The sequence below is a fragment of the Streptomyces sp. NPDC040410 genome (assembly GCF_055595715.1).
In genome coordinates this window covers 22,658-79,188 of the sequence record NZ_JBVIVK010000003.1, presented here as the reverse complement: position 1 = coordinate 79,188, position 56,531 = coordinate 22,658, and the positions used below count along the sequence as shown (strand labels likewise).

The 56,531-nt window shown below is 70.8% G+C and carries 50 protein-coding genes and 3 pseudogenes; 31 read left to right on the top strand and 22 right to left on the bottom strand.

Annotated features, from left to right (window positions below; genetic code table 11):
- Positions 1-56: 56 nt before the first annotated feature.
- Positions 57-339: pseudogene (locus ACZ562_RS07660) on the bottom strand (sigma factor); the annotation flags it as partial.
- 139 nt (positions 340-478) lie between these two features.
- Between ACZ562_RS07660 and trpS the strand changes: the two are divergent.
- Positions 479-1,492 (top strand): tryptophan--tRNA ligase, encoded by a 1,014-nt coding sequence (trpS, locus tag ACZ562_RS07655; protein ID WP_471174970.1) that lies wholly within the window; start codon positions 479-481, stop codon positions 1,490-1,492.
- 137 nt (positions 1,493-1,629) lie between these two features.
- Positions 1,630-2,208 carry a 2'-5' RNA ligase family protein gene (locus ACZ562_RS07650; RefSeq protein ID WP_471174968.1) on the top strand — a complete coding sequence of 193 codons (579 nt, stop codon included), beginning with the start codon at positions 1,630-1,632 and terminating at the stop codon, positions 2,206-2,208.
- Between the two features lie 148 nt (positions 2,209-2,356).
- Here ACZ562_RS07650 and ACZ562_RS07645 read toward each other — a convergent pair whose 3' ends face one another.
- Positions 2,357-3,112: a decaprenylphospho-beta-D-erythro-pentofuranosid-2-ulose 2-reductase gene (locus ACZ562_RS07645; protein ID WP_471174966.1), complete on the bottom strand. Its 756-nt coding sequence runs from the start codon at positions 3,110-3,112 to the stop codon at positions 2,357-2,359.
- Positions 3,113-3,163: 51 nt separating this feature from the next.
- Positions 3,164-4,067, bottom strand: a pseudogene (locus ACZ562_RS07640) (FAD-binding oxidoreductase).
- Between the two features lie 242 nt (positions 4,068-4,309).
- On the opposite strand from ACZ562_RS07640, the gene ACZ562_RS07635 reads away from it, so the two are divergent.
- Entirely contained in the window at positions 4,310-5,224 is a 915-nt protein-coding gene (locus ACZ562_RS07635) for a YihY/virulence factor BrkB family protein (protein WP_471174964.1), read from the top strand.
- Here ACZ562_RS07635 and ACZ562_RS07630 read toward each other — a convergent pair.
- A complete protein-coding gene (locus ACZ562_RS07630; RefSeq protein ID WP_471174962.1) occupies positions 5,178-6,479 on the bottom strand; it encodes a D-alanyl-D-alanine carboxypeptidase family protein in 1,302 nt (433 codons plus the stop codon). The two genes, ACZ562_RS07635 and ACZ562_RS07630, sit on opposite strands and share 47 nt — an antisense overlap.
- Positions 6,480-6,570: 91 nt before the next feature.
- Between ACZ562_RS07630 and ACZ562_RS07625 the strand changes: the two genes are divergently transcribed.
- Both ACZ562_RS07625 and ACZ562_RS07620 read left to right on the top strand, forming a co-directional pair.
- On the top strand, positions 6,571-6,813 hold the full coding sequence (locus tag ACZ562_RS07625; RefSeq protein ID WP_471174960.1) for an SCO4848 family membrane protein: 243 nt from the start codon (positions 6,571-6,573) through the stop codon (positions 6,811-6,813).
- A gap of 58 nt (positions 6,814-6,871) precedes the next feature.
- Positions 6,872-8,111, top strand: a pseudogene (locus ACZ562_RS07620) (metallophosphoesterase).
- A 93-nt stretch (positions 8,112-8,204) separates the two neighbouring features.
- Here the strand turns inward: ACZ562_RS07620 and ACZ562_RS07615 are convergent.
- The 8 genes from ACZ562_RS07615 to ACZ562_RS07580 form a co-directional block, all read right to left on the bottom strand.
- Positions 8,205-8,948: a TetR/AcrR family transcriptional regulator gene (locus tag ACZ562_RS07615; protein WP_471174958.1), complete on the bottom strand. Its 744-nt coding sequence runs from the start codon at positions 8,946-8,948 to the stop codon at positions 8,205-8,207.
- Positions 8,949-8,957: 9 nt separating this feature from the next.
- Entirely contained in the window at positions 8,958-9,467 is a 510-nt protein-coding gene (locus ACZ562_RS07610; protein WP_471174956.1) for a thiol-disulfide oxidoreductase DCC family protein, read from the bottom strand.
- Positions 9,464-9,859 (bottom strand): hypothetical protein, encoded by a 396-nt coding sequence (locus ACZ562_RS07605; protein ID WP_471174954.1) that lies wholly within the window; start codon positions 9,857-9,859, stop codon positions 9,464-9,466. The genes ACZ562_RS07610 and ACZ562_RS07605 overlap by 4 nt, the downstream gene beginning before the upstream one ends.
- A 354-nt stretch (positions 9,860-10,213) precedes the next feature.
- Entirely contained in the window at positions 10,214-10,975 is a 762-nt protein-coding gene (locus tag ACZ562_RS07600) for a succinate dehydrogenase iron-sulfur subunit (protein ID WP_471174952.1), read from the bottom strand.
- Entirely contained in the window at positions 10,975-12,729 is a 1,755-nt protein-coding gene (gene sdhA, locus ACZ562_RS07595) for a succinate dehydrogenase flavoprotein subunit (RefSeq protein WP_471174950.1), read from the bottom strand. The genes ACZ562_RS07600 and sdhA overlap by 1 nt, the downstream gene beginning before the upstream one ends.
- A 24-nt stretch (positions 12,730-12,753) precedes the next feature.
- Positions 12,754-13,239, bottom strand: coding sequence for a succinate dehydrogenase hydrophobic membrane anchor subunit (locus ACZ562_RS07590; RefSeq protein WP_471174948.1), 486 nt, complete (start codon positions 13,237-13,239; stop codon positions 12,754-12,756).
- 5 nt (positions 13,240-13,244) lie between these two features.
- Positions 13,245-13,625, bottom strand: coding sequence for a succinate dehydrogenase, cytochrome b556 subunit (sdhC, locus tag ACZ562_RS07585; protein ID WP_471174946.1), 381 nt, complete (start codon positions 13,623-13,625; stop codon positions 13,245-13,247).
- Between the two features lie 248 nt (positions 13,626-13,873).
- Complete coding sequence (locus tag ACZ562_RS07580; RefSeq protein ID WP_471174944.1) at positions 13,874-14,428, bottom strand: 2-oxo-4-hydroxy-4-carboxy-5-ureidoimidazoline decarboxylase; 555 nt, start codon at positions 14,426-14,428, stop codon at positions 13,874-13,876.
- A 203-nt stretch (positions 14,429-14,631) separates the two neighbouring features.
- Here ACZ562_RS07580 and ACZ562_RS07575 point away from each other — a divergent pair, with 203 nt between their 5' ends.
- Both ACZ562_RS07575 and ACZ562_RS07570 read left to right on the top strand, forming a co-directional pair.
- Positions 14,632-16,254, top strand: coding sequence for a beta-N-acetylhexosaminidase (locus ACZ562_RS07575; protein WP_471175662.1), 1,623 nt, complete (start codon positions 14,632-14,634; stop codon positions 16,252-16,254).
- 351 nt (positions 16,255-16,605) lie between these two features.
- Positions 16,606-17,160 carry a hypothetical protein gene (locus ACZ562_RS07570; protein WP_471174942.1) on the top strand — a complete coding sequence of 185 codons (555 nt, stop codon included), beginning with the start codon at positions 16,606-16,608 and terminating at the stop codon, positions 17,158-17,160.
- Positions 17,161-17,202: 42 nt separating this feature from the next.
- Here ACZ562_RS07570 and ACZ562_RS07565 read toward each other — a convergent pair whose 3' ends face one another.
- Complete coding sequence (locus tag ACZ562_RS07565; RefSeq protein WP_471174940.1) at positions 17,203-17,484, bottom strand: hypothetical protein; 282 nt, start codon at positions 17,482-17,484, stop codon at positions 17,203-17,205.
- A gap of 382 nt (positions 17,485-17,866) precedes the next feature.
- Here ACZ562_RS07565 and ACZ562_RS07560 point away from each other — a divergent pair, with 382 nt between their 5' ends.
- The 6 genes from ACZ562_RS07560 (at position 17,867) to ACZ562_RS07535 (ending at position 22,477) form a co-directional block, all read left to right on the top strand.
- Positions 17,867-18,265 carry a hypothetical protein gene (locus ACZ562_RS07560; protein WP_471174938.1) on the top strand — a complete coding sequence of 133 codons (399 nt, stop codon included), beginning with the start codon at positions 17,867-17,869 and terminating at the stop codon, positions 18,263-18,265.
- Between the two features lie 74 nt (positions 18,266-18,339).
- Positions 18,340-18,768 carry a hypothetical protein gene (locus ACZ562_RS07555; protein WP_471174936.1) on the top strand — a complete coding sequence of 143 codons (429 nt, stop codon included), beginning with the start codon at positions 18,340-18,342 and terminating at the stop codon, positions 18,766-18,768.
- 131 nt (positions 18,769-18,899) lie between these two features.
- Positions 18,900-19,517 carry an RNA polymerase sigma factor gene (locus tag ACZ562_RS07550; protein ID WP_471174934.1) on the top strand — a complete coding sequence of 206 codons (618 nt, stop codon included), beginning with the start codon at positions 18,900-18,902 and terminating at the stop codon, positions 19,515-19,517.
- 87 nt (positions 19,518-19,604) lie between these two features.
- Positions 19,605-20,345, top strand: a complete 741-nt coding sequence (locus ACZ562_RS07545; protein WP_471174932.1) for a hypothetical protein — start codon at positions 19,605-19,607, stop codon at positions 20,343-20,345.
- 414 nt (positions 20,346-20,759) lie between these two features.
- Complete coding sequence (locus tag ACZ562_RS07540) at positions 20,760-21,422, top strand: RNA polymerase sigma factor (protein ID WP_471174930.1); 663 nt, start codon at positions 20,760-20,762, stop codon at positions 21,420-21,422.
- Positions 21,422-22,477: a hypothetical protein gene (locus tag ACZ562_RS07535; protein WP_471174928.1), complete on the top strand. Its 1,056-nt coding sequence runs from the start codon at positions 21,422-21,424 to the stop codon at positions 22,475-22,477. The genes ACZ562_RS07540 and ACZ562_RS07535 overlap by 1 nt, the downstream gene beginning before the upstream one ends.
- Positions 22,478-22,687: 210 nt before the next feature.
- Here the strand turns inward: ACZ562_RS07535 and ACZ562_RS07530 are convergent, their stop codons facing one another.
- Positions 22,688-23,491: a L,D-transpeptidase family protein gene (locus tag ACZ562_RS07530; RefSeq protein ID WP_471174926.1), complete on the bottom strand. Its 804-nt coding sequence runs from the start codon at positions 23,489-23,491 to the stop codon at positions 22,688-22,690.
- A gap of 257 nt (positions 23,492-23,748) precedes the next feature.
- On the opposite strand from ACZ562_RS07530, the gene ACZ562_RS07525 reads away from it, so the two are divergent.
- A complete protein-coding gene (locus ACZ562_RS07525; RefSeq protein ID WP_471174924.1) occupies positions 23,749-25,329 on the top strand; it encodes an acyl-CoA mutase large subunit family protein in 1,581 nt (526 codons plus the stop codon).
- On the opposite strand, the gene ACZ562_RS07520 is transcribed toward ACZ562_RS07525, so the two are convergent.
- Entirely contained in the window at positions 25,305-26,750 is a 1,446-nt protein-coding gene (locus ACZ562_RS07520) for an FAD-dependent oxidoreductase (RefSeq protein ID WP_471174922.1), read from the bottom strand. The genes ACZ562_RS07525 and ACZ562_RS07520 overlap by 25 nt on opposite strands.
- A 107-nt stretch (positions 26,751-26,857) precedes the next feature.
- Here ACZ562_RS07520 and ACZ562_RS07515 point away from each other — a divergent pair, with 107 nt between their 5' ends.
- On the top strand, positions 26,858-27,508 hold the full coding sequence (locus ACZ562_RS07515; protein WP_471174920.1) for a TetR/AcrR family transcriptional regulator: 651 nt from the start codon (positions 26,858-26,860) through the stop codon (positions 27,506-27,508).
- On the opposite strand, the gene ACZ562_RS07510 is transcribed toward ACZ562_RS07515, so the two are convergent.
- Both ACZ562_RS07510 and ACZ562_RS07505 read right to left on the bottom strand, forming a co-directional pair.
- Positions 27,493-28,686, bottom strand: coding sequence for a DUF1906 domain-containing protein (locus ACZ562_RS07510; RefSeq protein ID WP_471174918.1), 1,194 nt, complete (start codon positions 28,684-28,686; stop codon positions 27,493-27,495). The two genes, ACZ562_RS07515 and ACZ562_RS07510, sit on opposite strands and share 16 nt — an antisense overlap.
- Before the next feature lie 79 nt (positions 28,687-28,765).
- Positions 28,766-29,875: an acyltransferase family protein gene (locus tag ACZ562_RS07505; protein ID WP_471175660.1), complete on the bottom strand. Its 1,110-nt coding sequence runs from the start codon at positions 29,873-29,875 to the stop codon at positions 28,766-28,768.
- Between the two features lie 223 nt (positions 29,876-30,098).
- On the opposite strand from ACZ562_RS07505, the gene ACZ562_RS07500 reads away from it, so the two are divergent.
- A complete protein-coding gene (locus ACZ562_RS07500) occupies positions 30,099-31,577 on the top strand; it encodes a glycosyltransferase family 29 protein (protein ID WP_471174916.1) in 1,479 nt (492 codons plus the stop codon).
- Positions 31,574-33,907, top strand: a complete 2,334-nt coding sequence (locus tag ACZ562_RS07495) for a glycosyltransferase (protein WP_471174914.1) — start codon at positions 31,574-31,576, stop codon at positions 33,905-33,907. Before ACZ562_RS07500 ends, ACZ562_RS07495 begins: the two co-directional genes overlap by 4 nt.
- 156 nt (positions 33,908-34,063) lie before the next feature.
- On the opposite strand, the gene ACZ562_RS07490 is transcribed toward ACZ562_RS07495, so the two are convergent.
- Positions 34,064-35,395, bottom strand: a complete 1,332-nt coding sequence (locus ACZ562_RS07490; protein ID WP_471174912.1) for an alpha-2,8-polysialyltransferase family protein — start codon at positions 35,393-35,395, stop codon at positions 34,064-34,066.
- Complete coding sequence (locus ACZ562_RS07485; RefSeq protein WP_471174910.1) at positions 35,395-36,381, bottom strand: glycosyltransferase family 2 protein; 987 nt, start codon at positions 36,379-36,381, stop codon at positions 35,395-35,397. Before ACZ562_RS07485 ends, ACZ562_RS07490 begins: the two co-directional genes overlap by 1 nt.
- 198 nt (positions 36,382-36,579) lie before the next feature.
- Here ACZ562_RS07485 and ACZ562_RS07480 point away from each other — a divergent pair, with 198 nt between their 5' ends.
- From ACZ562_RS07480 to ACZ562_RS07465, 4 genes are read left to right on the top strand one after another with little or no spacing between them, the layout of a single operon-like run.
- Positions 36,580-37,926 (top strand): DUF6716 putative glycosyltransferase, encoded by a 1,347-nt coding sequence (locus ACZ562_RS07480; protein WP_471174908.1) that lies wholly within the window; start codon positions 36,580-36,582, stop codon positions 37,924-37,926.
- A gap of 32 nt (positions 37,927-37,958) precedes the next feature.
- A complete protein-coding gene (locus ACZ562_RS07475; RefSeq protein ID WP_471174906.1) occupies positions 37,959-39,239 on the top strand; it encodes a cytidylyltransferase domain-containing protein in 1,281 nt (426 codons plus the stop codon).
- 13 nt (positions 39,240-39,252) lie between these two features.
- On the top strand, positions 39,253-40,191 hold the full coding sequence (locus ACZ562_RS07470; protein WP_471174904.1) for an N-acetylneuraminate synthase family protein: 939 nt from the start codon (positions 39,253-39,255) through the stop codon (positions 40,189-40,191).
- 55 nt (positions 40,192-40,246) lie between these two features.
- The gene (locus ACZ562_RS07465) at positions 40,247-41,317 is read left to right on the top strand and encodes a hypothetical protein (protein ID WP_471174902.1); all 1,071 of its coding nucleotides are present in this window, start codon (positions 40,247-40,249) and stop codon (positions 41,315-41,317) included.
- Positions 41,318-41,324: 7 nt separating this feature from the next.
- On the opposite strand, the gene ACZ562_RS07460 is transcribed toward ACZ562_RS07465, so the two are convergent.
- Positions 41,325-41,951 (bottom strand): class I SAM-dependent DNA methyltransferase, encoded by a 627-nt coding sequence (locus tag ACZ562_RS07460; RefSeq protein ID WP_471175658.1) that lies wholly within the window; start codon positions 41,949-41,951, stop codon positions 41,325-41,327.
- 425 nt (positions 41,952-42,376) lie between these two features.
- Here ACZ562_RS07460 and ACZ562_RS07455 point away from each other — a divergent pair, with 425 nt between their 5' ends.
- The 9 genes from ACZ562_RS07455 to ACZ562_RS07415 all read left to right on the top strand — a co-directional run bounded on the left by ACZ562_RS07455 (position 42,377) and on the right by ACZ562_RS07415 (position 52,853).
- The gene (locus ACZ562_RS07455; protein ID WP_471175656.1) at positions 42,377-43,597 is read left to right on the top strand and encodes a M20 family metallopeptidase; all 1,221 of its coding nucleotides are present in this window, start codon (positions 42,377-42,379) and stop codon (positions 43,595-43,597) included.
- Positions 43,598-44,019: 422 nt separating this feature from the next.
- Positions 44,020-45,066 carry a BMP family lipoprotein gene (locus tag ACZ562_RS07450; RefSeq protein ID WP_471174900.1) on the top strand — a complete coding sequence of 349 codons (1,047 nt, stop codon included), beginning with the start codon at positions 44,020-44,022 and terminating at the stop codon, positions 45,064-45,066.
- Between the two features lie 294 nt (positions 45,067-45,360).
- A complete protein-coding gene (locus tag ACZ562_RS07445; protein ID WP_471174898.1) occupies positions 45,361-46,407 on the top strand; it encodes a BMP family lipoprotein in 1,047 nt (348 codons plus the stop codon).
- A 248-nt stretch (positions 46,408-46,655) separates the two neighbouring features.
- Complete coding sequence (locus ACZ562_RS07440; RefSeq protein WP_471174896.1) at positions 46,656-48,236, top strand: ABC transporter ATP-binding protein; 1,581 nt, start codon at positions 46,656-46,658, stop codon at positions 48,234-48,236.
- Positions 48,236-49,363, top strand: a complete 1,128-nt coding sequence (locus ACZ562_RS07435) for an ABC transporter permease (protein WP_471174894.1) — start codon at positions 48,236-48,238, stop codon at positions 49,361-49,363. Before ACZ562_RS07440 ends, ACZ562_RS07435 begins: the two co-directional genes overlap by 1 nt.
- Entirely contained in the window at positions 49,360-50,625 is a 1,266-nt protein-coding gene (locus ACZ562_RS07430; protein ID WP_471174892.1) for an ABC transporter permease, read from the top strand. The genes ACZ562_RS07435 and ACZ562_RS07430 overlap by 4 nt, the downstream gene beginning before the upstream one ends.
- Entirely contained in the window at positions 50,622-51,023 is a 402-nt protein-coding gene (locus ACZ562_RS07425; RefSeq protein WP_471174891.1) for a cytidine deaminase, read from the top strand. The genes ACZ562_RS07430 and ACZ562_RS07425 overlap by 4 nt, the downstream gene beginning before the upstream one ends.
- Before the next feature lie 71 nt (positions 51,024-51,094).
- Positions 51,095-52,378 (top strand): thymidine phosphorylase, encoded by a 1,284-nt coding sequence (locus ACZ562_RS07420; protein ID WP_471174890.1) that lies wholly within the window; start codon positions 51,095-51,097, stop codon positions 52,376-52,378.
- An 88-nt stretch (positions 52,379-52,466) separates the two neighbouring features.
- The gene (locus tag ACZ562_RS07415) at positions 52,467-52,853 is read left to right on the top strand and encodes an STAS domain-containing protein (protein ID WP_471174888.1); all 387 of its coding nucleotides are present in this window, start codon (positions 52,467-52,469) and stop codon (positions 52,851-52,853) included.
- On the opposite strand, the gene ACZ562_RS07410 is transcribed toward ACZ562_RS07415, so the two are convergent.
- Positions 52,737-53,750, bottom strand: coding sequence for a sigma-70 family RNA polymerase sigma factor (locus tag ACZ562_RS07410; RefSeq protein WP_471174886.1), 1,014 nt, complete (start codon positions 53,748-53,750; stop codon positions 52,737-52,739). The genes ACZ562_RS07415 and ACZ562_RS07410 overlap by 117 nt on opposite strands.
- 135 nt (positions 53,751-53,885) lie before the next feature.
- Positions 53,886-55,154 carry an MFS transporter gene (locus ACZ562_RS07405; protein WP_471174884.1) on the bottom strand — a complete coding sequence of 423 codons (1,269 nt, stop codon included), beginning with the start codon at positions 55,152-55,154 and terminating at the stop codon, positions 53,886-53,888.
- Between the two features lie 63 nt (positions 55,155-55,217).
- On the opposite strand from ACZ562_RS07405, the gene ACZ562_RS07400 reads away from it, so the two are divergent.
- Positions 55,218-56,171 carry a LysR family transcriptional regulator gene (locus ACZ562_RS07400; RefSeq protein ID WP_471174882.1) on the top strand — a complete coding sequence of 318 codons (954 nt, stop codon included), beginning with the start codon at positions 55,218-55,220 and terminating at the stop codon, positions 56,169-56,171.
- Positions 56,172-56,531 lie beyond the last annotated feature (360 nt).

Sequence of the window (56,531 nt, the reverse complement as noted above, 5' to 3'; positions counted from 1 at the left end):
GCCGGCCCGCGCCGTGTCCGTCGCCGCGCCGGAAGCGGCGGCTTCCCCCGCGTGCCCCTGCCGAACGCCGCCTCGCGGCCGGCGAGCGTGCGCCGGCGCGCCGCCGTGCGCACTGTGTTCCTCGTCTCATCGGCGACGATCGCCGGCAGCCAGGCTCGAACGCCACGCCGTCCCGGAACCGCCCCAGCGGGCAGCAGGCCTTGACGAAGGCCCGCTGCACCACGTCATCCGCGTCCGCACCCGCCGCGAGTGCCGCGGCCGCCCGCAGCGCGATGCCCGTGTGGGCCCGGACCGCTCCGCCTCCGCCTCCGGCTCTCCGGCGCGTACGCGTGCGATCACCGCGGCCTCATCGACGACGGGCCCCCTCCCGCGTCCTCACGCGTCCTCACACTCTTGTTACACCGCCGGAGACGAATCGGTTCCCACCTGTTTCCGGCCAGTTCCGGACCGCCCCCCGAGACCTGAGAGAATGGTGGGCATGGCCTCTGATCGACCTCGCGTGCTCTCCGGAATCCAGCCCACCGCGGGCTCGTTCCACCTCGGCAACTACCTCGGCGCCGTCCGCCAGTGGGTAGCCCTGCAGGAGACCCACGACGCGTTCTACATGGTCGTCGACCTGCACGCGATCACGGTCCCGCAGGACCCGGCGGAGCTGCGCGCGAACACCCGCCTGGCCGCCGCCCAACTGCTCGCGGCCGGCCTCGACCCGGAGCGCTGCACTCTCTTCGTCCAGAGCCATGTCCCCGAGCACACCCAGCTCGCCTGGATCATGAACTGCCTGACCGGCTTCGGCGAGGCGTCCCGCATGACCCAGTTCAAGGACAAGTCCGCCAGGCAGGGCGCCGACCGCGCCAGCGTCGGCCTGTTCACGTACCCGGTCCTCCAGGTCGCCGACATCCTGCTCTACCAGGCCAACGAGGTCCCGGTCGGCGAGGACCAGCGCCAGCACATCGAGCTCACGCGCGACCTCGCCGAACGCTTCAACGGCCGCTTCGGCCAGACCTTCACCGTCCCCAAGCCGTACATCCTCAAGGAGACGGCGAAGATCTACGACCTCCAGGACCCGTCGATCAAGATGAGCAAGTCGGCGTCCACGCCGAAGGGCCTCGTCAACCTCCTCGACGAGCCGAAGGCCACGGCGAAGAAGGTCAAGAGCGCGGTCACCGACACGGACACCGTCATCCGGTTCGACCCGGAGACCAAGCCGGGTGTCAGCAACCTGCTCTCCATCTATTCGACCCTCACCGGGGCGGATATCACCGAACTGGAAGAGAAGTACGCCGGCAAGGGCTACGGTGCGCTCAAGACGGACCTCGCCGAGGTCATGGTCGAGTTCGTGACGCCGTTCCGGGAGCGCACCCAGCAGTATCTGGACGACCCCGAGACGCTCGACTCGATCCTGGCCAAGGGCGCGGAGAAGGCACGCGCCGTCGCCGCGGAGACGCTGGCGCATGCCTACGACAGAGTCGGTTTCCTGCCCGCCAAGCACTGAGGCGCACCGGCGCACAGACACACCACTGACAGAGCGCTGCACATCACGACGGTTGCGCCTGCCCGCAACACGGCCGTGGCCGTACAGTCGATAGCCGGACGGCCGAGAACAAATCCGTCACGACGACAGGAGACGACGTGGGGACCGTAACGATCGGCGTGTCGATCGCGGTCCCGGAGCCTCACGGCAGCCTGCTCCAACAGCTGCGCGGGGGCTTCGGTGACGCCGCGGCTCACGGCATCCCCACGCACGTCACCCTGCTGCCGCCGACAGAGGTCGAGGACTGCGATCTGCGGGCCGTCGAGGCGCACCTCACCGAGGTCGCCGCGGCGGGCCGGCCGTTCCCCATGCGGCTGTCCGGCACCGGCACCTTCCGGCCCCTGTCGCCGGTCGTCTACGTCCGGGTCGTCGAGGGCGCCGAAGCCTGCACCCGGCTGCAGAAGCAGGTCCGCGACGCCTCCGGTCCCGTGGCACGCGAACTGCAGTTCCCGTACCACCCCCATGTCACCGTGGCGCACAACATCGACGACGAGGCGATGGACCGCGCCTTCGCGGAGCTGGCCGACTACGACGCCCAGTGGTCGTGCACCGGCTTCGCGCTCTACGAACAGGGCGCCGACGGCGTGTGGCGCAAGCTGCGGGAGTACGCGTTCGGGGGACCGGTGGTGCCGCCGCAGGCGGGGCACGTCGACCGCGGCTCGATCCCCACGCGCTGAGCCCCCACCGAGGGCCGGGCGACACCAGGGCCTAGGCCGTGGTGTCAGATTCCTGCCTGCCCCGTCCAGTACGAGGACTTCCGGCCGGCACGCCGAGAGCACGGACCGGACGCCGCTGGTTGACGGGCAAACCTTGGCTGACGCGGCACTAGAGCGGCAGCCGCCGGAACACCACGCGCGGGATGTGCCGCAGCGCCGACATCACCAGCCTGAGCGTCCCCGGCACCCACACCGTCTCCGAGCGCCTTCGCAGTCCCAGCTCGATCGCCGCGGCGACGGCTTCGGGCGTCGTGGCCAGAGGCGTCTCCTCCAGACCGGCGGTCATCTTCGAGCGGACGAAGCCCGGCCGTACGACCATGACGTGCGCGCCCGTTCCGTGCAGCGCGTCCCCGAGGCCCTGGGCGAAGACGTCCAGGCCGGCCTTGCTGGAGCCGTAGATGAAGTCGGAGCGGCGGGCCCGCTCGCCGGCGACCGAGGAGAGGACGACCAGGGAGCCGTGGCCCTGGGCCTGCAGGGCCCGCCCGCTGACCAGGCCCGCGGACACCGCGCCCGTGTAGTTGGTCTGGGCGACGCGCACCGCGTTCACCGGCTCGCGCTCGTCGTGCGCCTGGTCGCCGAGGATCCCGAAGGCGAGCAGCACCATGTCGACGTCGCCTTCCGCGAAGACCTTGTCGAGCACCGTCTCGTGGGACTCGGGGTCGAGCGCGTCGAAGGCGACGGTGCGCACGTCGGCGCCCAGGGCGCGCAGGTGCGAAGCGGCCGCCTCCAGGGCCGGGGAGGGGCGCCCCGCCAGCCACACCGTACGGGTCCGGCGGGCGATGAGGCGGCGCGCCGTGGCCAGCGCGATCTCGGACGTACCGCCGAGGACGAGCAGGGACTGAGGGAGACCGAAGGCGTCCTTCACGACAGCTCCTAGCGGTGAGCGACAGGCGATCAGTGATGCGGGGTTCGAGTTTCAGAGACCGAGGCGGCGCGACAGATCCGACGTGAACACCCCGCGCGGGTCCAGCTCCGCGCGCAGCGTGCGGAAGGAGCCCAGCCGCGGGTACATCGCGGCCAGCCGCCCGGGCCGCAGCCGCGAGTCCCTGGCGAGGCCGACACGCCGCCCGGCCGCGGCCACCTCCTCGTCGAGTACGTCGAGGAAGGCGCCGAGACCGGGCAGTTGGGCCGGGATGTCCAGGGCGAGCGTCCGGCCCGGGGCGGGGAAGGACAGCCGGCCGGGGCCGGGTAGAGGTGGTCGGTGGCCGTCAGGCGGGCCGGCAGGTCGTCGAGGTCCCGCGCGCGCTCGGTGTCGACCGACATCAAGGAGGTTTCCACCGGCTGGAGTTGGACCGTGGCGGTGAGGATCACGCCGGTCAGGCCCATGCCGCCCGCGGTCGCGTCGAACAGGGCCGTGCCGCGGCTCACCGTGCGGATCCCGCCGTCGGCGGTGAGCAGTTCCAGCGACAGGACGTGGCGGGAGAACGAGCCCGCCACATGGTGGTTCCCGTCGTGGACGTCCGCGCCGGTCGCGCCGCCGACCGTGACATAGCGCGTGCCGGGCGTCACCGGCACGAACCAGCCGAGCGGCAGCAGCACTTGCATGAGCCGGTGCAGGGACACCCCGGCGTCGCACAGCACGATCCCGCCGTCGGCGTCGATCGCGTGGACGCGGTCGAGGCCCGTCATGCCGAACACCGCGCCGCCGGCGTTCTGCGCCGCGTCCCCGTACGCCCGCCCCGGCCCCTGGGGATGCCGCCACGGGAGCCGCAGTGCCGGACGGCGGCCGCGGCCTCCTCGTACGTCCGCGGGCGGATCAGGCGGGCGGTTGCGGGAGTGGTGCGGCCCCATCCCGTGACGGAAACGGTGTCGGCGAACATGTCGGCGACCGTATCGCCGTTATATGGGCAATTAGTTCTGAAACGTAGTTCTTTACCCGGAATGGGTGATTAATGGGATGTCGCCCAATAATGCCGGATTTCAGCGGCTTTGGTGTGCACGTGACTCCGCACGGACGACCCGGACGATCGCCACCGTCCTGCACTTTCGGGGCAGACGTACAGGTGTGCTCCGTCGCGAGGACGGAGTTGGAATCACGGACCAACGAGGGCAGAGTCGGATCATGGACTGGCTGAAGAAGCTCCCCGTCATCGGGCCGCTGGTGACGCGCCTGAGCGCCACGCACGCGTGGCGGTCGTACGATCGGCTGGACCGGGTGAAGTGGACCCGGCTGGCCGCCGCGATGACGTTCATCAGCTTCATCGCGCTCTTCCCGCTGCTCACCCTGGCCGCCGCGATCGCCGCCGCCACGCTCAACACGAAGCAGCAGAACACCCTGGAGGACAAGCTCGCCGATCAGGTGCCCGGCATCGCCGAGCAGCTGAACATCGACGGCCTGGTCCAGAACGCCGGCACGGTCGGCCTCATCGCGGGCGCCGCCCTGCTGTTCACCGGCATCAGCTGGGCCGGCTCGTTGCGCGAGTGCCTGAGGGCCGTGTGGGAGCTGCCCGACGACGAGGAGAACCCCGTCCTGCGCAAGGCCAAGGACCTGGGCATTCTCGTCGGGCTCGGCGGCGCGGTGCTCGTCACGCTCGCGATCTCCACCGTCGCCTCGGCGATGGTCGGCTGGATCACCCGGCAGCTCGGCATCGACGAGGGCGGCTGGGGCGGGGTGCTGCTGCGGGTCGCCGCGTTCTCCGTCGCCGTACTCGCCGACTTCCTGCTGCTCCTGTACGTCCTCACCCTGCTGCCCGGCGTCGAACCGAAACGCCGCCGCCTGCTGGTGGCCGCGCTGACCGGCGCGGTCGGATTCGAACTGCTGAAGCTGCTGCTGAGCGGCTATATGCAGGGCGTGGCCGCGAAGAGCATGTACGGCGCGTTCGGCGTCCCCGTCGCCCTGCTGCTGTGGATCAACTTCACCGCGAAGCTGGTGCTGTTCTGCGCCGCCTGGACGGCGACGCAGAGCGAGGAGGGCAAGCAGGACACGGGCGTCAGCGACGACGGCGTACCAGATCCGGCAGCGGCCAGCGGCGGTTGACCAGGAACGCGGCCGCCGCGAGCAGCACCACCAGCCCGCCGGTGATCGCGAGCGCGATGCCCATGCCGCCGGAGCCGCTCCCGGCCCGGGCGCTCGCCACCGGCTTCTCGGAGTTCCCGGCCCCACCGGCCTCCGCGCCTCCCGCCTCGCCCGAGGCCGTCGCGCCCGGCTGGGCGCTCGCCTGCGCGGCGCTCCTGGGCGGCACGAGCTCACCCACCGGCTGAACCTTCCCGGCCGCCTTGAACCCCCAGTCGAAGAGCTTGGCGGTCTCCTTGTAGACCTCATTGTGCTCGCTCTTCTCCGGGTTCATGACCGTGACCAGGAGCACCTTGCCGTTCCGTTCGGCGACGCCGGTGAAGGTGGCGCCCGCGTTGGTGGTGTTGCCGTTCTTGACGCCCGCTATGCCCTGGTAGACGGACACGTCGGAGTCGCCGGTCAGCAGCCGGTTGGTGTTCTGGATCTCGAAGGACCCGCGGACCCGCTTGCCCTTCTTGTTCTTCTTCGTCTCGCCCGGGAACTTCGCGCCGACCGTCGAGCAGTACTCGCGGAAGTCCTTCTTCTGCAGTCCGGAGCGGGCGAACAGCGTCAGGTCGTACGCGGAGGAGACCTGTCCCGGCTCGTCGTAGCCGTCGGGGCTGACCACGTGCGTGTCGAGGGCCTGGAGCTCCTCGGCGTGCTCGTTCATCTCCTTGACGGTGTTCCCGACGCCGTCGTTCATCGCGGACAGGACGTGCACGGCGTCGTTGCCGGAGCGCAGGAAGACACCGAGCCACAGGTCGTGGACGGTGTAGGTCTCGTTCTCCTTTATGCCGACCATGCTGGAGCCGGCCCCGATGCCCGCCAGGTCGGCGGGCAGGACCTTGTGCTTCTCGGTCTTCTGGAACTTCGGCAGCACGGTGTCCGCGAACAGCATCTTCAGCGTGCTCGCCGGAGGCAGCCGCCAGTGCGCGTTGTGCGCGGCCAGCACCTCGCCGGACTCGGCGTCCGAGACGATCCACGACCGCGCGGTCAGGCCCTTCGGCAGCACCGGGACCCCGCTCGCCAGGTTGACCTGCGTTCCGGCCTGCCCGAGGCGGGCGCCGCCCACGGTCGACATCGACGCCGGGGGAGCGGCCGACGGACTCGCGGACGGATTCGCGGTCGGGCTCGGAGCCGCGAGGGCGGGCACGGCGGTCAGAACGAGCGACGACACGGACGACAGGACGGCGGAAGCGACCGTCAGGGATCGCCTGACGGCTTTTTTGGGAGCGGGCACGATCGAGAACGTACATGCCGTCGGACGGGAAGTCCCCCCTGCCTCCCCACCCCGGGCACGGAACCGGACACCCGGCGGAGATACTGAAGGCATGAAGCTCAGCCGCCCCGTCTCCTGGTTCCTGCTCGCCTTCGGGGTGTGGAGCTGGGTCATCTGGATCACTTTCGTCAAGAACCTCGTCAAGGACGGCAGCGGTCTCGCCTTCGACGACGCCGGCGACCCGACCGCGTACTTCTGGGTGCACCTGCTGCTCGCCGTCGTCTCCTTCGTATTGGGGACGGTCGTCGGGGCCATCGGGTTGCGCGGACTGCGCGCGCTGCGCCGGACGTCATAACCGGCAACCGCCACAATCGGTATGACCGGCACAACCGACAGCAGGGGGATACCGCTCAGTGGTTCTCGTCTTCGTACTGCTCGCGCTGGGTGTCCTCGTCGCGGGCAACTGGTACCTGTGGCGCCGCCTGTTCCGCGACACGACCCGGGGACCGGGCCGGGTCCGCCGTGCCGGTCGTCGCCGGTGGCTGGCTGCTGGCGTTCGGAGCACTCGTCGCGGAACGCGCGGGCGCGCCCTTCTGGCTCCAGCGCGTGCTGGCCTGGCCCGGGTTCCTGTGGCTGGCGCTGTCGGTCTACCTGCTGCTGGGTGTGGCGGCGGGTGAAGTCGTACGGCCCCTGCTGCGGCGTTTCCTTGAGCGGCGGGCGCAGCGGCGGGCGCTCGCCGTGGCCGCCGTACCGCACCCGGAGCCCGTGCCGGCGGGGGCACCGCCCGAGGAGCCGCGGGAGGCCGAGCGGCCGAGCCTCGTGGCCGCCCCCTCCCGCCGCCTCTTCGTCTCCCGCGTCGTCGCCGGAGCCGCGGCCGCCGCAGCCGTCGGAACGGTCGGCTACGGCACGTACGGCGTGCTGAGCGGACCGCGGGTGAAGCGGGTCACCGTCCCGCTGGCCAAGCTCCCGCGCGCGGCGCACGGCTACCGGATCGCCGTGGTCAGCGACATCCACCTGGGCCCGGTCCTCGGCCGGGGCTTCGCGCAGAAGGTCGTCGACACGATCAACGCGACCCAGCCCGACCTCATCGCGGTCGTCGGTGACCTGGTGGACGGCAGTGTGAAGGACCTGGGCCCGGCGGCGGCGCCCCTGGCGCAGCTGAGCGCGCGTCACGGAAGCTTCTTCGTCACCGGAAACCACGAGTATTTCTCCGGCGCCGAGCAGTGGGTCGAGGAGGTACGACGGCTCGGCCTGCGCCCGCTGGAGAACGCCCGTACCGAACTGGCCCACTTCGACCTCGCCGGCGTCAACGACGTGGCGGGCGAGAGCGAGGGCCAGGGCCCCGACTTCACCCGGGCCCTCGGCGACCGGGACACGGCACGCGCGTGCGTGCTCCTCGCCCACCAGCCGGTCCAGATCCACGAGGCCGTCGAACACGGCGTCGACCTCCAGCTCTCCGGCCACACCCACGGCGGTCAGCTCTGGCCCGGCAACCTCGTCGCGGCGGCCGCGAACCCGACCCTGGCCGGCTTGGAGCGTCACGGCGACACCCAGCTGTACGTCAGCCGGGGCGCGGGCGCCTGGGGGCCTCCCACGCGCGTGGGTGCGCCCTCCGACATCACGGTGATCGAACTGGCGTCGAAACAGGCGTGAGCGACCCGCCCACGGCTGTGCAGTGCAGGGGCACATCTTCGTAGGCAGGCAGGAAGCCGGGTGTCCCGCTCGAACCGCTTCACCCGAAAGTGATCACTCCGTGCGGCCCTTGACGGCCGGATCCGGCAGAGCCTTCGTCATCCCCGGCAGGAAGTCCGTGAACAGCTCGTGCACCTCCCGCACCAACGGCCGCAGCACCCGGAACCTGGCCAGCGCGACGCCCCGCGCGGTCAGCCGGGCGCCCCGCTCGGCGAGCCGGTAGCTGCGCTCGCGCCCCTCCGTCCGGTCGAAGATCCAGTACAGGACGAGCCCCATCTGGGACAGCCACATCAACTCCGGGAGCACGTCCCGCAGTTCCTCCGGGACCTTGGTCCTCGTCGCACCGGCCAGCACCTCCCGGTGGACGCTGATGGCCTCCACGCGCGCGTGCTCCGATTGCGGGGAGAAGGGGCTGAGCGGGCTGTCCGGGTCGGCGGCGGTCTTGAAGAACTGCACCGCGAACTCGTGGTACGGCGAGGCGATGTCCAGCCATGCCTTCAGCACGCCCGCGAGCCGCGCCTCCAGGTCGCTCTCCCGGTCCAGGATCTCCCGGACCGCCTCCTGGTGTTCGGCGGCGATCCGGTCGTAGAAGAACTGGATCAGGTGTTCCTTGCCGTCGAAGTAGTAGTACGCGTTGCCGACGGAGACCCCGGCCTCCTTGGCGATGGCCCGCATCGTCGTCTTCTCGTAGCCCCGCTCCTGGAACAGCCGCATCGCCGTCTCCAGGATCAGCGCACGGGTCTGCTCGGACTTGCTGGGGGTACCGCCCTCGCCGGGGCCGTCGTTGTTCGCGGACACGCGAAGAGCCTAACCAGTCGGGCAGGCCCCGCCGTCGCAGCCCTGCGGGCCGTGGGTCCAGCCCAGGCGGGGGTCGTACGACCACCCGTCCGCCCGGCGGTACACCTCCCCGCCCCACTGGGCCCCGCCCCACTGGGCCCCGCGCCACTTCGCGGCGGCCAGGGTCGCCCCCTTGGCGAGCAGGGCCCCGGCCGGGGTGCTCAGCCGGTGGGCGAGTGGCCGGTGCTCGCGCAGGGCCCAGAGAACGACGATCCAGGCGGCGGTTCCCCGGTACACCTGCCCCGCGTCGCCGACGACGGTGATGTCGTCGAGAGTGGCCCCGTGGTCGAGGCCGGCGAAGCGCCGCCGGGCCTCCTCCGACCCGGCCGGCACCAGCTCCATCGGCACCAGTTGCGGCTGCCGTACGAGCCAGTCGCGCAGGAAGCGGCACAGGGAGCACTCGGCGTCGTACAGGACGGTCAGCCGGCGGACCGGGACACGCGAGGTGTCCCGGCCTCCAAGGGGCGTCACGGTGCTCATGCCCGGGCCCAGTCCTGCGGCGCGACGGGCGGCACCTGCTCCCGCTCCATGGCCCCGCGCCGCCGGATGCGGTTGAGCACGTACACGTTGGCCAGGTGCATGATGCCGAGCACCAGCAGCACCACGCCGATCTTGGTCGACAGGGCCTCGAAGACACCGCGCGTGTCGTCGATGGTCCCGTCGTCGCTCAGATAGAGCGCGACGAAGCCGAGGTTGACGAGATAGAAGCCGACCACCAGGAGGTGGTTGACGGCGTCGGCGAGCTTCTCGTTCCCGCGCAGTACGTCGGCGAGAAAGATCCGCCCGTTGCGGCTGAGCGTCCGGGCCACCCAGATGGTCAGCGCGATGCTGACCAGCAGGTAGATGACGTAGGCGATGACCGTGCGGTCCATTCCCCCCACCTTTCTTGAACACGTTCAAAATGCTGACAGGGAAGACTGTAGACCTGTTTTTGAACGCGTTCAACGCAATGGAGCGGGAGAGGGTGAGGGGTGCGTCACGCCACGTCGGGTCACGGCTCGACCGCCTTGCGGCCTCCGGCCGGCGTGGAGCCCCCGGCGTCCGCGGCCGTCCGCGCCGCCGTCCGCGTGCCTGTGGCCATAGGTGCCGGACGCGCTCAAGATCTCCGTGCCCTCCGACATAGAGATCGATCTGACGGCGATCAACCGGCGCCCCGGCGCATGACGACGAAGGCCCCGCTCCCGAACCCGGGAGACGGGGCCTTCGTCGACGTACCCGAAAGAAGGTCAGAAGCGGCGCGTGATCAGCGCCTTCTTCACCTCGGCGATCGCCTTGGTGACCTCGATGCCGCGCGGGCAGGCGTCCGTGCAGTTGAACGTCGTGCGGCAACGCCACACACCGTCGCGGTCGTTGAGGATCTCCAGGCGCTGCTCGCCCGCCTCGTCACGGCTGTCGAAGATGAAGCGGTGGGCGTTCACGATGGCCGCCGGGCCGAAGTACTGGCCGTCGTTCCAGAAGACCGGGCAGGACGACGTGCACGCCGCGCACAGGATGCACTTGGTGGTGTCGTCGAAGCGTTCCCGGTCCTCCGACGACTGGAGGCGCTCACGCGTCGGCTCGTTCGTGTCCTTCGTGATGAGGAAGGGCATGACGTCGCGGTACGCCTGGAAGAACGGCTCCATGTCGACCACGAGGTCCTTCAGGACAGTGAGGCCCTTGATGGGCTCCACCGTGATCGGCTTCTCGGGGTTGATGTCCTTGATCAGCGTCTTGCAGGCCAGACGGTTCTTGCCGTTGATCCGCATGGCGTCCGAGCCGCAGATGCCGTGCGCGCAGGAGCGGCGGAAGGTCAGCGTGCCGTCCAGCTCCCACTTGATCTTGTGGAGGCCGTCGAGGACGCGCTCCTTGGGGTCGATCTCCAGCTGGAAGTCTTCCCACACGGCCTCGGCCGAGACCTCCGGGTTGAAACGGCGGACCCGGAAGGTGACGGTGATGTAAGGGGAGGCCGCGGACTCCGCCTCGACCTTGTCCATGACAGGAGTAGCCATCAGTACTTACGCTCCATCGGCTGGTAGCGGGTCTGGACGACCGGCTTGTAGTCGAGACGGATGGACTCGGTGCCGTCGTCGCCCACCTCGCGGTACGCCATGGTGTGGCGCATGAAGTTGACGTCGTCGCGGTTCGGGTAGTCCTCGCGGTAGTGACCGCCGCGGGACTCCTTGCGGGCCAGCGCCGACACCGCCATCACCTCGGCCAGGTCGAGCAGGTTGCCCAGCTCGATGGCCTCCAGCAGGTCCGTGTTGAACCGCTTGCCCTTGTCCTGGACCGCGACGTTCTTGTAGCGCTCGCGGAGCTCCGCGATCTTCTCCACCGCCGTCTTGATCGTCTGCTCGGTGCGGAACACCATGACGTTCGCGTCCATGGTCTCCTGCAGCTCCTTGCGGAGGGTCGCCACCCGCTCGGTGCCCGTGGAGCTCCGCAGCTGCTCGACCTGGTCGATCACCTGCTGCGCCGGGTCCTCGGGCAGCTCGACGAAGTCCGCCTTCTGCGAGTACTCGGCGGCGGAGATACCGGCGCGGCGGCCGAAGACGTTGATGTCCAGGAGGCTGTTGGTGCCGAGGCGGTTCGCGCCGTGGACCGAGACGCAGGCGACCTCGCCGGCCGCGTAAAGGCCCGGGACCACCGTGGTGTTGTCCGCCAGGACCTCACCCTCGACGTTCGTCGGGATGCCGCCCATCGCGTAGTGAGCGGTGGGCTGGATCGGGATCGGGTCCGTGTACGGCTCGATGCCCAGGTAGGTGCGCGCGAACTCGGTGATGTCCGGGAGCTTGGCGTCCAGCTGCTCCGGCGGGAGGTGCGTGAGGTCCAGGTAGACGTGGTCGCCCTCGGGACCGCAGCCCCGGCCCTCGCGGATCTCCGTGTAGATGGAGCGGGAGACGACGTCACGGGACGCGAGGTCCTTCATGACCGGCGCGTACTTCTCCATGAAGCGCTCGCCGTCCTTGTTGCGGAGGATGCCGCCCTCACCGCGCGCACCCTCGGTGAGGAGGATGCCCATGCGCCAGATGCCGGTCGGGTGGAACTGGAAGAACTCCATGTCCTCCAGCGGCAGCCCGCGCCGGTACACGGCAGCCTGACCGTCACCGGTCAGGGTGTGCGCGTTGGACGTCACCTTGAAGAACTTGCCGCAGCCGCCGGACGCGTAGATCACGGCCTTCGCCTGGAAGACGTGGATCTCGCCGGTGGCGAGTTCGTACGCGACCACGCCCGCCGACCGCTTCACGCCGTCGACCTCGGTGATCAGCTGGTCGAGGACGTAGAACTCGTTGAAGAACTCCACGCCCTCCTTCACGCAGTTCTGGTACAGCGTCTGGAGGATCATGTGGCCGGTGCGGTCGGCCGCGTAGCAGGAGCGGCGGACCGGGGCCTCGCCGTGGTTGCGGCTGTGGCCGCCGAAGCGGCGCTGGTCGATGGTGCCGTTCGGCGTCCGGTTGAACGGCAGGCCCATCTTCTCCAGGTCGAGGACGGAGTCGATGGCCTCCTTCGCCAGGATCTCGGCGGCGTCCTGGTCGACCAGGTAGTCACCGCCCTTGACGGTGTCGAAGGTGTGCCACTCCCAGTTGTCCTCCTCCACGTTGGCCAGCGCGGCGGCCATGCCGCCCTGCGCCGCACCCGTGTGGGAGCGGGTGGGGTAGAGCTTGGTCAGCACGGCGGTGCGGCTGCGCTTCGTCGACTCGATGGCGGCGCGCATACCGGCGCCTCCGGCGCCGACGATGACGGTGTCGTACTTGTGGATCTTCATGAGTGGATTACCTCAGCCCCGTGCCTAGCGGATGTTCGGGTCGAAGGTGAAGATCACCAGCGTGCCCAGCAGGATGGTGAACACCGTGGCGGTGTAGAGCAGGCCCTTCAGCCACAGCCGGGTGTTCGCGCGCTCCGCGTAGTCGTTGATGACCGTGCGCAGGCCGTTGGCGCCGTGCAGCATCGCGAGCCACAGCATCAGCAGGTCCCAGACCTGCCAGAACGGGGAGGCCCAGCGGCCGGCCACGAAGGCGAAGCCGATCTTGGAGACGCCGCCGTCCAGGACGAGCTGGATGAGCAGGTGCCCGATGACCAGCACGACCAGGACGATGCCGGACAGGCGCATGAACAGCCAGGCGGCCATCTCGAAGTTGCCCCGGGTGGACTTCGGGGACTTCTTGGTGCGCTTGCGCGGGGCCTCGATGAGGGGCGCCGGGTTGTCGACGTTGTAGAGGGACTCGCCCTCCACGGGGCCGACGCCGGAAGCGGTGGTCTTCTCAGTGGTGGACATGCGCGTCAGCTCCCGAACAGTTCACGAGCGGCGTGACCGAGGACGGGGTAGACCGCCCCGGCCATCAGCACGATCCACACGCCGACCACGGTCCAGAGCATCTGCTTCTGGTAGCGCGGGCCCTTCGACCAGAAGTCGACGGCGATGACGCGCAGGCCGTTGAGGGCGTGGAAGAGGATGGCGGCGACGAGGCCGTACTCCAGCACGGCGACGATCGGCGTCTTGTAGGTGGCTACGACCTTGTCGTAGTCCTCGGGGGAGACACGGACGAGAGCGGTGTCCAGCACATGAACGAACAGGAAGAAGAAGATGAGGACGCCGGTGACTCGGTGAGCCACCCAGGACCACATTCCTTCCCGGCCGCGGTACAGCGTTCCAGCCGGCACGGAAGAACCCTCCGGGAGCGGGGATTGGGGCCTGCCGGCTTGGGGTGTCGGTCGGGCCCGGCCGGGTACGGTCCACCGGCCCCCAGCATCGTAGCGACGCGCTGCCGCTGGGCTTACAGGGGGCCTGCCGGTGTGATCAAACTGGCACGCGGATGGGGTAGCGGGGGCGGCTTCTGGGGCGGGGTGTCCTGTTATCTGCCGGGTGTGGCGTCATTGTGGCTGGTCGTGCCGCGGCGGAGCCGCAGATGTCACAGCCTCGCGCCTCTGAGCGCCTTTCCCAGCCGGCCTCTCGCCAGGCGGCGGAGTTGTTCCGCCGCCACCACCCGTTCGTCCTCCGGATCGTTCGTCAATCGTGACCGGATGGCTTCGAGGGTGCGGTCCAGCGTCTCCTCCGGGGCCGTGTCACCCAAATAGATGACAAAAGCGTGTCCGAAACGGGCCGCGTATGCCGTGTGTGCGGCGCTCAGGGCCGTGTGTGCGGCCCCGTACACGTCGTCCGGCAGTGTCGGCAGTGACTCGTCCGCCAGTGCCTCCGTCAGATCCCCGGCCGTCAGGTCGTAGGCCGCCTCGTCCGAGGCCGCGAGGAGGGAGTCCAGGTCGGGGTAGGGCCGGTGGGCGGCGATGCGGCGGGCCCAGCGGAGGCTGCGGAGGCACGTGAGGAGCATGCGGTGCGCGTCGTCGGGGGGTGCGGAGTTGAACCCCTCCAGGGTGTTCCGGTCCAGCCTGTTCCGGGACGGTGGGGTGGGGCTCTGCTCGGGGAGCGCGGGTATGGCCAGTCGGCCGGGAGGGTGTGTGGGCGTCACGTGTGTTTCGGCAGGGGAAGTCGTGAGAGATGTGGCTATACGTTATCGAGGGCGGACATGACTCGTCCGACAGATGCCCGAGTTTCACCCGCACGGGAGAGTCTCGGAACGCGTGGTGGACGATTTGGGCGGTCGTCGGGTCGTAGGTTGGCTGGGTGAGTCAGCACAGGCGCCGGGCGCCGGCGAAGAAGGCGCGGCAGGCAATGCGGACGCGGGTGGTGGTCGCCACGGCGTTCGCGGTGACCGTCGCGGCCGGTGTGGGGCTCGGGCTGTGGGCCTCCGGGGACGACAGCGGGCCTGCCGGGGCGGCGCTGAGCCCCTCTGACGGCAGGTCCGCGGCCTCGTCCCCCGCCTCGCGGGCCAAGGGCCCCAGTCCGACTCCGACGCCCACCCGCTCGTATCCGCTGTCGCAGGCGCCGCGCACGATCCCCGCGGTGCGCTCCCACACCGCCGCCCGCGGCCCCGGCTGGCGTCCGGCGAGCGGCCACCGGGTCGTCGTGGACGAGGCGGAGCTCGCCGACGAGGGGCGGCTGATCGCCGGCGAGCTGGGCCTCACGTACGCGGGCGAGAAGGACGACATGCGGGCCGGGGACGTACGGCTGGCGCTGAACGACGACGAGGGCGCGGACCCGGAGTCGTACACCATGACCGTCCGAGGCGGGCGCGTGAGCATCAGCGGGCCCGCGGACGCGGGCGTGTTCTACGGCACCCGCACCCTGAAACAGGAGGTGCGTGGCGGTGGTACGGCGCCGGAGGGCGTCGTGCGCGACGAGCCGGCCAAGCCGGTGCGCGGGCTCATGCTGGACATCGCCCGCAAGCACTTCACGGCGGCCTGGATCGAGGACCGGGTCCGCGAGCTCGGCGACCTGAAGTTCAACCAGCTCGGGCTGCACTTCTCCGACGACCAGGGCTTCCGTATCGAGTCCGACACACATCCGGAGATCGTGTCCAGGGACCACCTCACCAAGGCGGAGGTGCGCAGGATCGTCGATCTCGCGGCGAGCCGGCACATCACCGTCGTGCCCGAGATCGACTCGCCCGGCCACCTCGGGGCCGTCATCGCCGCCCACCCCGACCTCCAGCTGCGCAACGCGCAGGGTGTGCCGACGCGCGGCGCGATCGACATCTCCAAGGACGAGTCCGCCTCGATCGTCGACGACCTGCTGGAGGAGTACGCCGAGCTGTTCCCCGGCAGCCAGTGGCACCTCGGCGGCGACGAGTACCAGGCGCTGGTGGTGGCCAACCCGGAGGCGTCCTACCCGCAGCTCGCCGCCGCCGCGCGGGAGGCCTACGGTTCCGACGCGAGTGTCGCGGACCTGACGACCGGCTGGCTCAACGACCGGGCCGACACGATGCGTGCCCAGGGCCGCACCATGCGGGTCTGGAACGACGGCTTCTTCCGCGGTACGTCCGTCAAGGCCGCCGGAGACCTCCGGGTCGCCTACTGGACCGGCAAGGAGATCGGCGCCCGCCTGCCGGTCGAGTACCTGAGCACGGGCCGCAAGCTGATCAACTACAACGACGAGTTCCTGTACTACGTCCTCGGCGAGCCGCTCACCTTCGTCTATCCGACCGGGCAGCGGATCTACGAGCAGTGGACCCCGCTGGTCGTACGCGGCACGCAGCCCGTGCCCGCGAAGTACGACCCCCAGATCCTCGGCGGGTCCTTCGCCGTGTGGTGCGACCTCGCGAACTCCCAGACCCAGGACCAGGTCGCGGCCGGCATCCGGATGCCTCTGCGGGCGACGGTCCAGAAACTGTGGGACCCGGGAAAGCCGGAGCTGTCGTGGACACGGTTCAAGGCGCTGGCGGACCGGCTGGGCTGAGCCGGCGGGCCGGGCAGGACCGAAGGGGGTGGACGGCCGGGCGGCGCGAACCGAATGCGGTCGGGGTGCGCAACGAAAGCGGTACCGCCGTGGCGCGTCAGCCGGGCGGGCGCGGGCGGCCGTGGCCCTGCTGGCCGCCCCCGCGCACGCCTGACGCTGCCCGTGTGCAGGGGTTTCTGCTTCGTTGGCCGAAAATCCTTTCTTTCGCCTCCCTGGAAGGCCTCGGCGTGGTACCTCTGTGACACTCCGGAGCCGTCGCACGCAGTAAGGGGAAGTGCGGGCTCCGTAAGGGAAGGTGCCCGGTAGAGGCCCACAGAGGACCCGTAGGGGACCCGCAGTAAGGAGGCGTGGATGAGCCTGGTGGAACTGATCGCTCAGGCCGACGAACGCGGACTGGCCGCCAGCGGGTTGGCTTGTTTGGATCGGTGCGTGCCGCTGCTCGGCGGTGACGACGAGATCCTGCGGCCACTGTGGGCGAGCCTCGCCGGGAACGACGGCGGTGAGTGGGGCGAGCGGCTGGAACAGGCGAGGGACAAACTGGCCGGGCACGACGCGGCCGAGGACGAGGCCGCCCTGCTGGCCCGCCGGATGCTCGCCGCCGCCCCGGCCGACCTGTCCGCCGCCGAGGTGCGGGTGTGGGCCGACGCCTGCTCCGTCGCCGCGCTGCAGATCCACCGGCTCCTCGACCCCATGGACGACGACGCGTCCTCGGTCGACGCCCGCCGGGAGGGCCGTACGGAGGGCATGTCGCCCCTCGTCACCGCCGAACTGCGGCGCCAGCTCACTATCCTGGAGCTGCTCGCCGGCCACGGCGCGGGCGGGCTGCGCCCGGCACTGGAGGTGTCGACGGAGGGGCGGCGCGTGCTGCGCGCGGTGGTGTCCCGCCGGGCGCGCGGGCGGCGCTGAAGGCGAGCCCGGCGGTCTGCGGGCAGGCTCGGCGGTCCGCGCTCACCGCACCAGCCACTTCACCACCGCGTCCCCGTAGTGGGCGGTCTGCGAGTAGAACGCGGTCAGGTCCCTGTGCGCCGCCGCGAACACGCCCCGCGTCTGCGGCTCCGAGCAGGGGCCGCAGTACCGGGGCAGCAGCTTGTCGCGGGTGAGCCGCCACAGGGCCTCGAAGTCCGCGGTCGTGAGGAACTCGGCGACCCGGGCCGTCCGCGCCCCGGTGAGCAGCAGGAACGACGGCTCGTCCGGGTCGGGAGGGGCGAGCGGTTGTCCGCCGAGGACCACGTCGGCTCGTGGCCCCGCCTTCGTGTGGTGCGGGGTGCGCCGGCATAGAGGAGTTCGTGGTCGAGGTAACGCCTGTCCAGTATCTCCTCGCGATGCCGGTCCAGGCGTACCCGTACGGAGTCCCAGTCGTCCTCGAACAGTCTCCGCAGCCAGGTCGTGCTGTTACGCAGGGCCGAGGGCGGCACCGCGCGCAGATGGAAGTACACGCTCATCGGAGAAGGGAGCGCACGGGAGGGCCGAACCGTCACTCCCGGCCGTGACTCCTGCCCGGATTCTCCGCCTTGAGAGGGTTCTGTGGCCCTCGTGGGGCGGTGCTGCACCGGTCTCGGGGACCCCTGCGGAACCGGGTGACGAAACACCGTGCCGGCACGCTCTTCGGGATGTGACGACTCGGCAGGAGACCAGACCCTCGGCTGCGACGAAGCCCGTGCGGTGGGCGGCGGACGCCGTGGCCACCATGCGCGAGGGAGCGCGGCTGCGCCTCGACTACTCGGCGCAGAGCCTGTGGCGCGTCGACCGCATGATCGAGGACATACGGCAGGAGGGCGTGCCGTACGCCGCTGTGGAGAACGTGCTGCGCGGTCTCGGCGCCTACGGCGGTGAGGTGATCGTCCGTCTGACCGGCGCGGAGTGGTGGGCGACGGGCGGCGACCACTGGATCCGCACGCCGGACGGCCGTCTGTGGGACCCGATCGAGGAGGCCCGCCGCTGCTTCGCCGGGAACGGGTCGCTGCGGCTGCTGTGCCGGGATGTGACGGGCGGGGCCAGGGGTGGCCGGTGATGTTTCCGGGACGGCATCCGCTGGGGTGACGGGGGGACCGCAGGCCTCCCCGAGCCGAGCGGAGGGTTGGGTCCATGGGTGGAGTCGATGAGCGCGAGCGGTGCGCGAGCGCGATGCGGTCGCACGCGAACGCGTTCGTCACGCGCGTGGCCGCCCGCAACCGGCTCCCGCTCGACTACTCCGTCGCCAGTCTCCGCGTCGTCGACTTCCTGGTCGACGGCCTGCGCAAGGGCGGTGCGGAGCGGGAGCAGGTCCACGGCACGCTCTTCGGGCTCGGGGCGTACGTCGGTGAAGTGCTCGTGCGCAGGGCCGGCGCCGTGTGGGTGGACTTCGACGCCGATCAGCGGGCCTTCTTCGGGCAGCCGGTCGGTGTGCGGATGCCGGACGGCCGGGTCTGGAACCCGCTCGGCAAGATCCACAACCGCTTCGACTCCGGCGACCCCGAGGACTCCCTGCGCACCTTCTACCTGACCCTGCACGGACGGGCACGAAGGGCGGCCTGACGTGGGAGGTGTGTGAGGCACTGTGACACTTCTGTGAGCGACGACGCTGTTGACCGTGGGGGACGGGGACAGGGGCGGCCGTGTCCCGATGAGCGGAACCGCCACGGACTCGGTACGGACGAGGACAGTTCTTGGGCCAGGCAGGGGAACCCCGGCGCGCACAGGCGTACGACGGCGAACTGGGCGCGGCCGTCGCGCGGGCCCAGGAAGGTGACGAGGCGGCCTTCGCGGTCGCCTACCGGCTGGTGCAGCCCGGACTGCTCGGGTATCTGCGCGGGCTGGTCGGTGACGACGCGGAGGACGTCGCGTCGGACGCCTGGCTGGAGATCGCCCGGGACCTGGGCCGGTTCAAGGGCGACGGGGCCGGGTTCCGGGGCTGGAGCGCGACCATCGCCAGGCACCGGGCACTGGACCATCTGCGCCGGCAGCGGGTACGGCCCCGCTCGGCGACGCTGGAACAGGATGTGCTGGAGCTGCCCGGCCGGCACAGCACGCACGAGCAGGCCCTGGAGTCCCTCTCCACCGAGGCCGCCCTCGCGCTGGTGCGCGGGCTGCCGCGGGACCAGGCCGAGGCCGTGCTGCTGCGGGTCCTCGTCGGCCTCGACGGCCCCGCCGCCGCGCGCGTCCTCGGCAAGCGGCCGGGTGCCGTGCGGACGGCCGCGTACCGCGGTCTGAAGCGGCTCGCGCAACAGCTGGGCAGGGAAGGTGTGACGGATGAGAGCCCCCGAACGCTGGGGGAGTCGACATGACGGGCGACGGGCACAGGCCGCCGTACCGGTCGAAACAGGCAGCACAGGCCGCACAGGCCGGACGAGTCGGACAGGGACGGACACGGCATGGGTGAACGGCAGAGCGGCGGGGAGTCCGGCCGTCGGCATGCGCACCCAGGCGACGCCCTGGAACTCGAGGCGCTGCTCGCCGCCGCGATGCGCGGGCACGGCCATGACGCCGAAGCCGAGGAGCGGGCCGTGAACGCCTTCCGGACCGCCCGGGACACGGGCGCGCACCGGTCGCGCACCCGGCGCCGGGACGACTGGCGGCCCCGGGAGCAGCGGAGGGTCGCTCGGTCGATGAAGGTCACGCTCTCCCTGCTCCTCGCGAGCCTCACCCTGGGCGGCGTGGCGGTCGCGGCGATCGGCTCGTACGGCACGCCCTCCGACGGCTCCGCCGACGACCGGGAAAGCCCCGGCCGGACAGCGGGCGCCACGCGCCGCCCGGCGGCCGAGCCCTCGCCCACGACGTCCGGTGCGGCCTCCGCGGGCCCGGGCCGGCCGGTCACCGCGCAGGACGCCGAGGCGCACTGCCGTGCGTACGAGCGGGTCAACGACCGGGGGGAGGCCCTCGGCTCCACGGCCTGGCAGCGGCTGCTGTCGGCCGCGGGCGGCGAGGAGAACGTCACCGCGTACTGCGCCGACGTGCTGGCGAAGGCGAAAGCGGAGGCGACGGCGAGGGCGACGGTGACTGCGGACGGCAGGCCGGCCACGCCGGAGAAGACGAACAACGCTGGCGCGAGCGAAGAGAACAACGCGGGCACGGGCGAGGAGAAGTCCGGCACGGCCCAGGAGAAGAAGAAGTAACCGGCGCCTTCGGCAGCCGGGTTCCTCGGCAACCGCGTTCCGGCAACCGGCGTTGTCGGCGACTGGCTAATTCGGCAACTGGCCTCTTCGGCAACCGGCCCTCTCGGCAACTGGCCTCTTCGGCAACCGAGTTCGTAGCCGAGGCAACGGCCGGGGCCGCCACCCCCCACAGGAGAGGCCCCGGCCGTCGCGCGGCACGGGCCGCGCGGCGGCCCGTACTATCTACAGCGCCAGGAGTGCGGTTTCTGTCACACGTCATCACGTCACGGGTTGGTTGCATCCTCTACGGACATGGACGAAGAGCGGTTTCAGGTCGTAACGTGCCTTTCGCGCCGGGCGCGGAAGACGGATGATCACCCTGATCACCGCAACCATCGACGGCCCGAGGGCCGCGACCATCGACTGAGGAACCACGTGCTGGGGGACGACGCGGAGCTGACCGCCGCGGTGCTTGCGGCTCAGGACGGGGACGAGACCGCGTTCCGGACTGTGTACCGCGCGGTGCACCCACGACTGCTCGGATACGTACGGACGCTGGTCGGCGATCCCGACGCCGAGGACGTGACGTCCGAGGCCTGGCTGCAGATAGCCCGTGACCTGGAGCGGTTCAGCGGGGACGCGGACCGCTTCCGCGGCTGGGCCGCCCGGATCGCCCGCAATCGCGCCCTGGACCACATACGCATGCGCGGCCGCCGCCCCGCCATCGGCGGCGACGAGACCGAACTGACCGGGAAGGCCGCCGAGTCCGACACGGCCGGCGAGGCCATCGAGGCCCTGGCCACCGACAGCACGCTCTCCCTCATCTCCAGGCTGCCGCAGGACCAGGCCGAGGCCGTCGTCCTGCGGGTGGTCGTGGGCCTCGACGCCAAGACCGCCGCGGAGACCCTCGGCAAGCGACCGGGTGCCGTGCGGACGGCCGCACACCGCGGTCTGCGGCGGCTCGCCGAGCTCCTCGGCGACGATCCGGAATCCGCGGGCGGGCTCGACGCCCTGCCGCCCCAGCGAGAACCGCGCGGCCGCGCGGTGACGTCCGCGAGTGTGACGCATATGCGTTCGCGGACGCAGAAGGACATGTGATGGCCGACGAGTACAGGTGGCTGGACCGTGAAACGGCGGAGCGTCTGCTGCGCGGGGAGCCACTGGACAACGCTGTCGACGCCGCCGCCCGGGACGAGGCCGAACGGCTCGCCAAGACGCTGGGTTCGCTGTCCGTGGAAACCCCGCTGAGCAGCACGGAACTCCCTGGCGAGGCAGCCGCACTGGCCGCCTTCCGCACGGCGCGCGAGGAACGCGAGCTTCGCGGCGGCGGGCAGGCCGCTGCCGGCCGGCGTGCGCGAGGCCATGCCTCCGACGCCGGGCTGGTGCGCATCGGCGGCCCGGACAGGCGCGCCCCGCGCCCCCGCTGGGGTCGCCCCCTGCGCCTCGGGCTGACCGCCGCGCTGGCCGCCGGCATGGTCGGCGGGGTCGCGGCCGCGGCCGGAACCGGAGTCCTGCCGACGCCGTTCGACGACGCCGAACCGGGCCCCGCCGCATCCGTCTCGGTGCCCGTGACACCGGACCGCCCGCCGGTCTCGCCCTCGCCGAACGCCCCGGGAGGCGAGCCCACCCCCGACGGCGCCACCTCCGGCGCCCCCCGCCAGGGAGCTCCGCGTGACACGGCGCGTGGCGGCGGCTCGGCCACCGGCCCTGCCACCGGCTCCGCCCCCTCGAACCAACCGGCCGACCGGTGGCGTGAAGCCGCGTCGGCCTGCCGTGACGTCCGCGACGGCAGGGAGCTGACCGTCCGGCGCAGGCACACCCTGGAGGACGCGGCCGGCGGCTCCGCACGCGTGTGGAGGTACTGCAAGGGCGTTCTGTCCGCCGTCGGCGAGAGCTCCGCGGACGAGGACGGCAAGGACGGCGGCGGCTCGGGCAAGGGTGAGGACAGGGGCTCGGACAGGGGCTCGGACAAGCGCAAGGACGAGGACGGCCGCCGCCTGGGCCCCGGCACCGGTAACTACCGTGACCGCCTGGGTGACGGCGTCGGCGACACGCCGGCCTCCGCAGTGCCGCTCCCGCCGTACCAGTCGCCGACCTCGCCCACCTCGCCCACCTCGCCCACCTCGCCGTCTTCGCCGTACAGCACCCTGTGACCTGCGCCTTCTCAACTCGTCGAATTTTTTCGGCGCGGGGTGTGACGTTTTTGGCAGCCCGGGCGCAGTAATGAATGAGCCGACTGGTCATCGGCCGTCGCACAGAGCCGGGGTTCCCCCCGTACCTTCGGCTCGTGCATCTGGCGCGGGCGGGACACGTTCCCCCGGTCCCGCCCGCGCCCCGCACATCTCCCCGTCACGCCGTCGGCGTCACCAGTGCACGACGACCTTGTCGCCGTTCCTCACCTGCGCGTACAGCGCCGCTATCGCCGCCTCGTCCCGTACGTTGACGCAGCCGTGCGAGGCACCGGCGTATCCGCGGGCCGCGAAGTCGTACGAATAGTGCACGGCCTGGCCGCCGCTGAAGAACATCGCGTACGGCATGGGCGAGTCGTACAGCGTCGACACGTGGTGGCGGGACTTCCAGTAGACCTGGAACACGCCCTCACGGGTGGGCGTGTACTGCGAGCCGAAGCGCACCGGCATCGTCGAGACGGTCCGCCCGTCGATCATCCAGCGCAGGGTGCGGCTCGACTTGTCGATGCACAGCACCCGGCCGTTCAGGCAGCGCGGGTCGGGCGCGGCGGCCGGCTGCCCGCCCATCAGGTACAGGTCCCACTTGCCCGGTTCGTGCGTCATCTTCAGCAGCCGCCGCCAGGTGACGGTGTCGGTCCTGCCCGTCTCCGGCAGGCCCCGCTTGCCCTGGAAGCCCTTGACCGCCTGCTCCGTCAGGTCGTCGTACGTCCCGGTCGGCCCGTCGAAGAGCCAGGCGATCTGGCGCAGCCGGGCCTGGAGTTCGCGCACGTCCCGGCCGGTGTCGCCGCGGGACCACAGGACCGCCGAGGCCGCCTGTGTCGTGCGGGCAGGGCCCGGTTTGTCGTCCGAGGGGGAGGTGGTGGCGGGCCGGCCGGGGACGTCTATGCGCACCGGCGAGTGCCGCTCGCCGTCCGCGGCCTGGACCGTACAGCCGCTCACCGCCACCAGCGCCACCAGGACGGCGATCGATTTCCCCATGCCCGTAGTCCGCACCGCGGCCCCCCGTCGTCTCACTGTGCACGCGCCCACCGGTGTCGTGTCACCTGAGATGTTCCCCACGGATGACTGGTTGCGAACGGCGCGGCATTGTTGTGTCCGGGACCGCCTTGAGGCTGTGAGCAAGGTCCCAGCGTGGGCCCCTCCACCGGGTGCACGCCCACCGCTACAGTCCGTCGAAGCGTCGGTCTGTACCAGCGAGTAACCGGCGATATCTGCTCAGTGGGAGGCAACACACCATGGCGCGCGAGTCGGAGTCCGGACTGCCCATCGAACCGGTCTACGGACCGGACGCCCTGCAGGACTGGGACCCGGCCGAGAAGCTGGGCGAGCCCGGGGGCTATCCCTTCACGCGAGGCGTGTACCCGTCGATGTACACCGGCCGCCCGTGGACGATGCGCCAGTACGCCGGCTTCGGCACGGCCGTGGAGTCCAACGCCCGCTACAAGCAGCTGATCGCCAACGGCACGATGGGCCTGTCGGTCGCCTTCGACCTGCCCACCCAGATGGGCCACGACTCCGACGCCCCCATCGCGCACGGCGAGGTCGGCAAGGTGGGCGTCGCCATCGACTCGGTCGACGACATGCGCGTGCTGTTCGGCGGCATCCCGCTGGACAAGGTGTCGACGTCGATGACGATCAACGCCCCGGCGGCCCTGCTGCTGCTCCTCTACCAACTGGTGGCCGAGGAGCAGGGCGTGAGCGCCGACAAGCTGACCGGCACGATCCAGAACGACGTGCTCAAGGAGTACATCGCGCGCGGGACGTACATCTTCCCGCCGAAGCCGTCCCTGCGCCTGATCGCGGACATCTTCAAGTACTGCAGGGCCGAGATCCCGAAGTGGAACACGATCTCGATCTCCGGATACCACATGGCGGAGGCCGGCGCCTCGCCCGCGCAGGAGATCGCGTTCACACTGGCGGACGGCATCGAGTACGTGCGTACCGCGGTTGCGGCGGGCATGGACGTCGACGACTTCGCCCCGCGCCTGTCCTTCTTCTTCGTGGCCCGTACGACGATCCTGGAGGAGGTCGCGAAGTTCCGCGCCGCCCGCCGGATCTGGGCGCGGGTGATGAAGGAGGAGTTCGGCGCGAAGAACCCCAAGTCGCTGATGCTGCGCTTCCACACGCAGACGGCGGGCGTGCAGCTGACGGCCCAGCAGCCCGAGGTCAATCTGGTCCGGGTCGCCGTCCAGGGCCTGGCGGCCGTGCTGGGCGGCACGCAGTCCCTGCACACCAACTCCTTCGACGAGGCGATCGCCCTCCCGACGGACAAGTCCGCCCGCCTGGCGCTGCGCACGCAGCAGGTCCTCGCCTACGAGACGGACGTGACGGCGACGGTCGACCCCTTCGCGGGCTCCTACGTCATCGAGAAGCTGACCGACGACGTCGAGACGGCGGCCGTCGAGCTGATGGCCAAGGTCGAGGAGCTCGGCGGCGCGGTCAGCGCGATCGAGCACGGCTTCCAGAAGAGCGAGATCGAGCGCAGCGCGTACCGGATCGCCCAGGAGACCGACTCCGGCGAGCGGGTCGTGGTCGGCGTCAACCGCTACCAGCTGGACGAGGAGGAGCCGTACGAGCCGCTGCGCGTCGACCCGGCGATCGAGGCGCAGCAGGCCGAGCGGCTGGCCAAGCTCCGCGTGGAGCGCGACCAGCCGGCGGTGGACTCGGCCCTGGCCGCCCTGAAGACGGCGGCCGAGGGCGAGGACAATGTCCTGTACCCGATGAAGGACGCGCTGCGGGCACGGGCGACGGTGGGCGAGGTGTGCAATGCCCTCCGGGAGGTTTGGGGGACTTACGTGCCGTCGGATGCGTTCTGACCTGGGTGATTCGTCCGCAGGCCGAAGCGGGTGAGGTAAACCCCGAGTCCCGCCGCCGTCCGTCCGGCCCAGCCCACGTAACCGTCCGGGCGGACCAGGAACAGGCCGGTGCCGTATGCCTCGTGCGCGGGGCCGTGTACGACGTGCAGTGACCTGTCGGCGTCCGGTGCCTCAGCGCCCAGCGCGAGCAGCGTCCAGTGCGGTCCGCGGAACGCGTCGAAGAGCCGTACACCCGCCACCTGGGCGTCGGGCGCGCGGTCGCCCGCCCGTACCGGGCCGTCCGGAGCCGTGCGGGTCTCCTCCGTGAGCGACGAGTCCCGGTAGCCCAGCCCCAGTTGCCGGGTCGCCTCGCCGCGTCGGGTCTCGCCGCGGTGGACGCTCGTGGACAGACCGAGCATGTCGGCCGCGACGGGCCGCCGCTCCTCCTCGTATGTGCCGAGGAGCCCGGACGGTGCCTCGTCGCGCAGCACCGCGCCCAGCTTCCAGCCCAGGTTGTAGGCGTCCTGGACGCTGGTGTTCAGGCCCTGCCCCCCGGCGGGCGAGTGGATGTGCGCCGCATCTCCGGCGAGGAAGACCCGCCCGGCGCGGAAGCGGTCCGCGAGGGCCGCCCGGGGCCGGAAGTCCGAGGCCCAGCGCACCTCGGTCACGTCCTCGGGGGCGAGGTGCGAACGCGAGGCGACGACCTTGCGGATGCCGTCGAGGGACAGGTCGGGTTCGGTGCCGTCCGGGAACTGGGCGCTGAGCTGGAAGTCGTTGGTGCCGGCGAGCGGGCAGATCGCGAGGAAGCCGGCGCCTTCCCCGCGCGGCGGGAAGATGTGCCAGTTGTCGCGGTCCAGGCCGGTGATCCGCACGTCCGCCACCAGCATCGGGTTGGGGTCGACGGTCTCCCCGGCCATGCCGATGCCGAGCGCGCGCCGCACGGCCGAGCGGCCCCCGTCGGCGGCGACGGTGTAGCGGGCGCGGACGGGAGCGCCGGTGGCGAACTCCGCGGTCACGCCGTCCGCGTCCTGGGTGAGGCCGACGACCTCCCGGCCGAAGGCCACTCGCCCGCCCAGCTCCTCGAGCCGCGCGTACAGGATTTCCTGGGTGCGCCACTGCGGCAGCATCCACGGCTCGGTGTACGGCGAGTCCTCGCTCGTCTCCGCCGGGTCGAACATCTGGTGCTCGCCCACCCGCTCCCCGTCCTGCCAGATCATCCCGACCGGGTAGCCGCCGCCGGCCGCGTGGACCGCGTCGAGGACGCCGAGGTCGTGGAACACCTCCCTAGTGCGCGGCTGGATGCCCTTGCCGCGCGAGCCGGGGAACAGTCCGTCGGCCCGCTCCACGACGAGGGCGTCCACGCCCCGCCGGGCGAGGTCGACCCCGAGGGCGAGGCCCGTCGGGCCGGCGCCGACGATCAGTACGTCCGTGTGCACAGTCATGATCCACATTCCTTAACGTTGTTAAGCTCTGCCCGTTTCCGAGAGTGGCCTTAACGCTGTTAAGTTGTCAAGCGAGAAGGCGGAAGGACGCTGTTAGGTTGTCCGGCGTGAGTACGGAACGACGCGCCCCCCTCGACCGCCGACGGGTCGCGGACGCCGCCCTGAGGCTTTTGAACGACGCCGGCCTGGACGGGCTGACCCTGCGCGCCATCGCCAAGGAGCTGGACGTCAAGGCGCCGGCCCTCTACTGGCACTTCAAGGACAAGCAGGCGCTGCTCGACGAGATGGCGACGGAGATGTACCGGCGGATGGTCGCCGGGGCCTCCCTCGACCCCGGCGACACGTGGCGGGAACGGCTGCTGAAGTCCAACCGCGCACTGCGCGCGGCCCTGCTCTGCTACCGCGACGGTGCCAAGGTCTTCAGCGGCTCACGCTTCACCGGCCTCGTGCACGCCGAGCAGATGGAGGACAGTCTCCGCCTCTTCACGGCCGCCGGCTTCACCCTCGCCCAGGCCGTCCGCGCGACGTTGACGACGTACCTGTACACCCTCGGCTTCGTCACCGAGGAACAGGGCGTCCAGCCCCTGCCCGGCGAGCGGCGCGAGGGCTTCGACGTCGACGAACGCGCCCGCCTGATGGCCGACTTCCCGCTGTCGGCCCAGGCGGGCGCGGAACTCTTCCAGGACTACGACCGGCACTTCGAGGAGGGGCTGGCGCTGGTCGTCGCGGGTATCGAGGCCCGCTACCGGGTCGACTGAACGCCGGGCACGGGGTCCGTGGCGAGCCGGACGTCCAGGTAGTCCTGGTCGATTTCGATCGTGGTGCCGCCCCAGGTCTCGCGATGCCCGCCGGAGTACTGGTGGATGCGCTGGTGATTGCCCCAGTAGGCGCTCGGCACCAGCGGGTCGAACGTGTCCGCGAAGCCGTTCCACAGACCGTTGTAGATGACGTCCGGCATGGTGCGGTCGCCGTACTTGTCGACCAGGTCGGCGATGCCCGAACTGCTGCTGCTGTACCACCCGGAGAGGTAGCCCCAGGCATGGAGTTCCTCCGTCCAGGCCTCCTGGAAGGCCAGCACCCTGGAGGTGTACGTCGACGGGTACGCCTCCATGTCGTAGTACAGGACCGATCCGCTCCCGAAGCCGAGGGCGGCGGCGTCGACGATGGCGTCCTGGGCCGCGCTCGCGCCCTGCACCGCGGGTGAGGTGATGCCGGAGGCCTGCCTGCCGACGTAGAGCGGCACGAACCGCCAGCCGTCGGCAGCCTGTTGCCGCACCCAGGAGGCCGTCAGGTTGGGCTGGCTGCAGGCGCGCTTCGAGCCGCCGATGTAGATGCCGACCGCACGGTAGGGCGAGCTCTTGCGCCAGGCGCGCATGGCGGCGGCGGAGGGGGCGGTACACGTGTCGAAGCCGTGGCCGGTGTGGTCGGTGGCGCTCGCCGGAAGGCCGGCTGCGGCCTCCGGGGGTGCGGGTGGCACCACCGGCACGCGGGGTGTCGCCGACAGGACCTCGGCGTTGGACAGGATGGCGCGGACGAGCTCCGGGTTCTTGTCGTAGGTGGCGGTGACGGTCACCCTGGCCGTGCGGGCGCGGTACTGGCGCTCGACGGGCTCGGCCTCGGTGCCTTGCTCGGCGGCCGCGTTGTCGTCGGGTTCGACGAGCAGGGCCTCGGTGCGTCCCACCGCGTGGCTGGGGCAGTCCTGGCCGGCGCCGGGACGTCCGAGGTACACCGCGTGCCGGTCGAACCGCACACAGACGGTCGGATCCCGGTCGAGGTCCACCACCGGCCAGGAGGCCGGCACGGTGAACCGGTGTCCGCGGTAGTCGACTTGCCGGGTGGTCGTCGACTGGTCAGCCTGGGCGGGGGTGCCGGCGAGTGCGGCGAGGCCGAGAAGCGGCACCACCGTGACCGCGGCCTTTCTCCAATATGATCGCATTCGTGCATTTTCAATAACTTTGCGATGAATGCGGACAGGGCGCGCCTGGGGAGGGAGGCAACAACCGGGTGAAAAACCCTCAGCTCGCTCTGGCGAGCGCCGCGCGCAGCCTCGGGGTCAGCGGCTTCTCGACGTACCGGTTCAGCAGCCGGGCCAGCAGCAGCATCGACGCGACCGTCAGGGCGAAGGTCACCGCCGACGGCAGGCCGAGGCCGATGTGCAGGGCGTGGATCACCACCCAGCCCAGGTGCTCGTGGACCAGGTAGAACGGGTACGTGAGCGCCCCGGCCACCGTCAGCCAGCGCCAGTTCGCCCAGCTCAGCCCGCCCAGCGCGATCGCGGCGACCGCGACGAAGCCGAAGGCGACGACGAGGACGATACCGAGCGACGAGCGGTGGGCGAACGCGTTCGGGTCCGACGCGTTCCACAGGCTGCGCACCGCGTGGTGCTGCCCGATCAGGAAGCTCACGGCCACGATGCCCCAGGCGTACACGTCGCGCCGGTCGCGGTGGACGAGGTAGAGGCCGACGCCGCCGACGAAGAACGGGGCGTGCTCGGGCATCACCACGATGTCGAGCACCTCCGTTCGCGCGCCCCGCGCGATCGCCGCGACCAGCGTCCAGCCCGCGCAGAACAGGACCACCCGCCGCCGGCTCGCCCCGGGCAGGACCACGCACAGCGCGAACAGCGCGTAGAAGCGGACCTCCGCCCACAGCGTCCAGCACACCCCGAGCGCCCGGTCCACGCCCAGCGGTTGCTGAAGCATCGTCAGGTTGGCCAGGGTGTCGCTCGGCGACAGCGCCTCGTAGGTGACCGCAGGCAGCGCGAACACCGCCGTCACGATCAGGACCGCCGCCCAATAGGCCGGCAGCAGCCGGGCGGCCCGGGACGCGAAGAACGACTTCAGGGACCGGCCCCAGCCGCTCATACAGATCACGAACCCGCTGATCACGAAAAAGACCTGGACGCCGAGGCAGCCGTACGCGAAATACGAATGCAGGGCGGGAAACTGATGCGCCGCCGGACTTCCCCAGGCCCGGGTGACCTCGCCGCCGCGGCCGCCGTAGTGATACGCGGCCACCATCAGCGCTGCGATCAGCCGCAGCCCGTCCAGGGCGCGCAGCCGGTTTTCGCGGAGGGCCGTCGGTTCCGGCCGCCGGGGGACGCCGGTCACCGGCCGCACGGTCATGCTGGTCACGAATATCCCCTCGACGGGCCGCTCCTGTGGCTGCTTCCCAGCACGTTAGTCCGAATCACAGGGACGTCTTCGTGGGCCGGCCAACGATTATCCCTGTGGTCCCGGCGAGTTCACCTGGACGTCGTTTTGGCTTCCTAATTTTTCTCAACATCCCCCTAAGGGCCAGTTGAACGGCAACAAACTCAGCATTTGGCTTGGCAAAAACAGGAGCGTCATGACGAGGGTCCAGAACAGAAGGGCACGTGCACGTGGGGGGGAGCTGGACGACTGCCTGCGCGCCTGTGCCGTGCACAGCGGCAAACTCGTCGGCAGCATCGACCGCCGTCGCGTGGAACTCGCCGAGCAGCTCAGAAAGCTGCTCGTCGTGTGGGGCACGTCCCAGGCCGCCGCCCCCGCTCCCGCCCCGGCCGGTGGTGCCACCGCTCTGCTCAAGCGTGCCGTCAAGGGCGCCGCGGCCCCCGCCTCCGGCCTCGGCAACGAACTGCTCGACGCCCTGCTCGCCGTCGCCAACAAGGCGCTGGAGTGCGGTTACGACGACGAGCTGAACCTCGCCCTGGTCATCAGCGACACCGTCCTCGCCGAGCGCAAGAACTCCCGTGCCGGCTGGCGGCTGCGCGCCCGCCTCCTGGAGGCCCTCGGCGAGGAGACCGAGGCCCTGGAGGCGTACGAGCGCTACCTCGGACTCACCGACGAGGACGGGTTCGGCGTCCGCGCCCGGATCGCCGGACTGCGCGTCGCGGGGGAGATGGAGCGGGAACTGCTCGCCCTGCTGGGCCGCCAGTGCCCACGCGCCCAGGAGTTCGCCCGCGGCCCCGCCACCGACGTGTGGGCCGAGGGCCTCGCCGCCCACGCCGTCGGCGACTGGGACCAGGCCGAGCCCCGCCTCGTGGGAGCGCTCCTGGCGCTGGCCGCCGAGGACGCCCCGGTGAACGACCGGCAAGAACTGCTCAGCCAGTACCTGGACCTGCGCGGTGACACCATCGACCACGCAGACGCCGCCGGCCTGCCCGCGTACACCGAGGCCGTCGCCCTCTACGCCGAGCAGCGCCGCAGCCGGATGCGCGGGCCGGTCGCCGACCCCGCCATCGGCGGCGTGCAGTGGATCACCCTGGGCGAGTTCCGCAACCAGATCGCCGGCAAGTCCGTCTGCCTGATAGCCAACTCCGGCCGCGCCGGCAGCAGTTCGATGGGTGCCCAGATCGACGCGTACGACCTGGTGGTGCGCTTCAACTCGTACAGGATCGATCCGAAGCACACCGGCACCCGCACCGACATCCACGCGACCATCCACAAGCACGGCTTCAACTGGGACAAGCAGGTCACCACCCGGCTGGTGTTCGGCGGCATCTCCGGCGACTGGAAGTACTCGCTGCGCAACCGCCTGGTGCCCGGCGCACAGACCTACCTCGGTGACGAGTCGCTGCGCTGGCCCGTCCGCAACATCGGCAAGCTCGGCACCGACGTCTGGTCGGGCATCCCGACCACCGGCTTCAACATGCTGTTCCTGCTGGACTTCCTGGACGTCAGCCCGACCCTCGACCTGATCGGCTTCGACTTCTACGAGAGCGGCGCCTACCGCGTCCAGGAGGCGATGAAGCTGGCCATCACCTCCGTGCACGAATACACCAGCGAGAAGGCATGGGTCATGGAGCGGGCCCAGAGCGTGACCGACATGAGGATCTCCCTGCGATGACCATGACCTCCCCGGCCTCGGCCGCCGCCGCCCAGGCCCCGGCGACCTACGCGCACGCCCTCACCGGCAAGCGGCGCATAGCCTTCGCGAGCTTCGTCGACGAGAACTACCTGCCTGGCTTCCTCGTCCTGCTGAAGAGCCTCGCCCTGTCCAACCCCAGCGTGTGCGAGGACTTCGTCGTCCTCCACGACGACCTGCGCCCCGGTTCGATCGCCAAGATCCGCGCCCTGCACCCGCGCATCGTGCTGCGCCGCGTCGACGCCGGCCACTACGACTCGTACAAGAAGGGCGACCAGGACAACTACCTGGTCCGCAAGGCGTACTTCATCCTCGACGTCTTCAGGCTCCGCGAGTACGACACCGTCATCACCCTCGACACGGACATGGTCGTCCTCGGCGACCTGGGCGAACTGCTCCAGCTGCGCGAGGGCCTCGCGGCCGTCCCGCAGTTCTTCTACGGGCAGCACAAGCTCAACTCCGGACTGCTGGTCATCCAGCGCGAGTACCTGAGCGACGAGTTCTGCGCCAGGCTGGACCGCTGCGGACGCAGCGGCGACTACGAGCTCGACAAGCACGACCAGGGCATCCTCAACGCCGTCCTCGACGGCGACTTCGTGCGCCTCGACCCGCGCTACAACTTCGTCAAGCGGCGGCTGTCCGGCGACCTCCCGGTCCCCGAGGACACCGCGATCCTGCACTTCACCGGCCGCCACAAGCCCTGGCAGGGCGGCGAGGCCGGATACAGCCAGGCCGAGGACCGCTGGCGCGAGTTCGACCTGTCCGACGCCGACTTCCACGCGGCCTACCTGGCCTCCTCCGGCGGCCTGCACCACGACCTGCTGGTCCACTACGGCACCCCGCACGTCAAGCGCACTTCGGACGTCGAGATCGCCCGCAAGGTCGCCGCCGCCCACATCGCGGCCGGCGACTACCAGGACGCCGTGGACGTCCTGAGCAGCGTGCGCATCCCGCTCGACGAGGCCTGGCCGCACGAGGTGCTCGGCCACGCCCTGATGAGCGTCTCCCGCTACGAGGAGGCAAAGGCGCAGCTCCTGCTGGCCACCGCCGCCCCCAACCGGGCCGCCACCGCCTACGCCCGCCTCGCCCAGATCGCCTGGGTGAACGGCAACAACGCCGAGGCCCTGCGGTACGCCACGGCCGGCATGTCCGTCGACATCACCCACCGCCCCAGCCGCCTGTGGGCGCAGCGCGCGGCCGCCGTGCCGGCCCAGGAGCAGGGCAGCGCCCAGGAGCAGCTGGCGCACGTCGCCTTCTACATGGACCGACAGGGCAACGCGGGCGACAAGCTGCTGCCGGAGAGCGTCCGCCTCGCCTTCGACCGTGACACCACATCCCGCCGCTGGCACCCGGTGCACGCCCACCGCCTGTTCGACGAGGCGGCCCTGCAGCGGGTCAACGCCCGGCGCGGCCTGGTCGTCGGCGGCGGCGGCCTGTTCATCCCGGACACCATGCCCAACGGCAACAGCGCCTGGCAGTGGAACGTCCCGGACGAACTGCTGAACCGCATCGACGTGCCGATCGCGGTCTACGCCGTCGGCTTCAACGCCTTCGACGGCCAGTCCTACCGCGCCGATCGCTTCCGCTCCAGCCTGCGCCAACTCGTCGAGCGCTCCTCCTTCTTCGGGCTGCGCAACCACGGCTCGATCGAGAAGGTGCGCGCCATGCTCCCGGCCCGCCTGCACGACAAGGTGCGCTTCCAGCCCTGCCCGACCACGGTCACCCGCCAACTCGTCGACGGCTGGCAGGACCCGGCCCGGCGCGACGACACCATCCTGGTCAACGCCGCCTACGACCGCGCGGGCCTGCGCTTCGGCCACGACTACGGCTACTTCCTGAACCAGATGGCCCAGGCGGTGCGGGATCTCGGCGAGCTCGCCGAGGTGAAGTGCGCGGCGCACTCGCTCGACGACGAGAAGATCGCCTTCGACCTGCGCCGCGAACACGGCATATCGCTGCCCGTCATCCCGATGTACGACTTCGAGAACGACGGGATCCGCGATCTGTACGCCCGCACCAAGCTGGTGATCGGCATGCGCGGCCACGCCGGAATGATCCCGTTCGGCTGCGGCACGCCCGTCATCAGCCTGATCTCGCACCCGAAGATGGCGTACTTCCTGCGGGACATCGGGCGGCCCGAGTGGGGTGTGTCCGTGCACGACCGCCACCTCGCCGCCCGGCTCGTCGAGCGGTCCAGGGACCTGCTCGCCGACCACACCGCGACCGTCGCCGATGTGCACGGCCGGCAGCAGGAGCTGTGGAAGGTCACCGAGGCGAACGCCGCCGACCTGCGGGCCGTCCTGGGCGGCTGAGCGACGGCGACGTCCCGGCCGACGGTGCCGAGGGTCCCCCCCTCGGCACCCGGCCCGCCGCTCACCCCGGTGGTCGGCGGAGGTCGCGGTACACCGTCGTCACCTTGATTGTCCGGTGTTTCCTGACCTTTATCCCCCTGTTCACCTCTGATTGGCTCAGCGCCGCATGGCCTTCTTCACGGCCCGGGCCCGCCGGACCACCCGGCGGGCCGCGGTGCTGCGGGGCAGGAACGCCAGCCGCTCCGGGATGCCGCCGGGCAGCCCGAGCGAGGTGAGCCTCTTGCGCCTGACGTAGCGCTGGGTGCGCGGGCCGAGGTGCTGGGAGAGGTAGCGTTCGGCGGCCGGGCGCAGGGCCGTGTACAGCTGCGGCTGCATGACGAAGCCGACCGCGGTGACCAGGCCGTTCAGCGTGTCGGCCGGAACAGCCTCCTCGCCCCTCCTGCCCTCCAGGTCCGGCAGCACGGCGTCGGCCAGGACGACGGGCACCCGGTTGCTGTTCTGATACGGCGTCAGACGGTCCAGGAGCCGTTCGGTGCCGACGCGGGCGACCGGCAGCCCGTAGAACACGGAGGCCGTGAACAGCGCCGTCGAGAAACAGCCGACGACCAGCCCCGGCCGCGCCTTCTCGAACAGCACCTCGGCGAGCACGGGCGTGTCAAGGACGGTGAGCGCGACGCCCAGCTTCTCGGCCTCGGCCTCCAGGGCGCGGCTGTAACGGGCCGGCGCGGTGGGATGCGGCTTGAACACGATCGTGCGGTGCCCGCGCCCGACCGCGCCCCGCATCATCCGCACATGCAGCTCCTCCTCCTCCTTGGCGGAGAGGATGTTCAGCGCCGACAGGTACTGGCCGAGGAGCAGCGCCGCGTCGTCCGGCAGGACGGGCAACTCCGGTACCGCCTCGGTGAGCTCGCTCATCACCTTGAGGAACGCCGGGGCCGGCACGACGTGCGCGGGCACCTCGAACTCGGTCAGCAGCATCGGCGTCAGTCCCGGCACCAGATCCAGGTGCAGCAGTCTGCGCACCCGGGTCCCGACCAGCGGATCGAGCTTGTTGCGGGTGGGGCCGTAACTCATCAGGCCGTCGGCGTACACGTCGATCGGGGCGCCGGTGAACAGCTGCGCCACCGTCAGGGCGGGGGTGACCTGGATGGACTCCAGGACCAGCTGCACGCGGTCGTCGCCCAGCCCCCACAGCAGCCGCAGATAGCGCTCGAACAGCGGGACGTCGTCGGGGCGCGGGGTCCACGCGCCGGGGTGGAACGGGCGGATGGCGTCGTTCCAGGACAGCACGTCGTCGAAGTGGTCGCGCAGCGGCGCGAAGCCCGGCATCTCGTCCACGGCCGGGGTGGTCTCCGGGGTCATGGAGTTGTTGAACACCAGCAGCACGCGGCGGTCCGGCTCGGCGAAGAGGCCGGAGTCGACCGCGGCGGCCAGGGTGGCGGCGCCGTACAGCGTCGAGGCGCAGAAGATCTGGGTGGTACGGGACATCAGGCGGCCGCCTTCGCTGAGCTGATCCGGCGCCTGAGCCGCCGCAGCCTGGAGGAGCGGTGCAGGTCCATGGAGTCGAGCACGTCGCCGAGCATGTCCTGAGGCATGCGCTTTATGGCCGCCGCGCTCATCGTCCGCAGCCGCTTGGCGACGGCCGGTTCGAACTTGTCCTCGTCGGCGAGGTGGTGGGCGATGATCGCGCAGTAGGTCCGTACCGCCTTGGGCAGCAGCCGGCCGGCGTCGGGGTCGGCCGCCGTCTCCTCGACGACCTGGTCGAAGGCACGGATGAAGTCGAGCTGGCGGACGTCGCCGATCTGGGTGAGCGAGGAGGCGACCCCGCGCCGGTAGAACACGCCGAGCAGGCTCACGACGGCGAACGACTCCGCCTCGCGGTGCAGCTTCCAGATCCACGGCCGGTCCTCGGCCGTCCGCAGTCCGTCGGTGAAGTGCAGCAGATCCTTGTCAAGGAGCCGGCGGTGATAGGCGCCCGCCCAGGCGTAGGCGTAGTCCACCGACGTCGTGCGGTGGGCGGGGAGGATCGCCTCGCGCGGGTTCAGTACCTCGCCCCGCGGTCCGACCGGGGCCCGGTGCACGGTCCGGGCGCGGGCGGTGGCCTGCACATGGTCGGTGCGGACGAAGTCGCAGCCCAACTCCTCGATCGCCGACACCAGTTCGGCGAGGTAGCCCGGGGCCAGCCAGTCGTCGCCGTCCAGGAACGTCAGGTACTCGCCCTGCGCCGCGTCCAGGCCGGTGTTGCGCGCGGTGGCGAGCCCCCCGTTCTTCTCATGGCGGACGAGACGCACCCGGGCGACGTCCGAGAGCTCCTCGGCCGCGCGTTCGAGAATGGCCCAGGTCTCGTCCTTCGAAAAGTCGTCGACCAGGACGAATTCGAAGTCGCCGCGGGCGTTTAGGCGAAGGCTTCTGAGGGTGTCCGGGGCGTATTGCTGGACGTTGTAGAACGGCACGATCACGGAAAGCTTTGGCACCTGCGAAATCCTAGAAGGCACCCCGGCAGGGGAACTTTCCGGTGAACGTACAGGGGGTGAACTCAATGTGTCGGAACGGTGCATCCCGCATACTTCCCGGTCTTCGGCCGGCCAGTTCGGCTCTCGGTGGGGTGTTGTTAACTTTTCGTTGATTCACGGTTGGGCCATACCTAGGAATTGCTTCCTAGCGTCATCGACGTGCCGCCAAGTACAGAGAACTCCCCGCGAATCGCCGTCCTCGCGGACTCCGACACCCGCTGGAAATGGGGTGCGCTGACCGCGGACCGCATCGCTCCGGTCCCGTCCATGGAAGCCGGACCGCGCCACGACGCGCAACCCGGCCCCGCCCTGAGCGGATTCCTGCTGCGCGGCCGGGCCACGCCCACGGCCCGCCAGCTGGCGGAGGTGGGCGTACGCGCCGACTCCCTGCGCGAGGTCACGGCCGTCGAGTTCCTGCGCGCCATGGCCGAGGAGTCGTACGACATCGTCGTGCTCGCCCTCGTCGGCGGCGGCGTGCAGGCGATGCTGCACGGCCTCAAGCGGGTCTGGGAGGGCCGGGCGAAGCGGCCCGTCGTCGTCACAGGCTACGTCGGCGTCGTCTACGAGAAGCTCGCCGACGGCCTGCTGCTGCGGCACGGCGCGGACCTCGTCCTCGCCAACTCCCGTCAGGACGCGGACCGTTTCCGCGCGGTGTACGACGGTGTCGGCGCCGACTCCTCGGCGGTCACCGAGGTGGCGCTGCCGTTCCTGGGCGGAGCCGCCCACACGGGGGAACACGACCCCTACACGGTCGTGTTCGCCGCCCAGCCGTCCGTGCCGGACAGCCGCAAGGACCGTACGTACCTGCTGAACCGGCTCGTCCAGCACGCGCGGCTGCACCCCGACCGGGAGGTGCAGCTCAAGCTGCGCTCCAAGCCCGGCGAACACACCACGCACATCGAGGAGCTGCCCTACCAGAAGCTGGCGCAGAGGCTCGACCTGCCGCCCAACTTCCGCCTGGTGTACGGGCACATGGGCGAGGTCCTGGACCGGACCGACCTTCTGGTGACGGTCAGCTCCACGGCCGCCCTGGAGGCGCTGCACCGCCGTGTCCCGACGGTGGTGCTGACGGACCTCGGAGTGCGCGAGGTGCTCGGCAACCACCACTTCGTCGGCTCCGGCTGCCTCGCCTCCTGGGACCAGCTTGACGCCGGACACCGGCCGGCGCCCGACGAGGAGTGGGTGGCCCGCCAGGGAGTCGCCGCGGACGGTTCGTACGCCACGGCCTTCGACACCGCCCGCAAGCGGATCGCCAGGCTCCTGGACCGGCCCGGCGGCCTGCCGCCCCTGGTCCCCTACTACACACCGGCGTCCGCGCCCGGCTATCTGCCGGGGATCCTCGCCCGCCACCACCTCGGCCCGGACGGCACACCGCTGCCGGGCGCCCCCGCCGCCGGCAAGGAGCCGGGACCGGTGCGGCAGATCGTGCGCCGTGCGGCGCGGGGTGCCTACCGGCACGGGGTGCAGCGTGTCGCGCCCGTCATCCGGCGGATGGGGGAGCTGTGAGCCGCCCGATTCCACGTCAAGGAGCAGAACCCATGTCCAACCCGGAAGCGGGTCGGGGCACTTCGGTGCGCCGGGTGCTCGCGGTGATTCCCGCGCGCGGCGGTTCCAAGGGCGTGCCCGCGAAGAACCTCGCCCCCGTCGGCGGAGTGCCGCTGGTGGCCCGCGCCGTGCGCGAGTGCCGGGCCACCCGGCTGGTGACGGACGTCGTCGTGTCCACCGACGACCAGGCCATCGCGGCGGCCGCGCGTGCGGCGGGCGCCGAGGTGGTGCTGCGGCCGGCCGCCATCGCCGGGGACACGGCGACCTCGGAGGCCGCCGTCCTGCACGCGATGGAGGCACACGAGGCCCTGCACGGGGCGGCCGTCGACGTGGTCCTGCTGGTCCAGTGCACCAGCCCGTTCATCGTCCGGGAGGACGTGGAAGCGGTCGCCGCCGCCGTCGTCGGGAACGGTGCCGACACCGCGGTGACCGTGGCGCCGTTCCACGGGTTCATCTGGCGCGACGGCACGGACGAGGTGAACTCCGAGGAGAACAGCGGCGGTCACGGCGTCAACCACGACAAGTCCTTCCGCCCCCGCCGCCAGGACCGTCCCCAGGACCTGCTGGAGACCGGCGCCGCCTACGCGATGGACGCGGCCGGCTTCCGCGAGCACCGCCACCGCTTCTTCGGCCGCACCGAGCTCGTGCGCACCGACCCGTCCCGCGTGCTGGAGATCGACGACCCGCACGACCTGGCGCGGGCACGGGCCCTCGCCCCCCTCCTGGACGCGGACCTCCCCCACTCTCGCCTTCGCCGGAGCGGGGGGACCCCCATCGGTTCGCTGCCGGCCGCCGAGGACATCGACGCGGTGGTACTGGACTTCGACGGCACCCAGACCGACGACCGGGTGCTGATCGACGCCGATGGAAAGGAGTTCGTCTCCGTGCACCGCGGAGACGGCCTCGGCATCGCGGCCCTGCGCGAGAGCGGCCTGAAGATGCTGATCCTTTCCACGGAGCAGAACCCGGTCGTCGCCGCCCGCGCCCGGAAGCTCAAGATCCCGGTCCTGCACGGCATCGACCGGAAGGACCTCGCGCTGAAGCAGTGGTGCGAGGAGCAGGGCATCGCGCCCGAGCGCGTGCTCTACGTCGGCAACGACGTCAACGACCTCCCGTGCTTCGCCCTCGCCGGCTGGCCCGTGGCGGTCGCGAGCGCCCACGACGTCGTACGCGGCGCCGCACGCGCGGTCACCACCGTCCCCGGTGGCGACGGCGCGATCCGGGAGATCGCCGGCTGGATCCTCGGCCCCTCCCTCGATTCCCTCCCCAGTTAAGGAAAGTTCTGCCATGAGCACCGACTCCCGTCTGCGCACGTTCGGTTCGAAGACCGCCGGCCCCGGGCAGCCCGTCTACATCACCGGCGAGATCGGCATCAACCACAACGGCGAGCTGGAGAACGCCTTCAAGCTCATCGACGTGGCCGCCGAAGCCGGCTGCGACGCCGTCAAGTTCCAGAAGCGCACGCCCGAGATCTGCACGCCGCGCGACCAGTGGGACATCGAGCGCGACACCCCCTGGGGCCGGATGACGTACATCGACTACCGCCACCGCGTGGAGTTCGGCGAGGACGAGTACCGCCGGATCGACGAGTACTGCAAGGAGAAGGGCATCGACTGGTTCGCGTCCCCGTGGGACACCGAGGCCGTCGCCTTCCTGGAGAAGTTCGACCTCCCGGCCCACAAGGTCGCGTCCGCGTCCCTCACCGACGACGAGCTGCTGCGCGCCCTGCGCTCGACCGGCCGCACGGTCGTCCTCTCCACCGGCATGTCCACCCCGAAGCAGATCCGCCACGCCGTCGAGGTCCTCGGCAGCGACAACATCCTGCTCTGCCACGCCACGTCGACGTACCCGGCCAAGGCGGAGGAGCTGAACCTCCGCGTCATCAACACCCTCCAGGCCGAGTACCCGAACGTTCCGATCGGCTACTCCGGCCACGAGACCGGCCTGCAGACCACGCTCGCCGCGGTCGCCCTCGGCGCCGCCTTCGTCGAGCGCCACATCACCCTCGACCGTGCCATGTGGGGCTCGGACCAGGCCGCCTCCGTCGAGCCGCAGGGCCTGACACGCCTCGTCCGGGACATCCGCACCATCGAGGCCTCGCTCGGCGACGGCGTGAAGAAGGTCTACGAGTCCGAGCTCGGCCCGATGAAGAAGCTGCGCCGCGTCTCCGGTGTCGTCGCCGAGGCGGAGATCGCGGCGGCGGCGGGCGAGCCGGTCGCGGTCTGAGGTTGAACCCCTTACGGGACGGTCATACGTCGAATCACGGGACGGTCATACGTCGATGAGCCCCCGCGCCGGGTCCGCCGGCCCCCACACTCTCGCCTTCGTCGAGAGTCCGGTACAGCTGCTGAACGTGCTGGAGTGGGCGCATGCCCGCGAGCACGCGCTCGGCGCGGGGCTCACCCTCGTGGTCCTGTCCCCGATCGACCCCATGACCCGCGGCCAGCTGCGCCGCATGGCCGAGCTGGCCCGCGAGGAGGACCACGAGGTCCGCTGGGAGGAGGCGCGGGGCGGCCCGGCCGCCCCGTTCCAGACGATCGGGGGCCTGGCGGGGATGCTCCGCCGGGCGGACCGCATCGTCCTCGGGGACCCGTTCTCGCGCTACGTGCAGCTGCTGCTGACGATCACCCGCGCCCGCGACCTGGTCGTCGTCGACGACGGCACGGCGACGATGGAGTTCGTCGCCCAGCTCGCCCGCGGGGAACGGCTCGTGCGGTGGCACCGCAAGGGCGGCCGCAGAGGCGCGCGGGACCTGGTCTTCGCGCCGGTGTCGGCCTCGGCCCGGCGCCGGCTGACGCCGGGCGACAAGCGGCGGGTGGAGATCTTCTCCGCCATGCCGATGGAGGAGACCCCGGCAGGCGTGACGGTGACGGCGAACGCCTTCGCCTGGACCCGCTCCCGCTTCGGCCCGCCCCGGATCACCAAGGGCGCCGACATGGTCGGTACGTCACTGGTGGAGACGGGCGTCGTCGACGGCGACCGGTATCTGGAGGCCGTCCAGGCCCTGGCCAAGGCGCACGGGACGACCCGTTACTTCGCTCACCGGCGCGAGAGCACGGAGAAACTCCACCGGCTGGCGGTGCAGACCGGCCTGGAGATCGTCCGCCCCGAGCTCCCGCTGGAACTGATCGCCCGCCGGGGCCCCATCGGCCGCACGATCCTCAGCTTCCCGTCGACCGTGGTCCACACCCTGCCGCTGGCCCTGGCGGGCACGGAGGTCCGGGTCGCTGTGTGCGACATCGACCCCGCCTGGCTCACGGAGAACGCGTCACCGAGAGCGCAGGGGTTCCTCTCCGGCGTCACGGGGACGGCCCGGGACGTGCACCGGCTGTCGGCGGTGAGCGCGGTCTAGGCCGTCGTCATGCCTGGTGTGGCGTGCGGGTCTGCTCGGGCTTGCGGGCCAGGAGAAAGGCGCGGGGGCGCTTCGCGTCCCTGGGGGGCTCCAGCAGGACCCGGGCCTGGAGGCACAGGCCCGCCTCCGTGAGGTGCGCGGCCACCGTGTCCGGCGTGCGCCAGTAGTAGTCGAGCGAGATCTCGTGGCCGAAGCGCTCCGTGAGCCGCATCCGGTCGTCCTCCTCGCCGGACTGGAACGCGAGCAGGACGTGCCCGCCGGGCACCAGCACGCGGTGGAACCCGGCGAACGTCGCCGGCAGGTGGTCGTCCGGGACGTGGATGATCGAGTAGAGGGCGATGATGCCGCCCAGGGTCTGGTCCGGGAGGTCCAGGGACGTCATCGAACCGACGTGGAAGCGGAGCCCGGGGTGCGTCCGGCGGGCCAGGGCCACCATCCGGGGTGAGACGTCGACCCCGAAGACCGGGACGCCGAGCGAGTGGAGTCTCGCGGTGACGTGGCCGGGACCGCTGCCGACGTCTGCCACCGGAGCGGTGCCGGCGGCCCGCACCAGCTCGGCGAACCCGGTGACCAGCGCGCGGTCCATGGGCCTGTCGCCCAGACCGTCGGGGAAGGCCTCCGCGTAGGCGGCCATCGCGTCGTACGAGGCGCGGGTGGTTTGGACGAAGTCCGGGGTCTCGGTTTCGGCGCTCACGGTGGGGCACCCTATCGGGGGTGATTCAACCCGTGAGAAGCATCACGACCGGGGTCGCCGAGCCAGGCCCGCCCACCAGGCCGAATTCCGTCTGCGTCCTGGGAATCCGCTCCTCGCCGGTCCGTCACGGTGCCTTCGCCGCGTGGTCCCGACAGGTGAACAGATCACCCTGGTTCGTGCGGGGCGTGGTATGCGTGGAGGTGTGGATGGGTGGCAGCTCGGCCGGAAGTCCGGCGAGTGTACCCATCCCGACCGAATCCCAAGCGTCGGGCGGGCAGATATTCTTCCCCAACGGGCTGATCTTTTGTTGATCGTGGGTCAGCAGGCCATCCCGGCGTCCTACCCTTCAGAGGGTGAAGCAACTGATGTCCCAAGCGTCCGAGGTCGATCTTCCGGGGGAAGCGCTGCTTCCCGGCACGCTGAGCGACGAGCTGCGTGCCGAACTCGTCGCGTTCCGGCGTGACTTGCACATGCACCCCGAGCTCGGCAACCAGGAGTTCCGCACCACCGCGGCGATCAAGGCGAGGCTCGAGAAGGCCGGGCTGCGCCCCCGCGTGCTCGCGGTCGGGACCGGGCTCATCTGTGACATCGGCGACTGGGACGGGGGGCGGCCGATGCTCGCCCTGCGCGCCGACATCGACGGCCTGCCCATTCCGGACACGAAGAGCGAGTGCCCGTACCGGTCGACCGTGCCGGACCGGGCGCACGCCTGCGGGCACGACGTGCACACGACCGTGGTGCTCGGCGCCGGCCTCGTGCTCGCGGAGCTGCACAAGCAGGGGCTGCTGCCCCGGCCCGTGCGGCTGCTGTTCCAGCCCGCGGAGGAGGTGCTGCCCGGGGGCGCCGCCGACGCCATCGACTGCGGGGTGCTCGAAGGCGTGGGGCGCATCATCGGCGTGCACTGCGATCCCCGGGTGGACGCGGGGCGGATCGGGCTGCGGGCAGGTGCGATCACCTCCGCGTGCGACCGGCTAGAGGTCGCCCTGGACGGGCCCGGCGGGCACACCGCGCGGCCCCACCTCACCACCGACCTCGTGACCGCCGCCGCGCGGGTCGTCACCGACGTGCCCGCGGTCGTCGCCCGCCGCGTCGACACCCGTGCGGGACTGGCCGTGACCTGGGGACGCATCGAGTCCGGGCACGCGCCGAACGTGATTCCGCAGCACGCCGAGCTGTCCGGCACCGTGCGGTGCCTGGACATCGACGCATGGCGGCAGGCGCCCGACATCGTGGTCGCGGCCATCGACGAGATCGCCAACCTGCACCGGGCCAAGTCGGAGATCAACTATGTGCGCGGAGTGCCGCCCGTGGTCAACGACCAGATCGTGACCGAGCTGCTGCGTGAAGCCATGGCCGTCCGGCGCGGCCCCGACGCCGTGGAGGGCACCGAGCAGAGCCTCGGCGGCGAGGACTTCTCCTGGTACCTCCAGCACGTGCCCGGCGCCATGGCCCGGCTCGGCGTGCGCACGCCCGGTGAGCGGACGGTGCGCGACCTGCACCAGGGAGACTTCGACGCCGACGAGTCGGCGATCACGGTGGGCGTGGAACTCTTCACGGCGGCCGCACTGATCGACGGCGGCCTGTAGGGCCCCTGCGGCGGATCATGCCGAAGCCGCGAGGCTCGGCACGCGCATCCGCCGCGTACTCGTCGGTCCACCCCCCCGCCCGGCCCCGGCACTGCTCCGACCTGCTCCGCAGGACAGCCCCGGCACGCGGCGCGGCTCCGCTCCGGTTGCGAGCGGGGCGGGGCCGAGGGAGTCTGGGCGCGTGGCGTCCGACAGCTGCGCCATCACGCTGGAGGCACCCCAGACATACGGATAGTTGTGGGACCGGCGGGCGCGGTGCCCCAAGCACACCTTTCGGTCCGGTGGTTCACAAGGGTGTAACCGGCCATCGGCACGAATGGATAACGGCAACGCGAAACCCCGTTCCCAGGAGTGTCTACGCGCGTTAATCTGCGCCGAACCGAGCACCCACCTGCGGGGCTTTGGAGAATGGGGAACTTCAGATGCGTCGGATATCCAAACTGACCCGCGTCGCGGTGGGGGTCGCGTCGCTCGCGCTCGCCGCAACGGCCTGTGGCGGTACCAGCGGTGACAGCGGCGACAGCGGCACCAAGCAGGATCTTGGTCTCGCCATCGCCTACGACGTCGGCGGCAAGGGCGACCAGTCCTTCAACGACGCCGCGTACTCCGGTCTGCAGAAGGCCCAGAAGGAGTTCGGCTACAAGACGGCCGACATCGAGCCCACCGAGGGCGAGACCGACGCCGACAAGGAGCAGCGCCTGGTCTCCCTCGCCAAGCAGGGCTACAACCCGGTCATCGGCGTCGGCTTCGCCTACGGCCCCGCGATGGAGGCCGCGGCCAAGAAGTACCCGAAGACCACCTTCGGCATCGTCGACTCCGTGGTCGAGGGCGACAACGTGGCGTCCCTCGTCTTCGCCGAGCAGGAGGCCTCGTACCTCGCCGGCGTCGCCGCCGCCAAGGCCACCAAGTCCAACACCGTCGGCTTCGTGGGCGGTGTCGACGTCCCCCTGATCCACAAGTTCGAGGCCGGCTACAAGCAGGGCGTCCAGGACACCAACCCGAAGGTCAAGGTCATCTCGCAGTACCTGACCCAGACGGCCGAGGAGGGTGGCTTCTCCAGCCCGGACAAGGGCAAGGCCGCCGCCGAGGGCCAGATCGAGAAGGGCGCGGACGTCATCTACGCGGCCGCCGGCCTGTCCGGTCAGGGTGTGATCGAGGCCGCCGCCAAGGCGAAGATCTGGGCGATCGGCGTCGACTCCGACCAGTACAAGCAGGCAGCCCTCGCGTCGTACAAGAACTACATCCTGACCTCCGCCCTGAAGGACGTCGGCGGTGCGGTGTACGCCCTGTCCAAGTCCGTCAAGGACGGCAAGCCGCTGACCGGCGTCCAGACCTTCGACCTGAAGGTGAACGGCGTCGGCCTGGCCGAGAGCAACCCCCAGTTCGCGAAGATCGCGGGCCTCTCCGCTGCCGTGGCCAAGGCCAAGGAAGGCATCAACGACGGCACCATCAAGGTCAAGACCGAGTAGGAGCAGGGACGGCCGAAGCCTGTTCCACCTGAACGGGCGAACGCGGCGAATCCATAGGAAGCGGGCGGGCGCCCCGAGTGCCCGCCCGCTTCGGCGTTCCGGCCGGAGGTCACCCACCGCCACGCCTCCTCCGCGGCCGGCAAGCCTGTGATCACGGAGGCGAACAGCCTTGGCCACGGGCGGATAACGAGGTGGACAGAAGGGGTTTTCAGGCGGGTCTACGCGCGTTACTCTGCGGCGAAGCCAGCGCCGATGCTGAACTGTCAGGCGCTGTTACGACAGGAGCACCACACCATGCGCCGGATTTCCCGGATCACGGTCGCAGGCGCAGCGACCGCCTCTCTGGCCCTCGCGCTCTCCGCCTGCGGCGGCACCTCGACCTCCAGCTCGTCGGAGTCGAAGGGCGACAAGGGTCTCGCCATCGCGTACGACGTCGGCGGCAAGGGCGACCAGTCCTTCAACGACGCCGCGTTCGCGGGCCTGGAGCAGGCGAAGAAGGAGTTCGGCTACGACACGGCCGACATCGAGCCCACCGAGGGTGAGACGGACGCCGACAAGGAGCAGCGCCTGGCCTCCCTGGCCAAGCAGGGCTTCAACCCGGTGATCGGCGTCGGCTACGCCTACGCGCCGGCCGTCAAGGCCGCCGCGGAGAAGTACCCGGACACCACCTTCGGCATCGTGGACGACTCCACGATCAACGCGAAGAACGTGGCCGACCTGGTCTTCTCCGAGGAGCAGGCCTCGTACCTGGCCGGTGTCGCCGCCGCCAAGAGCACCAAGAGCAACGTCGTCGGCTTCGTCGGCGGTGTGGACATCCCGCTGATCCACAAGTTCCAGGCGGGCTTCGAGCAGGGCGTCAAGGACACCGACCCGAAGGTCAGGGTGCTCTCGCAGTACCTGACGCAGACGGCGGAGGAGGGCGGCTTCTCCAGCCCCGACAAGGGCAAGACGGCCGCCGAGGGGCAGATAGAGAAGAAGGCCGACGTCGTCTACGCGGCGGCCGGTCTGTCCGGCCAGGGAGTGATCGAGGCCGCCGCCGCCGACAAGGTCTGGGCGATCGGCGTCGACTCCGACCAGTACCAGCAGGAAGCCCTTGCCAAGTGCAAGGACTCCATCCTGACCTCGGCGATGAAGGACGTCGCCAAGGCGGTCTACAACCTGGCGAAGTCGGTCAAGGGCGGCAAGCCCGGGACCGGTATCGTCAGGGGCGATCTGAAGACCGGCGAGGTCGGCCTGTCCAACTCCAACCCGAAGTTCGCGGACAACGCCGAGCTCCAGGAAGCCATCGACACGGCCAAGGAGAAGATCATCAGCGGCGAGATCAAGGTCCAGTCGAGCTGAGCAGCAGGGGGTGTCGCATGGATCAGGCGGGCCCTGACCGGCACCCTCTACACCCTGAGCAGCGTGTAACCGCGGGGTTGCGTCCGCTCAACGGGGTACGGGGAGGGTCTCCCTGCACCCCGTTGTCCCGGTGCGCCGCCCGTTTCGAGCCATAGGGGCGCTACGCGCGTAGACGACCCCCGTCCCCAGGAGAGTGCGCCATCAACGCGTCCAGCAGCCCTCCGGCCGGCGCGGCGGTCAACGGTCAAGTGACCGCCGTCGAACTCGCCGGAATCACCAAGCGTTTCCCGGGCGTCGTGGCCAACCACGACATCCATCTCACCGTCCGCAAGGGCACCGTCCATGCCCTCGTCGGCGAGAACGGCGCCGGCAAGTCGACGCTGATGAAGATCCTCTACGGCATGCAGAAGCCGGACGAGGGCACCATCGCGATCGACGGCGAGCAGGTCGCCTTCTCGTCGCCGGCGGACGCCATCGTCCGCGGCATCGGCATGGTGCACCAGCACTTCATGCTCGCCGACAACCTCACGGTGCTCGAGAACGTGGTGCTGGGCAGCGAGCAGCTGTACGGCATCGGCGCCAAGGCCCGCCGCAAGATCAAGGAGATCTCCGACCGGTACGGCCTCGGGGTGCGCCCCGACGTCCTGGTCGAGGAGCTCGGCGTCGCCGCCCGCCAGCGCGTGGAGATCCTCAAGGTCCTCTACCGCGGCGCCCGCACGCTGATCCTGGACGAGCCGACGGCCGTACTCGTGCCGCAGGAGGTGGACGCGCTCTTCGACAACCTGCGGGAACTCAAGTCCGAGGGTCTGTCGGTCATCTTCATCTCCCACAAGCTGGGCGAGGTCCTCTCGGTCGCCGACGAGATCACCGTCATCCGCCGCGGCACGACGGTCGGCACGGCCGTGCCCGCCGAGACCACCCCGCGCCAGCTCGCCGAGATGATGGTCGGCAGCGAACTGCCCACGCCCGAGACCGCCGGGTCCACGGTCACCGACCGCCCGGTCATCGCCGTCGAGAAGCTGCGTCTGCAGGCGCCGGGCGGCAAGGCCCTCCTCGACGACATCACCTTCACCATCCACGCGGGCGAGGTCCTGGGCATCGCCGGAGTCGAGGGCAACGGCCAGACCGAGCTGGTCGACGCGCTCATCGGTCTCAAGGCCGCCGACTCCGGCCGCATCGCGCTGGCCGACGAGGAGATCACCGGCTGGGCCACCCGCAGGCGCCGCGAGCAGGGCATCGGCTACATCCCCGAGGACCGCCACCGGCACGGCCTGCTCCTGGAGGCCCCCCTCTGGGAGAACCGCATCCTCGGCCACGTCACCGAGAAGCCCAACGCCAAGGGTGTGTGGCTGGACCCGAAGGCCGCCCAGGAGGACACACGCCGGATCGTCGAGGCGTACGACGTCCGCACCCCCGGCATCGACGTCACCGCCGCATCCCTGTCCGGCGGCAACCAGCAGAAGCTGATCGTCGGCCGGGAGATGAGCAGCAAGCCGCGCTTCCTCATCGCCGCCCACCCCACCCGCGGTGTGGACGTCGGCGCCCAGGCCGCCATCTGGGACCACATCCGCGACGCCCGCCGCGAGGGCCTGGCCGTGCTGCTGATCTCCGCCGACCTCGACGAGCTGATCGGCCTGTCCGACACCCTCCGCGTGATCTACAACGGCAAGCTGGTCGCCGACGCCGACCCGGCCACCATCACCCCGGAGGAGCTCGGCTCGGCCATGACGGGTGCCGTGACCGGGCACCTCGAACACGAAGAGACCCCCGAACAGACCCCTGAGTCTCCGGAAGGTGCCCCGGAGAGTCCGGAAGACGAGGCCCGCTGATGAAGAAGTTCGACAAGGAGCGCGTGCTCCTCGCGGTGGCCGGACCGGTCATCGCGCTCGCCGTGGCCTTCGTCCTGATCGCGATCGTGCTGATCGCGTCGGGCAAGAACCCGGTCGAGCCGTTCTCGCTGATGTTCGAGCAGGCCACGTTCTCCGACATCCAGGTCCTGATCATCAACCAGGCCTCGATGTACTACATCGCGGCGCTCGCGGTGGCCATCGGCTTCCGGATGAACCTGTTCAACATCGGCGTCGACGGCCAGTACCAGCTCGCCGCCATGATGGCCGCGATCGTCGGCGCCCACGCGAACCTGCCGGCGGCGCTCCAGGTCCCGCTGCTCATCCTCACCGCGGTGTGCACCGGCGCGTTGTGGTCCGGCATCGCCGGTGTCCTCAAGGTCACCCGCGGGGTCAGCGAGGTCGTCGCGACGATCATGCTCAACGCGATCGCGACCGCCGTCATCGCCTACCTGTGGCTGCCGGACGTCTTCGGCGTCAAGGTCGGCAACAACAACACCACCGGTGAGATGCACGAGTCCGGCTGGGTGCCCGGCATCGACCTGGGCGACTCCGGCGAGATCTACGGCCTGGTCTTCCTCGCCGTCCTGCTCGGCATCGGCTACTGGGTCGTCCTCAACCGCACCCGCTTCGGCTTCGACCTGCGCGCCTCCGGCGCCTCGGAGTCGGCCGCGGCGGCCAGCGGTGTCGACCCCAAGCGCATGGTGCTGACCGCCATGCTGCTCTCCGGTGCCATCGCCGGTCTCGCGGGTCTGCCGATCCTGCTCGGCGACACCCACACCTACAGCCTGAACTTCCCCACCGGCATCGGCTTCCTCGGCATCGGCATCGCGCTGCTCGGCCGCAACAGCCCGGTCGGCATCGCCTTCGCCGCCCTGCTGTGGGCCTGGCTCGACAAGGCCTCGCCCGAGCTGGACTTCCACGGCTACGACAAGGAGATCGCGGTCATCATGCAGGGCCTGATCGTGCTGTCCGTCGTCGTTTCCTACGAGGCCGTCCGCGAGTGGGGTCTGCGCCGCCAGCAGCGCCGGGTCGGCGCGGAGCTGGCCGCCGGCCGCGTCCTCGGTGCCACCACCGACAACACCGACAAGGAGGTGGCTGGCCGATGACCACCGCGACCGATGTCAACCAGCCCACGCTGCAGCCCACGGCGCCGACCGGCCGCCGTATGTCGTGGCCCGTCCTGCTCCTGGTCATCGCCGGTGCTCTGGCGCTGACCTCGATCGTCCGCATCATCACCGGTGCCGACGGCATCACCAACGTCAGCCAGATGTCGACCGCGCTCCAGCTCGCCGTCCCGATCGGCCTCGCCGGTCTCGGCGGCCTGTGGGCCGAGCGCGCGGGCGTCGTCAACATCGGCCTCGAGGGGATGATGATCCTCGGCACCTGGTTCGGCGCCTGGGCCGGATTCCAGTGGGGTCCGTGGACCGGTGTCCTGGTCGGCGTCGCCGGCGGCGCGATCGGCGGCCTGCTGCACGCGTTCGTCACCGTCACGTTCAACGTCAACCACATCGTCTCCGGCGTGGCCATCAACATCCTCGCCCTCGGCGCCACCCGCTACCTGGCACCCCTCGCCTTCGTGGGCCACCCGGGCGGCTCCGCCAAGCAGTCCCCGGCGGTGGAGTCCCTCGGCCACTTCACGGTGCCCGGACTCTCCGACGCGCTCCGGGACCTGAACGAGCAGGGCTGGTTCCTGATCTCGGACATCGCCGGTCTGCTCGGCGGTCTGGTCACCAACGTCTCCTGGCTGACCCTCATCGCCGTCGCGCTGGTCCCCGGCACCTGGTGGATCCTGTGGCGCACCGCGTTCGGCCTGCGCCTGCGCTCCTGCGGGGAGAACCCGGTCGCGGCCGAGTCGCTCGGTGTCAACGTCTACAAGTACAAGTACCTGGCCGTGATCATCTCCGGTGGTCTGGCCGGCCTCGGCGGCGTGTTCCTGTCCATCGTGGCCAACCCCTTCTACCTGGAAGGCCAGGTCAGCGGCCGCGGATACATCGGTCTCGCCGCGATGATCTTCGGCAACTGGATGCCGGGCGGACTCGCCATCGGCGCGGGCCTGTTCGGCTACACCGACAGCCTCAACCTGCGCGGCGGCTCCGAGAACGTCCACGCGCTGCTGCTGCTCGGTGCGCTCCTGCTGGTCATCGGCGCGATCTGGCTGGCGTTCCGGAAGAAGTACACCGCCTCCTCGATCACCCTGCTCATCGGCGCCCTGGTGTTCACCTGGTACGCGACCACCAACGAGGTCCCGAACCAGGTCGTCTCCGCCATGCCGTACGTCGTCACGCTCGTCGTCCTCGCTCTGTCGGCCCAGCGGCTGCGGATGCCGAAGGCGGACGGCCTGCCGTACAGGAAGGGACAAGGGAAGTGACGCCGGCCGCCGACGTCGACTGGGAGATGCTGCGTGCGGTGGCCCGGGACGCCATGTCCCGGGCGTACGCCCCCTACTCGGGCTACCCGGTCGGGGTCGCGGCCCTGGTCGACGACGGCCGCACGGTCTCCGGCTGCAACGTCGAGAACGCCTCGTACGGTCTCGGTCTGTGTGCCGAGTGCGGGCTGGTGTCGGAGCTGCGGAACACCGGCGGTGGCAGGCTGACGCACTTCACCTGCGTCGACGGCAACGGCGACATCCTCGTCCCGTGCGGGCGGTGCCGGCAGCTGCTGTTCGAGTTCGGCGGCCCCGGCCTGCTCCTGGAGACGCCGGTGGGAGTGCTGCCGCTGTCGGAGATGCTGCCGCAGGCCTTCGGGCCCGGGCATCTCACCAGGTAACTCCCGTGCGGCCCCGCTGATCCGACCGGCTCGGGGGGCCGCGCGGTTTCCGAATGTTGGGAAGGAAAGCCATGGCCATGGACGCCATCTCCGTCATCCGCACCAAGCGGGACCGCGGTGAGCTCAGCGACGATCAGATCGACTGGGTCATCGACGCGTACACCCGCGGGGAGGTCGCCGACTACCAGATGGCCGCGCTCAACATGGCGATCCTCCTCAACGGCATGAACCGCCGGGAGATCGCCCGCTGGACCGCGGCCATGATCGCCTCCGGCGAGCGGATGGACTTCTCGTCGCTGACCCGCCCGACGGCCGACAAGCACTCCACGGGCGGCGTCGGCGACAAGATCACCCTTCCGCTGGCACCCCTGGTGGCCGCATGCGGTGCCGCCGTGCCCCAGCTGTCCGGCCGCGGCCTCGGCCACACCGGCGGCACCCTGGACAAGCTGGAGTCCATCCCCGGCTGGCGCGCGCTGCTGTCCAACGAGGAGATGCTGCACGTCCTGGACACCGCCGGCGCGGTGATCTGCGCGGCGGGCGACGGCCTGGCCCCGGCGGACAAGAAGCTCTACGCACTCCGTGACGTGACCGGCACGGTCGAGGCGATCCCCCTGATCGCCTCCTCGATCATGTCGAAGAAGATCGCGGAGGGCACGGGCTCGCTGGTCCTGGACGTGAAGGTGGGCACGGGCGCCTTCATGAAGACCATCGAGGACGCACGTGAGCTGGCCTCCACCATGGTGGGCCTGGGCACGGACCACGGCGTGAAGACGGTCGCCCTGCTGACGGACATGTCGACGCCGCTGGGCCTCACCGCGGGCAACGCGCTCGAGGTCCGCGAGTCGGTGGAGGTCCTGGCGGGCGGCGGCCCCGCGGACGTCGTGGAGCTGACGATCGCGCTGGCCCGGGAAATGCTGGACGCGGCGGGCGTCAAGGACGCCGACCCGGCGAAGGCCCTGGCCGACGGCTCGGCGATGGACGTCTGGCGCCGCATGATCGCAGCCCAGGGCGGTGACCCGGACGCGCCTCTGACGACCGCGAAGGAACAGCACGTCGTCAAGGCCCCGTCGTCCGGTGTCCTGACCCGACTGGACGCCTACGACATCGGTATGGCCGCCTGGCGCCTGGGTGCGGGCCGCGCCCGCAAGGAGGACCCGGTGCAGGCGGGCGCGGGCGTCGAGCTCCACGCCAAGCCGGGCGACACGGTGACCGAGGGCCGGCCCCTGCTCACCCTCCACACGGACACCCCGGAGCGCTTCGAGTACGCCCTGCAGGCGGTCGAGGGCTCGTACGACATCGGGGCGGCGGGGACGGAGTTCACGGCGTCGCCTGTGGTGCTGGAACGTATCTCCTGACTACAGGCAACCCCCGGGGGAGGAAGGGGAGCCGGTCAACGTGATCCTTGCCGGGTCCGTCCCGTCGAGAGGCCGGGTCCGGCGCCCGATGAGTTGTGGGCGTTCGCCCGGTCTACCGGTCGTGGACGCCATGACACCCGCCGTGCTCGTACTGGTCGGCCCTGTCACCCGGGACGAGGTGACGGGGCTGAGCGACGACGTGCGGGCGCTGCTGGAGGCCACCGGTGCCGGGGTGGTGGTGTGCGACGTCGCCGGGCTCGGGCCGCCGGGGCTCGCTGCCGTCGACCTGCTGGCGCGGCTTCAGCTCGCCGCCCGGCGGGCCGGGGGACGGATACGGCTGTGCGACCCGGACCCCGGACTACCCGCCCTTCTCGACCTCGTCGGACTCCGCTTCGAGATGGAGGGGCAGGTCGAACAGCGGGAACCAGCGCTTGGTGTCGAGGAAGAAGTGGAACCCGGTGAGCCGGCCGTCTGAGATCTCCAGGACCTGCACCGCCCACGGGGTGAAGCCGCCCGCCTCCGGGTCCGGCTTGTACTGGGCGAACCCCGGCAGGCCGTTGACCTGCACCGGCAGCAGACGCGAGCCCTCGCAGGCGGCACCGAGCGTCGTCATGAAGCCGCTGATGTCCTCGTGGCCGGTCAGCCACAGGTCGAACGGCGGCATCGTCATGACCGCGTCCTCGTGCAGCAGGGCCGTCAGCGCGGTCATGTCGTAGCCCTCGAACGCCGCCACATAACGCTCGAGCAGCTTCTGCTGCTCCTCGTCGAGCGGGTCGGACACGGCCGCGTCGGCAGCCTTCTCGTCCCGCTCGGCGAGCGTCGCCCGGGCCCGCTGCAGGGCGCTGTTGACCGACGCGACGGAGGTGTCGAGCAGCTCGGCGACCTCACTCGCCTTCCAGGCCAGCACCTCGCGCAGGATCAGTACCGCCCGCTGTTTGGGCGGGAGCTGCTGCAGGGCGGCCATGAACGCGAGCCGCACGGACTCCTTGGCGATCGCCGCCTCCGCCGGGTCCTCGACCCTCGGCAGGACACGGGCATCCGGCATCGGCTCCAGCCAGGTGTCGTCCGGGCGCGGGGACAGGGCGGCCCGGGAGAGCGGCGTGGACTCCGAGAGATCCATGGGCCTGGCCCGTTTGCTGCCCGCCGTCAGCATGTCCAGGCAGACGTTGGTCGCGATGCGGTAGAGCCAGGAACGGAGGCTGGAGCGGCCCTCGAACCTGTCGTAGCTGCGCCAGGCGCGGACCATCGTGTCCTGCACCGCGTCCTCGGCCTCGAAGGAGGAGCCCAGCATGCGGTAGCAGTAGCCGGTCAGCTCGGTCCGGTACTGCTCCAGCCTGACGTCGAGGTCCGTCGTCGCCGTGCTGTCGGTCATGGTCCACCCACCCCTGTGGCCGTTCCTGTCGTGCGCGCCTTCGCGCCCCGCACTTGGAAGCTACCGCAGGGGACTGACAACGGCGCCTCGAGTGAGGGAAGCCGCAGGTCAGGTGGCTGTCGGCGGGCCCGGCGGCTACGCCGCCGCCAGTCGCCGCTCGACCCGTGCCGCACGCGACCCGAACACCGTGATCGTCACGACGCCCAGGACCGCCAGCACGCCGACACCGACCGTCCCGGCCCAGCCGCCCGCGTGGAAGGCCACCGCTCCGACCGTGCTGCCCGCGCTGGAGCCGATGTAGTACGCCGACTGGTACAGCGCCGACGCCTGGGCCCGGCCAAGTGTCGCCGCCTTGCTGACCGCCGAGGACGCCACCGCGTGGCCCGCGAAGAACCCGGCCGTGATCAGGACAAGGCCGAGGAGTACCGGTGCGAGCGAGTCCGCCAGGGACAGGAGCAGGCCCGTCGCCGTCGTACCGCCCGCGAGGTACAGGGACCCGCGGCGGCCCAGGCGGCCCACCAGCCGGCCCGCCGCCGACGCCGACACCGTACCGACCAGGTAGACGAGGAAGATCGAACCGATGACGCCCTGGGGCAGGCCGAAGGGAGCGTCGGTCAGGCGGTAGCCGATCACGGTGTAGACGCCGCCGAACACCGTCATGAACAGGGCGCCGATCGCGTACAGCCGGCGCAGCAGCGGGTCGGAGAGATGGTCGCGGACCGTGCGGACCAGGACGCGCGGGCGCAGGGAGCCCGGCGTGAAGTGCTTCGGTGCCGGCAACAGCACCCGGAACGCCACCGCGCACGCCACCGCGAGCGCGCCGACCACGCCGACCGCGATCCGCCAGCCCCACTCCTGCGCGACCCAGCCGGTGACGACCCGGCCGCTCATCCCTCCGACGCTGTTCCCGGCGACGAACAGGCCGATCGCCGTGATCAGGGCCCTGGGCCGGACCTCCTCCGCGAGATACGCGGTCGCCGACGCCGGCAGACCGGCCAGGGCCGCGCCCTGCAGTGCCCGCAGCGCGACCAGCGCGGTCAGCGAGGGGGCGAAGGGGACCAGGAGCCCCAGCGTCACCGCGGCCCCCAGGGACGCCGTCATGACCGTGCGCCGTCCGAACCGCTCCGACAGGGCGCTCATCGGCAGGACGAACAGCGCCAGTCCGCCCGTTGCCGCCGCCACCGTCCAGCTCGCCTCGCTCGCCGCCACGCCGAACTCGTCGGAGATCAGCGGGAGCAGGGCCTGGGTGGAGTAGAGGAGCGCGAAGGTCGCGACACCGGCGAGAAAGAGGGCGAAGCTCATCCGGCGGTAGCCGGGGCCGCCCGGGGCCAGACGGGAGTCGGTGACAGGGACGGTGGAGGCGGCGCCCACGACGGTGGACGCCCCGGTACTGGCGGGAGACATGCCTCGAAGCTACGTACGCCCTCGCTCATCCGTCCAATGCACGGATTCGTCATAATCGTTCCCATGGTGCATCAGCAGAGGTCACAGGATCACCTGTCACCGTTCAGTGACACAGAAGACATCGTTGCGCTACTGGTTCCCCGGCTCGCGTACTTCGCCGGGGTCGCCCGCACCGAGCACGTCACGCGTGCCGCGCGGGAGATGCAGGTCCCGCAGTCGACCCTGTCGCGGGCGATGGTCCGGCTCGAACAGGACCTGGGCGTCGACCTGTTCGCCCGCCGCGGCCGGACCGTCTCGCTCACGCCCGCGGGGCGCACCTTCCTCGCCTCCGTGGAACGTGCCCTCGCCGAGATCGAGCGGGCCGCCGACGAGGTGCGCGCCGACGCCGACCAGGCCACCGGAAAGGTCGCCTTCGGCTTCCTGCACACCATGGGCTGGGAGACGGTGCCCGGGCTCATCCGCGCCTTCCGCGCCGACCACCCGCGGGTCCGCTTCAGCCTCGTCCAGAACTACGGCGAGGCGATGATCGAGCGGCTCAGGGCAGGGGAGCTGGACCTCTGCCTCACCTCCCCCGTGCCGGACGCGCCGGACCTCGTCGGCCGCCGCCTCGACGAGCAGAAGCTGCGCCTGGTCGTCCCGGCCGACCACCGCCTCGCCGCCCGCCGACGCGTCCGGCTCGCCGAGGCCGCCGACGAGACGTTCGTGACCCTCGAACCCGGCTACGGCCTGCGCCGCATCACCGACGACCTGTGCAAGGAGGCCGGCTTCAAGCCCCGGATCGCCTTCGAGGGGGAGGAGGCCGAGACACTCCGCGGGCTGGTCGCCGCAGGGCTCGGCGTGGCCCTGCTGCCGCCGCCCACCGTGCCCCGCCCGGGGGTCGTCGAACTGACGGTCACCGCCCCGCGCGCCGTCCGCGAGATCGGCGTCGCCTGGCTCGACGGCCATCTGGACACCCCACCGGTGGCAGCCTTCAAGAAGTTCCTACTGGCCCAGCGGGGCCGCCTGCTCTCCGACTGACCCGCGCGACCGATCCCCCGCCGCGTCGACCGCCGACGCCTGCCGGGGCCTGCCGTGGATGTGACGTCCCATGGGCCTGCCGGTCCGCTGGCAGGCCCGCCGCGGCCGCCCCCTCGGCCTGGCCCTGCCGGCTGGGGCCTGCCGCATTGTGACGTCCCGCTGGGGTCCTGCCGATCCGCTGGTCCGCCCGCCCCGTCGGCTGGCACCGCCTCCCGGGGTCTGCCGCCCATGGCGGCGCCTGCTGGGGCCTCCCGGTCCGCCGGTAGGCCCGCCGCGGCCGCCCCCTCGGCCTGGCCCTGCCGGCTGGGGCCTGCCGCATTGTGACGTCCCGCTGGGGTCCTGCCGATCCGCTGGTCCGCC

What these genes read in the sequence shown, in the direction of transcription:
- ACZ562_RS07605 (WP_471174954.1), bottom strand. Translation starts at nt 9,859, where the DNA reads ATGGACCGCACGGTCATCGCCTACGTCATCTACCTGCTGGTCAGCATC.
- ACZ562_RS07435 (WP_471174894.1), top strand. Translation starts at nt 48,236, where the DNA reads ATGAAGAAGTTCGACAAGGAGCGCGTGCTCCTCGCGGTGGCCGGACCG.
- ACZ562_RS07460 (WP_471175658.1), bottom strand. Translation starts at nt 41,951, where the DNA reads ATGGCCGCCTACGCGGAGGCCTTCCCCGACGGTCTGGGCGACAGGCCC.
- ACZ562_RS07400 (WP_471174882.1), top strand. Translation starts at nt 55,218, where the DNA reads ATGGTGCATCAGCAGAGGTCACAGGATCACCTGTCACCGTTCAGTGAC.
- sdhA (WP_471174950.1), bottom strand. Translation starts at nt 12,729, where the DNA reads ATGAAGATCCACAAGTACGACACCGTCATCGTCGGCGCCGGAGGCGCC.
- ACZ562_RS07495 (WP_471174914.1), top strand. Translation starts at nt 31,574, where the DNA reads ATGACCATGACCTCCCCGGCCTCGGCCGCCGCCGCCCAGGCCCCGGCG.
- ACZ562_RS07570 (WP_471174942.1), top strand. Translation starts at nt 16,606, where the DNA reads ATGAGCCTGGTGGAACTGATCGCTCAGGCCGACGAACGCGGACTGGCC.
- ACZ562_RS07410 (WP_471174886.1), bottom strand. Translation starts at nt 53,750, where the DNA reads ATGACCGACAGCACGGCGACGACGGACCTCGACGTCAGGCTGGAGCAG.
- ACZ562_RS07450 (WP_471174900.1), top strand. Translation starts at nt 44,020, where the DNA reads ATGCGTCGGATATCCAAACTGACCCGCGTCGCGGTGGGGGTCGCGTCG.
- ACZ562_RS07415 (WP_471174888.1), top strand. Translation starts at nt 52,467, where the DNA reads ATGAGTTGTGGGCGTTCGCCCGGTCTACCGGTCGTGGACGCCATGACA.
- trpS (WP_471174970.1), top strand. Translation starts at nt 479, where the DNA reads ATGGCCTCTGATCGACCTCGCGTGCTCTCCGGAATCCAGCCCACCGCG.
- ACZ562_RS07470 (WP_471174904.1), top strand. Translation starts at nt 39,253, where the DNA reads ATGAGCACCGACTCCCGTCTGCGCACGTTCGGTTCGAAGACCGCCGGC.
- ACZ562_RS07405 (WP_471174884.1), bottom strand. Translation starts at nt 55,154, where the DNA reads ATGTCTCCCGCCAGTACCGGGGCGTCCACCGTCGTGGGCGCCGCCTCC.
- ACZ562_RS07430 (WP_471174892.1), top strand. Translation starts at nt 49,360, where the DNA reads ATGACCACCGCGACCGATGTCAACCAGCCCACGCTGCAGCCCACGGCG.
- ACZ562_RS07520 (WP_471174922.1), bottom strand. Translation starts at nt 26,750, where the DNA reads ATGACTGTGCACACGGACGTACTGATCGTCGGCGCCGGCCCGACGGGC.
- ACZ562_RS07635 (WP_471174964.1), top strand. Translation starts at nt 4,310, where the DNA reads ATGGACTGGCTGAAGAAGCTCCCCGTCATCGGGCCGCTGGTGACGCGC.
- ACZ562_RS07420 (WP_471174890.1), top strand. Translation starts at nt 51,095, where the DNA reads ATGGCCATGGACGCCATCTCCGTCATCCGCACCAAGCGGGACCGCGGT.
- ACZ562_RS07505 (WP_471175660.1), bottom strand. Translation starts at nt 29,875, where the DNA reads ATGACCGTGCGGCCGGTGACCGGCGTCCCCCGGCGGCCGGAACCGACG.
- ACZ562_RS07490 (WP_471174912.1), bottom strand. Translation starts at nt 35,395, where the DNA reads ATGTCCCGTACCACCCAGATCTTCTGCGCCTCGACGCTGTACGGCGCC.
- ACZ562_RS07525 (WP_471174924.1), top strand. Translation starts at nt 23,749, where the DNA reads ATGGCGCGCGAGTCGGAGTCCGGACTGCCCATCGAACCGGTCTACGGA.
- ACZ562_RS07575 (WP_471175662.1), top strand. Translation starts at nt 14,632, where the DNA reads ATGCGGACGCGGGTGGTGGTCGCCACGGCGTTCGCGGTGACCGTCGCG.
- ACZ562_RS07475 (WP_471174906.1), top strand. Translation starts at nt 37,959, where the DNA reads ATGTCCAACCCGGAAGCGGGTCGGGGCACTTCGGTGCGCCGGGTGCTC.
- ACZ562_RS07500 (WP_471174916.1), top strand. Translation starts at nt 30,099, where the DNA reads ATGACGAGGGTCCAGAACAGAAGGGCACGTGCACGTGGGGGGGAGCTG.
- ACZ562_RS07590 (WP_471174948.1), bottom strand. Translation starts at nt 13,239, where the DNA reads ATGTCCACCACTGAGAAGACCACCGCTTCCGGCGTCGGCCCCGTGGAG.
- ACZ562_RS07510 (WP_471174918.1), bottom strand. Translation starts at nt 28,686, where the DNA reads ATGCGATCATATTGGAGAAAGGCCGCGGTCACGGTGGTGCCGCTTCTC.
- ACZ562_RS07625 (WP_471174960.1), top strand. Translation starts at nt 6,571, where the DNA reads ATGAAGCTCAGCCGCCCCGTCTCCTGGTTCCTGCTCGCCTTCGGGGTG.
- ACZ562_RS07530 (WP_471174926.1), bottom strand. Translation starts at nt 23,491, where the DNA reads ATGGGGAAATCGATCGCCGTCCTGGTGGCGCTGGTGGCGGTGAGCGGC.
- ACZ562_RS07600 (WP_471174952.1), bottom strand. Translation starts at nt 10,975, where the DNA reads ATGGCTACTCCTGTCATGGACAAGGTCGAGGCGGAGTCCGCGGCCTCC.
- ACZ562_RS07465 (WP_471174902.1), top strand. Translation starts at nt 40,247, where the DNA reads ATGAGCCCCCGCGCCGGGTCCGCCGGCCCCCACACTCTCGCCTTCGTC.
- ACZ562_RS07535 (WP_471174928.1), top strand. Translation starts at nt 21,422, where the DNA reads ATGGCCGACGAGTACAGGTGGCTGGACCGTGAAACGGCGGAGCGTCTG.
- ACZ562_RS07445 (WP_471174898.1), top strand. Translation starts at nt 45,361, where the DNA reads ATGCGCCGGATTTCCCGGATCACGGTCGCAGGCGCAGCGACCGCCTCT.
- ACZ562_RS07555 (WP_471174936.1), top strand. Translation starts at nt 18,340, where the DNA reads ATGGGTGGAGTCGATGAGCGCGAGCGGTGCGCGAGCGCGATGCGGTCG.
- ACZ562_RS07610 (WP_471174956.1), bottom strand. Translation starts at nt 9,467, where the DNA reads ATGAGCACCGTGACGCCCCTTGGAGGCCGGGACACCTCGCGTGTCCCG.
- ACZ562_RS07455 (WP_471175656.1), top strand. Translation starts at nt 42,377, where the DNA reads ATGTCCCAAGCGTCCGAGGTCGATCTTCCGGGGGAAGCGCTGCTTCCC.
- ACZ562_RS07545 (WP_471174932.1), top strand. Translation starts at nt 19,605, where the DNA reads ATGGGTGAACGGCAGAGCGGCGGGGAGTCCGGCCGTCGGCATGCGCAC.